Annotated in this window: 40 protein-coding genes and 7 tRNA genes (1 of these 47 running past the window's edge); 34 read left to right on the top strand and 13 right to left on the bottom strand. The window is 72.7% G+C overall.

Features of this window, described 5'->3' with window-relative positions:
* Positions 1-221: 221 nt before the first annotated feature.
* The 5 genes from ACZ6C1_RS31965 to ACZ6C1_RS31945 all read left to right on the top strand — a co-directional run bounded on the left by ACZ6C1_RS31965 (position 222) and on the right by ACZ6C1_RS31945 (position 8,311).
* Positions 222-857 carry a GNAT family N-acetyltransferase gene (locus tag ACZ6C1_RS31965; protein WP_469245732.1) on the top strand — a complete coding sequence of 212 codons (636 nt, stop codon included), beginning with the start codon at positions 222-224 and terminating at the stop codon, positions 855-857.
* A gap of 61 nt (positions 858-918) precedes the next feature.
* A complete protein-coding gene (gene cbiE / locus ACZ6C1_RS31960; protein ID WP_469245730.1) occupies positions 919-2,127 on the top strand; it encodes a precorrin-6y C5,15-methyltransferase (decarboxylating) subunit CbiE in 1,209 nt (402 codons plus the stop codon).
* A gap of 306 nt (positions 2,128-2,433) precedes the next feature.
* Positions 2,434-5,952: a nicotinate-nucleotide--dimethylbenzimidazole phosphoribosyltransferase gene (gene cobT / locus ACZ6C1_RS31955; protein ID WP_469245728.1), complete on the top strand. Its 3,519-nt coding sequence runs from the start codon at positions 2,434-2,436 to the stop codon at positions 5,950-5,952.
* Between the two features lie 262 nt (positions 5,953-6,214).
* Complete coding sequence (cobA, locus tag ACZ6C1_RS31950) at positions 6,215-7,447, top strand: uroporphyrinogen-III C-methyltransferase (RefSeq protein ID WP_469245726.1); 1,233 nt, start codon at positions 6,215-6,217, stop codon at positions 7,445-7,447.
* 45 nt (positions 7,448-7,492) lie between these two features.
* Complete coding sequence (locus ACZ6C1_RS31945) at positions 7,493-8,311, top strand: TrmH family RNA methyltransferase (protein ID WP_469245725.1); 819 nt, start codon at positions 7,493-7,495, stop codon at positions 8,309-8,311.
* A gap of 13 nt (positions 8,312-8,324) precedes the next feature.
* On the opposite strand, the gene ACZ6C1_RS31940 is transcribed toward ACZ6C1_RS31945, so the two are convergent.
* Positions 8,325-9,512 carry a serine/threonine-protein kinase gene (locus ACZ6C1_RS31940; protein ID WP_469245723.1) on the bottom strand — a complete coding sequence of 396 codons (1,188 nt, stop codon included), beginning with the start codon at positions 9,510-9,512 and terminating at the stop codon, positions 8,325-8,327.
* Positions 9,513-9,984: 472 nt separating this feature from the next.
* On the opposite strand from ACZ6C1_RS31940, the gene ACZ6C1_RS31935 reads away from it, so the two are divergent.
* The 3 genes from ACZ6C1_RS31935 to ACZ6C1_RS31925 all read left to right on the top strand — a co-directional run bounded on the left by ACZ6C1_RS31935 (position 9,985) and on the right by ACZ6C1_RS31925 (position 11,936).
* A complete protein-coding gene (locus tag ACZ6C1_RS31935) occupies positions 9,985-10,164 on the top strand; it encodes a hypothetical protein (RefSeq protein ID WP_469245721.1) in 180 nt (59 codons plus the stop codon).
* A 541-nt stretch (positions 10,165-10,705) separates the two neighbouring features.
* The gene (locus tag ACZ6C1_RS31930) at positions 10,706-11,644 is read left to right on the top strand and encodes a phosphotransferase family protein (protein WP_469245756.1); all 939 of its coding nucleotides are present in this window, start codon (positions 10,706-10,708) and stop codon (positions 11,642-11,644) included.
* A gap of 40 nt (positions 11,645-11,684) precedes the next feature.
* Positions 11,685-11,936 (top strand): TFIIB-type zinc ribbon-containing protein, encoded by a 252-nt coding sequence (locus ACZ6C1_RS31925; protein WP_469245719.1) that lies wholly within the window; start codon positions 11,685-11,687, stop codon positions 11,934-11,936.
* A gap of 49 nt (positions 11,937-11,985) precedes the next feature.
* Here ACZ6C1_RS31925 and ACZ6C1_RS31920 read toward each other — a convergent pair.
* From ACZ6C1_RS31920 to ACZ6C1_RS31900, 5 genes are all read right to left on the bottom strand, one after another.
* A tRNA-Val gene (locus ACZ6C1_RS31920) sits at positions 11,986-12,060 on the bottom strand.
* Positions 12,061-12,094: 34 nt separating this feature from the next.
* Positions 12,095-12,166, bottom strand: a tRNA-Val gene (locus ACZ6C1_RS31915).
* A gap of 19 nt (positions 12,167-12,185) precedes the next feature.
* Positions 12,186-12,257, bottom strand: a tRNA-Val gene (locus tag ACZ6C1_RS31910).
* A gap of 1 nt (position 12,258) precedes the next feature.
* A tRNA-Cys gene (locus tag ACZ6C1_RS31905) sits at positions 12,259-12,332 on the bottom strand.
* Between the two features lie 36 nt (positions 12,333-12,368).
* Positions 12,369-12,441 (bottom strand) — tRNA-Gly (locus tag ACZ6C1_RS31900).
* Between the two features lie 167 nt (positions 12,442-12,608).
* On the opposite strand from ACZ6C1_RS31900, the gene ACZ6C1_RS31895 reads away from it, so the two are divergent.
* The 3 genes from ACZ6C1_RS31895 to ACZ6C1_RS31885 are packed head-to-tail and all read left to right on the top strand — an operon-like array spanning position 12,609 to position 15,349.
* Positions 12,609-13,664 (top strand): chorismate-binding protein, encoded by a 1,056-nt coding sequence (locus ACZ6C1_RS31895; protein WP_469245717.1) that lies wholly within the window; start codon positions 12,609-12,611, stop codon positions 13,662-13,664.
* Positions 13,661-14,473, top strand: a complete 813-nt coding sequence (locus ACZ6C1_RS31890) for an aminotransferase class IV (RefSeq protein WP_469245715.1) — start codon at positions 13,661-13,663, stop codon at positions 14,471-14,473. Before ACZ6C1_RS31895 ends, ACZ6C1_RS31890 begins: the two co-directional genes overlap by 4 nt.
* Positions 14,474-14,506: 33 nt before the next feature.
* On the top strand, positions 14,507-15,349 hold the full coding sequence (locus ACZ6C1_RS31885; protein WP_469245713.1) for a GNAT family N-acetyltransferase: 843 nt from the start codon (positions 14,507-14,509) through the stop codon (positions 15,347-15,349).
* Positions 15,350-15,353: 4 nt separating this feature from the next.
* Here ACZ6C1_RS31885 and ACZ6C1_RS31880 read toward each other — a convergent pair whose 3' ends face one another.
* Positions 15,354-15,887, bottom strand: coding sequence for a DsbA family protein (locus ACZ6C1_RS31880; protein ID WP_469245711.1), 534 nt, complete (start codon positions 15,885-15,887; stop codon positions 15,354-15,356).
* A gap of 173 nt (positions 15,888-16,060) precedes the next feature.
* On the opposite strand from ACZ6C1_RS31880, the gene ACZ6C1_RS31875 reads away from it, so the two are divergent.
* Together ACZ6C1_RS31875 and ACZ6C1_RS31870 are read left to right on the top strand one after the other, a co-directional pair.
* Positions 16,061-16,492, top strand: coding sequence for a hypothetical protein (locus tag ACZ6C1_RS31875; RefSeq protein ID WP_469245754.1), 432 nt, complete (start codon positions 16,061-16,063; stop codon positions 16,490-16,492).
* Between the two features lie 75 nt (positions 16,493-16,567).
* On the top strand, positions 16,568-16,756 hold the full coding sequence (locus ACZ6C1_RS31870; RefSeq protein ID WP_469245762.1) for a hypothetical protein: 189 nt from the start codon (positions 16,568-16,570) through the stop codon (positions 16,754-16,756).
* Between the two features lie 23 nt (positions 16,757-16,779).
* Here the strand turns inward: ACZ6C1_RS31870 and ACZ6C1_RS31865 are convergent, their stop codons facing one another.
* Together ACZ6C1_RS31865 and ACZ6C1_RS31860 are read right to left on the bottom strand one after the other, a co-directional pair.
* Positions 16,780-17,340: a CGNR zinc finger domain-containing protein gene (locus ACZ6C1_RS31865; protein ID WP_469245709.1), complete on the bottom strand. Its 561-nt coding sequence runs from the start codon at positions 17,338-17,340 to the stop codon at positions 16,780-16,782.
* A 257-nt stretch (positions 17,341-17,597) separates the two neighbouring features.
* A complete protein-coding gene (locus ACZ6C1_RS31860; RefSeq protein WP_351823368.1) occupies positions 17,598-18,011 on the bottom strand; it encodes an SsgA family sporulation/cell division regulator in 414 nt (137 codons plus the stop codon).
* A gap of 190 nt (positions 18,012-18,201) precedes the next feature.
* Here ACZ6C1_RS31860 and ACZ6C1_RS31855 point away from each other — a divergent pair, with 190 nt between their 5' ends.
* A complete protein-coding gene (locus tag ACZ6C1_RS31855) occupies positions 18,202-18,660 on the top strand; it encodes a TIGR02611 family protein (RefSeq protein WP_469245706.1) in 459 nt (152 codons plus the stop codon).
* Between the two features lie 62 nt (positions 18,661-18,722).
* Positions 18,723-18,797 (top strand) — tRNA-Val (locus ACZ6C1_RS31850).
* Between the two features lie 55 nt (positions 18,798-18,852).
* Here ACZ6C1_RS31850 and ACZ6C1_RS31845 read toward each other — a convergent pair.
* The gene (locus ACZ6C1_RS31845; RefSeq protein WP_469245704.1) at positions 18,853-21,180 is read right to left on the bottom strand and encodes an SCO7613 C-terminal domain-containing membrane protein; all 2,328 of its coding nucleotides are present in this window, start codon (positions 21,178-21,180) and stop codon (positions 18,853-18,855) included.
* Positions 21,181-21,270: 90 nt separating this feature from the next.
* On the opposite strand from ACZ6C1_RS31845, the gene ACZ6C1_RS31840 reads away from it, so the two are divergent.
* Together ACZ6C1_RS31840 and ACZ6C1_RS31835 are read left to right on the top strand one after the other, a co-directional pair.
* Entirely contained in the window at positions 21,271-21,720 is a 450-nt protein-coding gene (locus ACZ6C1_RS31840) for an SRPBCC family protein (protein WP_469245702.1), read from the top strand.
* 39 nt (positions 21,721-21,759) lie between these two features.
* Positions 21,760-21,831 (top strand) — tRNA-Val (locus ACZ6C1_RS31835).
* 73 nt (positions 21,832-21,904) lie between these two features.
* Here ACZ6C1_RS31835 and ACZ6C1_RS31830 read toward each other — a convergent pair.
* Positions 21,905-22,630 (bottom strand): exonuclease domain-containing protein, encoded by a 726-nt coding sequence (locus ACZ6C1_RS31830; RefSeq protein WP_469245701.1) that lies wholly within the window; start codon positions 22,628-22,630, stop codon positions 21,905-21,907.
* A gap of 156 nt (positions 22,631-22,786) precedes the next feature.
* On the opposite strand from ACZ6C1_RS31830, the gene ACZ6C1_RS31825 reads away from it, so the two are divergent.
* The 4 genes from ACZ6C1_RS31825 to ACZ6C1_RS31810 all read left to right on the top strand — a co-directional run bounded on the left by ACZ6C1_RS31825 (position 22,787) and on the right by ACZ6C1_RS31810 (position 27,291).
* The gene (locus tag ACZ6C1_RS31825; protein WP_469245700.1) at positions 22,787-23,353 is read left to right on the top strand and encodes a DUF4365 domain-containing protein; all 567 of its coding nucleotides are present in this window, start codon (positions 22,787-22,789) and stop codon (positions 23,351-23,353) included.
* Positions 23,353-24,573: a hypothetical protein gene (locus ACZ6C1_RS31820; protein ID WP_469245698.1), complete on the top strand. Its 1,221-nt coding sequence runs from the start codon at positions 23,353-23,355 to the stop codon at positions 24,571-24,573. Before ACZ6C1_RS31825 ends, ACZ6C1_RS31820 begins: the two co-directional genes overlap by 1 nt.
* Positions 24,574-24,682: 109 nt before the next feature.
* Positions 24,683-26,659, top strand: coding sequence for a threonine--tRNA ligase (gene thrS / locus ACZ6C1_RS31815; protein WP_469245696.1), 1,977 nt, complete (start codon positions 24,683-24,685; stop codon positions 26,657-26,659).
* A 71-nt stretch (positions 26,660-26,730) separates the two neighbouring features.
* Positions 26,731-27,291, top strand: coding sequence for an HIT family protein (locus ACZ6C1_RS31810; protein ID WP_469245694.1), 561 nt, complete (start codon positions 26,731-26,733; stop codon positions 27,289-27,291).
* A gap of 55 nt (positions 27,292-27,346) precedes the next feature.
* On the opposite strand, the gene ACZ6C1_RS31805 is transcribed toward ACZ6C1_RS31810, so the two are convergent.
* Together ACZ6C1_RS31805 and ACZ6C1_RS31800 are read right to left on the bottom strand one after the other, a co-directional pair.
* The gene (locus tag ACZ6C1_RS31805) at positions 27,347-28,993 is read right to left on the bottom strand and encodes a hypothetical protein (protein ID WP_469245752.1); all 1,647 of its coding nucleotides are present in this window, start codon (positions 28,991-28,993) and stop codon (positions 27,347-27,349) included.
* A 181-nt stretch (positions 28,994-29,174) separates the two neighbouring features.
* Positions 29,175-31,376, bottom strand: a complete 2,202-nt coding sequence (locus tag ACZ6C1_RS31800) for an elongation factor G-like protein EF-G2 (RefSeq protein WP_469245692.1) — start codon at positions 31,374-31,376, stop codon at positions 29,175-29,177.
* A gap of 256 nt (positions 31,377-31,632) precedes the next feature.
* On the opposite strand from ACZ6C1_RS31800, the gene pgsA reads away from it, so the two are divergent.
* The 13 genes from pgsA to secD form a co-directional block, all read left to right on the top strand.
* Complete coding sequence (gene pgsA, locus ACZ6C1_RS31795; RefSeq protein WP_469245690.1) at positions 31,633-32,319, top strand: phosphatidylinositol phosphate synthase; 687 nt, start codon at positions 31,633-31,635, stop codon at positions 32,317-32,319.
* Positions 32,316-33,230: a phosphatidylinositol mannoside acyltransferase gene (locus tag ACZ6C1_RS31790; protein WP_469245689.1), complete on the top strand. Its 915-nt coding sequence runs from the start codon at positions 32,316-32,318 to the stop codon at positions 33,228-33,230. The genes pgsA and ACZ6C1_RS31790 overlap by 4 nt, the downstream gene beginning before the upstream one ends.
* Complete coding sequence (locus ACZ6C1_RS31785) at positions 33,227-34,387, top strand: glycosyltransferase family 4 protein (RefSeq protein ID WP_469245687.1); 1,161 nt, start codon at positions 33,227-33,229, stop codon at positions 34,385-34,387. The genes ACZ6C1_RS31790 and ACZ6C1_RS31785 overlap by 4 nt, the downstream gene beginning before the upstream one ends.
* Positions 34,388-34,679: 292 nt before the next feature.
* Positions 34,680-35,372, top strand: a complete 693-nt coding sequence (locus ACZ6C1_RS31780) for an N-acyl homoserine lactonase family protein (RefSeq protein WP_469245685.1) — start codon at positions 34,680-34,682, stop codon at positions 35,370-35,372.
* A 10-nt stretch (positions 35,373-35,382) separates the two neighbouring features.
* Positions 35,383-35,931 carry a LemA family protein gene (locus tag ACZ6C1_RS31775; protein ID WP_469245683.1) on the top strand — a complete coding sequence of 183 codons (549 nt, stop codon included), beginning with the start codon at positions 35,383-35,385 and terminating at the stop codon, positions 35,929-35,931.
* 108 nt (positions 35,932-36,039) lie between these two features.
* Positions 36,040-36,948, top strand: a complete 909-nt coding sequence (gene pdxS / locus ACZ6C1_RS31770; RefSeq protein WP_351823329.1) for a pyridoxal 5'-phosphate synthase lyase subunit PdxS — start codon at positions 36,040-36,042, stop codon at positions 36,946-36,948.
* A complete protein-coding gene (gene pdxT, locus ACZ6C1_RS31765; protein WP_469245681.1) occupies positions 36,948-37,538 on the top strand; it encodes a pyridoxal 5'-phosphate synthase glutaminase subunit PdxT in 591 nt (196 codons plus the stop codon). The genes pdxS and pdxT overlap by 1 nt, the downstream gene beginning before the upstream one ends.
* 62 nt (positions 37,539-37,600) lie before the next feature.
* On the top strand, positions 37,601-38,353 hold the full coding sequence (locus ACZ6C1_RS31760) for a YebC/PmpR family DNA-binding transcriptional regulator (protein WP_073758118.1): 753 nt from the start codon (positions 37,601-37,603) through the stop codon (positions 38,351-38,353).
* A gap of 112 nt (positions 38,354-38,465) precedes the next feature.
* Positions 38,466-38,999 carry a crossover junction endodeoxyribonuclease RuvC gene (gene ruvC, locus ACZ6C1_RS31755; RefSeq protein WP_469245677.1) on the top strand — a complete coding sequence of 178 codons (534 nt, stop codon included), beginning with the start codon at positions 38,466-38,468 and terminating at the stop codon, positions 38,997-38,999.
* Positions 38,996-39,613 (top strand): Holliday junction branch migration protein RuvA, encoded by a 618-nt coding sequence (gene ruvA / locus ACZ6C1_RS31750; protein ID WP_469245676.1) that lies wholly within the window; start codon positions 38,996-38,998, stop codon positions 39,611-39,613. The genes ruvC and ruvA overlap by 4 nt, the downstream gene beginning before the upstream one ends.
* Before the next feature lie 88 nt (positions 39,614-39,701).
* Positions 39,702-40,790 carry a Holliday junction branch migration DNA helicase RuvB gene (gene ruvB, locus ACZ6C1_RS31745; RefSeq protein ID WP_469245674.1) on the top strand — a complete coding sequence of 363 codons (1,089 nt, stop codon included), beginning with the start codon at positions 39,702-39,704 and terminating at the stop codon, positions 40,788-40,790.
* Between the two features lie 165 nt (positions 40,791-40,955).
* A complete protein-coding gene (yajC, locus tag ACZ6C1_RS31740; protein WP_469245672.1) occupies positions 40,956-41,441 on the top strand; it encodes a preprotein translocase subunit YajC in 486 nt (161 codons plus the stop codon).
* Between the two features lie 140 nt (positions 41,442-41,581).
* Positions 41,582-42,394 carry the 5' end (the start) of a protein translocase subunit SecD gene (secD, locus tag ACZ6C1_RS31735; protein ID WP_469245670.1) on the top strand. 936 nt of this gene lie beyond the right edge of the window, so 813 of the gene's 1,749 nt are visible here — the first part of the coding sequence; it begins with the start codon at positions 41,582-41,584; the stop codon falls past the right edge of the window.

Here is a 42,394-nt window from a genome sequence, read left to right as displayed (position 1 = left end):
CCCCTCCCCGCCCCAAGAGGGCCCCCCCCCCCCCCCCCCCCCCCCCCCCCCCCCCCCCCCCCCCCTCCCCCCCCCCGCCCCCTCTGCCGTGTCGACGCATCGACGTATCGACGTATCCGTATCGACGAATCCGTACCGACCCGGCCATGCGCACAACCGGCTGCATGCTGCATGCTGTGCGTTCACGGCCTTTACGGACGGTCTTCGGCATGGAGCTGCGCATGACTACCACCTTTCCGGACATCTCCATCAGCACGGAACGGTTGGTGCTGCGCCCCTACGAGGAGTCGGACATCCCGGCGCACATCGAGATGATGAACGACGAGATGGTCGTCGCCTGGACCTCCGCGCCACACCCCTACACCACGGCCCACGCCGAGGAATGGGTGCGCAGGATCGCTCCTGCGGAACGCACGGAGGGCCGCGGCGTCGTCCTCGCCGTCACCGAGTTCCTCACCCAGCGCCTCGTCGGCATCGTCCACCTCCAGAACACCAACTGGCGCACCCGCGCCACCGAGATCGCCTACGTCACCGCCCCCTGGGCCCGCGGCGAGGGATACGCCACCGAATCCGTCCTCGCCGTCGCCCAATGGCTCTTCCGCGACCAGCGCTTCGAACGCCTGGAACTGCGCACCGCCGCCGACAACACCGCCTCCCAGCAGGTCGCCCAGAAGATCGGCTGCATCAGCGAGGGCGTACTGCGCAACGCCTGGATAGCGCGCACCCAGACGGAGGACGGCGGCTGGACCGACATCCGGACCGACCTGATCGTCTGGAGCCTGCTCCCCGAGGACCTCGAAGGCGCCGCCGACCAGCTCGCCGACGCCGGGTACTCCTCGTTCACCGACTGGAACTGACACCCGGTACGCTCACCAGCACTCCACCCGACCTCCACACCACTCCAGGAGACAGACGAAGATGGCCGACCGGGTCACGGTGATCGGCTGGGACGGTTCGCCTCTCACCGCGGCCGCCAGGTCCGCCCTCTCGGCCGCCACCCTGGTGGCCGGAGCCGGCCACCACCTGGCGCTCCCGGAAATCCCGCCCGCCGCCGAACGGATCCGCCTCGGCAGCGTCGACCTCGCCGCCCGCCGCATCGCCGGCCACCGCGGCACCGCCGTCGTACTCGCCGACGGCGACCCGGGCTTCTTCGGCGTCGTACGCACCCTGCGCGCACCCGAGTACGGCCTGGAGGTCGAAGTGGTGCCCGCCGTCTCCTCCGTCGCCGCCGCCTTCGCCCGCGCCGGCATGCCGTGGGACGACGCCCAGGTCGTCGTCGCCCACACCCGCACGCTGCGCCGCGCCGTCAATGTGTGCCGTGCCCACCCGAAGGTCGCCGTGCTGACCTCCCCGGGCGCCGGCCCCGCCGAACTCGCCCTCCTCCTCGACGACGTCCACCGCACCTTCGTCATCTGCGAGGAACTCGGCACCGAACGCGAGCAGGTCACCGTCCTCACCTCCGACAAGGTCGCCGACCACACCTGGCGCGACCCCAACGTCGTCATCGTCATCGGCGGCACCGCCACCACCCAGGGGGGCGGCGGATGGCTGATGGGCCGGGACCCCGGAGCGGTACGCGGCTGGGGGCTGCCCGCGCACGCGTACGGCGGTGACCTCGGCATCGGCGAGTCGGACGGCCTCCGCTCCGCACAGCTCGCCCGCCTCGGCCCGCGCACCGGTGACCTCGTCTGGGACATCGGCTGCGGCGCCGGAGCCCTGGCCGTGGAGGCCGCACGCTTCGGCGCGGCCGTGATCGCGGTCGACGAGGACCCGGCCGCCTGCGCCCGTACCGAGGCCGCCGCACGCCACTTCGGCGTGCAGATCCAGACCGTGGCGGGACGCGCGCCGCACGTGCTGGAGCGGCTGCCCGAGCCCGACGTCGTCCGTGTCGGGGGCGGGGGAGCGGCCGTCGTCACCGCCTGCGCGGACCGGCGTCCCGAGCGGATCGTCGCGCACGCGACCACCCGTGACGAGGCCGAGGCCATCGGCGCGGTCCTGGCGGACGGCGGGTACGCGGTCGAATGCGCCCTCCTCCAGTCCGTCGAACTCGACACGGGCGCCTGGACCGAACGAGACCGCTCCGTCGTCTTCCTGCTGTCGGGCCACAGGCCGACGCCCTCCCCGTGACCATGTCACTACGGCACGGCAGGTAGGCTGGCCGATCGTTGTACGGCGGCCGGACGTTCGACGACGCGTTCGTCAATGTCCGGAAAAAAGGGACCTCTTCAGGTCCCCGGTGTGGTACGGCGTTACCGGGGGGTTGCGCAACGTGGCGCAGTCCACAGCCGACGGCGGCGGATCCCGCTGCCACGGCGGCAGAAGACCGCGACAATACGTGATGTCCGCGTGCCTTTCGTGCCGCGCGGCGCGCATGCTCGTTCTTGTTGGCGGGCGACGGTCTGAAGGAGCACAACCGATGGGCGAGGGGTACGCATGACTGACACCGGCCAGGTCCCGGGCGAGGGGCAGCCGGAGAACGCAGGCATGGTGGAGCAGCCGGGCATCCCCGCTCCGGGCGCGTACACCTTCCTCGACCCCTCCGAGAACGCCGCCGAGGACGACGACCTCCTGCTGATGCCGGGGTCGCAGGGAGCCTGGAGCGAGCCGCACGCCGGCGTCGCCCCGGCGCCCGCGCCCATGGCGATGCCCCCGACCGTCCCCGCGGCGGTGGACCCGGTGGGCGCGGCCGTGATCGCCGAGCAGCAGGCGCAGCAGGCCCGGCTCCAGCAGGCCCAGCAGCCCGTGTACGAGCCGGTCGCGCAGGCCACGCCGGTCGTCCACGAGCCGGTCGCTCCGGTGTACGAGCCGGCCGTCCACGAGGCCGCCGCCCCCGAGCCGGCCGCCTCCGAGCCGGTCGTCCACGAGCCGGCCGTGCACGAGGCCGCCGTCCACGAGACCGGCGCGCACGAGACCGGCGCGCACGAGACCGGCGCGCACGAGGCCGGTGGCCGTGACTCCGGGTCGGTCGACCTGACCGGCGTACGGCTGCCGGAGCCGGCCCAGGCAGCGGCTCCCGCCCCCGAGCCCGCCCAGGCAGCGGCTCCCGCCGCCGCTCCCGGCCCGGCGCACGCGCGGCGTCCGCTGCACATGGGCCCCCCGGTCCCCGACGCCTCGGGCGGTGTCGTCCGCTCGCTCGCCGATCGCGGCCCGGCCAACCCCGCCACGGCCACGCCGGGTCCCGCCACCTCCGGCGGCCTGGAGTACCTGGACGTGCCGCGCGAGGAGCCCGCGTCCGCGCTGCCCGGCCCGCAGGTCGGCGAGCTTCCGCCGCAGAGCCCGGCGCCGTGGTCCCCGCAGCCCCAGCAGCACCAGACACCGCTTCCTGCCACAGCAGAAACGGTCGTTCCGGACCAGGCGCCCGCGCCGGTCGGGCAGTTCGTGCCGGTCGAGGGCTCCGTCCCGACCGCGCCCCACCTCGCCCCGACGCCGTCGGCCCCCGCGCCCGCCGCCGAACCGGCGCCCGAACCGGCCCCCGAGGTCGCCGAGCCGGTCGCCGCCGCGCCCGAGCCGGCGCCGGAGCCCGTCCCGCAGGGCGCCGTGACCGTCCCGGCGCCCCGCGACGGCGGTTCTGCCGCCCCGGCCGAGCCCGCCCCGGAGCCCGCGGCCCAGCCGGTCGAGGCCCCCGCCGAGCCGGTGACCCCCGAGCCGGCAGCCGCGGCCGAGCAGCCCGCTGCCCCCGAGCCCGCGGCCGAGCACCCGGTGACCGTCCCCGAGCCCGTGGCCGCCGAGGCGACCGCCCCTGAGCAGGCCGTGGCCCCCGAGCCGGTGGCCGGGCAGCCCGCTCCCGCCGCGATCGCCGAGCCGGTCGCGACTTCCGAGCCCGTGGTCCCCGAGCCGGTGGCCGTGGCGGAGCAGCCCGTCGCGGTCGAGCAGCCGGTGGCCGAGGAGCCCGCGCCTGCCGTGGAGGAGCAGCCGGTGGCTGAGGAGCCCGCGCCCGCCGTGGAGGAGCAGCCGGTGGCCGAGGAGCCCGCGCCTGCCGTGGAGGAGCAGCCGGTGGCCGAGGAGCCCGCGCCCGCCGTGGAGGAGCAGCTTTCCGCCGAGGCCGCGCCCGCCGTGGAGGAGCAGCCGGTGGCCGAGGAGCCCGTGCCCGCCGTGGAGGAGCAGCCGGTGGCCGAGGAGCCCGCGCCCGCCGTGGAGCAGCAGCCCGAGGTCGTGGAGACGGACGCCGCCGAGGCGCCCGCGCCCGCCGACGCCCAGGCGGACACCCCCGCGGACCAGAGTGCCCCGGCCCCCGCCTACGACGACGTCGAGCGCGAGGCCGTGCTCCGCGTGATGCGTGAGCGCCGGGACATCCGCAACGGCTTCCGCAGCGACCCGATCCCGCACGAGGTCCTCCTCCGGGTCCTCGAAGCGGCCCACACGGCGCCGTCGGTGGGCCACTCGCAGCCCTGGGACTTCGTCGTCATCCGCTCCGCCGAGACGCGGCGCACGATGCACGAGCTCGCCCAGCGCCAGCGCGAGGCGTACGCCAAGTCGCTGCCGAAGGGCCGGGCCAAGCAGTTCAAGGAACTGAAGATCGAGGCCATCCTCGACACCCCGGTGAACATCGTCGTCACCGCCGACCCCACCCGCGGTGGCCGCCACACCCTCGGCCGGCACACCCAGCCGCAGATGGCGCCGTACTCGTCCGCGCTCGCCGTCGAGAACCTGTGGCTCGCCGCCCGCGCCGAGGGCCTCGGCGTCGGCTGGGTCAGCTTCTTCGACGAGCGCGAGATGGTCCGTGCCCTCGGCCTGCCCGAGCACCTCGAGGTCGTCGCGTACCTCTGCGTCGGGTACGTCGACGAATTCCCCGAGGAGCCCGAGCTGATGCAGGCGGGCTGGTCCAAGCGGCGCCCGCTGTCATGGGTGGTCCACGAGGAGACGTACGGCCGCCGCGCCCTGCCCGGCGAGGAGCCGCACGACCTGCTCCAGGAGACCGTCTCCAACATCCGGCCCCTCGACGCGAAGGCGCTCGGCGAGGCGTGGGAGCGGCAGAAGCGGATGACGAAGCCGGCCGGCGCGCTCGGCATGCTGGAGATCATCTCCGCCCAGCTCTCCGGCCTCTCCCGGATGTGCCCGCCGCCCATCCCCGAGCCCGCGGCCGTGGCGATCTTCGCCGGCGACCACGGAGTGCACGCCCAGGGTGTCACCGCCTGGCCCCAGGAGGTGACGGCCCAGATGGTCGCCAACTTCCTCGGCGGCGGCGCGGTCTGCAACGCGTTCGCCAACCAGGTGGGCGCCGAGGTCTGCGTCATCGACGTCGGCGTCGCCGGTGACCTGCCCGCCACGCCCGGCCTCCTGCCCCGCAAGGTGCGGCCCGGCACGGCCGACTTCACCACCGGCCCCGCCCTCAGCCGTGAGGACGTCCTCGCGGCCGTCGAGGTCGGCATCGAGACGGCCCGCGACCTGGTGGCCGCCGGCAACAAGGCGCTGCTGACCGGTGAGATGGGCATCGCCAACACCACCGCGTCCGCCGCGCTGATCTCCGTCTACACGGACGCCGACCCGACGGAGGTCACCGGCCGGGGCACAGGCATCAACGACGAGATGCACGCCCGCAAGGTGGACGTCGTCCGGCGTGGCCTGGAGCTCCACCAGCCGGACCCGGCCGACCCCATCGGCGTCCTCGCCGCCCTCGGCGGCCTGGAGCACGCGGCCCTCGTCGGCTTCATCCTGGGCGGCGCCTCGCTGCGTACGCCGGTCGTCCTCGACGGCGTCAGCGCCGGTGCCGCGGCCCTCGTGGCCCGGGCCATCGCCCCCGAGGCGCTGGCGGCCTGCATCGCGGGCCACCGCAGCGCCGAACCGGGCCACGTGGCGGCCCTCAACAAGCTGGGCCTCCGCCCCCTGGTGGACCTGGACCTCCGCCTGGGCGAGGGCACCGGTGCCCTGCTTGCCCTCCCCGTGATCCAGAGCGCGGCCCGCGCGATGCACGAGGTGGCGACGTTCGACTCGGCGGGCGTCACCGAGAAGTAGCCGGGTGGGGGGGCCGCGCGCCCCCACACCCCCCTCCGCCCCGCAGGCCCCGGCCCGCACCCCGGGCGCGGCGTGGCGCGGGGGCGCCTGCCCAGCGGCTCTCCCCGCCGCCCCGCGACCGGCCCGGCGGGGCGCACCGTATCGTGGTCCGCAGCGTCCCCACAGCCGTGCCACCCCCACGCCACCCCCGCCCCACCAGCCGCTTCACCGTCGCAGCGGCTCCGCACACCGCACCACCGCCTCGCCGAGGAGCCGCACCGCCATGGCCGAGTACGCCGAGCACCCCGCCTACCCCGTCGGACTGCGCCTGACCGGGCGCCGCGTCGTCGTCATCGGCGGCGGCCAGGTCGCCCAGCGCCGCCTCCCCGCCCTCATCGCGGCCGGTGCCGACATCACCCTGGTCTCCCCGTCCGCGACGCCGTCCGTCGAGGCCATGGCGGAGGCCGGCGAGATCACCTGGATCAAGCGCCGGTACGAGGAAGGCGACCTGGCCGACGCCTGGTACGCCCTGATCGCGTCCACCGACCCGGCGGCCAACGCCCGCGCGTCCGCCGAGGCGGAGCGCACCCGCACCTGGTGCGTACGCTCCGACGACGCCGAGGCCGCCACCGCCTGGACGCCCGCGACCGGCCGCAGCGAGGGCGTCACCGTCGCCGTGCTCACCGGCCACGACCCGCGCCGCTCCGCCGCCGTGCGGGACGCGATCGTCGAGGGGCTGCGCGACGGTTCGCTCGCGGCGCCGCACCACCGCTCCCGTACCCCCTTCGTGGCCCTGGTCGGCGGCGGCCCCGGCGACCCGGACCTGATCACCGTGCGCGGCCGCCGGCTGCTCGCGGAGGCGGACGTGGTGATCGCGGACCGCCTCGGCCCCCGGGACCTCCTGGACGAGCTGCCGCCGCACGTCGAGGTGATCGACGCGGCGAAGATCCCGTACGGCCGGTTCATGGCCCAGGAGGCCATCAACAACGCGCTCATCGAGCACGCCAAGGCCGGCAAGTCCGTCGTCCGTCTCAAGGGCGGCGACCCGTTCGTGTTCGGCCGGGGCATGGAAGAGGCGCAGGCCCTCGCCGAGGCGGGCATCGCCTGCACGGTCGTCCCGGGTATCTCCAGCTCGATCAGCGTCCCCGGCGCGGCCGGCATCCCGGTCACCCACCGGGGCGTCGCGCACGAGTTCACCGTGGTCAGCGGCCATGTCGCGCCCGACGACCCGCGCTCGCTCGTGGACTGGGCCTCGCTGGCCAAGCTGACCGGCACGCTGGTCATCCTGATGGGCGTCGACAAGATCGGCGCGATCGCCGAGGCGCTGGTCGCCCACGGCAAGGCCGCCGACACCCCGCTCGCGCTGATCCAGGAGGGCACCACCGCCTCCCAGCGGCGGGTCGACGCGACCCTCGCGACGGTGGCCGAGCGGGTCAGGAGCGAGGACGTACGCCCGCCCGCCGTGATCGTCATCGGCCCGGTGGTCGCCGAGGGCCCGCACAAGAGCACCACGTAACCCAGCCCCGTTGGCACTTCACACCGGACAAGGCAGTATCACCCTGTGGCCGATCTCATCACCATCGACGACCCCGACGACCCGCGCCTCGGCGACTACACGGGCCTGACCGACGTCGAACTGCGCCGCAAGCGCGAACCCGCCGAAGGCCTCTTCATCGCCGAGGGCGAGAAGGTCATCCGGCGCGCCAAGCAGGCCGGGTACGAGATGCGCTCGATGCTGCTGTCCGCCAAGTGGGTCGACGTCATGCGCGACGTCATCGACGAGGTCCCGGCGCCCGTGTACGCGGTGACGCCGGACCTCGCCGAACGCGTCACCGGCTACCACGTGCACCGCGGCGCGCTCGCCTCCATGCAGCGCAAGCCGTTGCCCTCGGCGGACGCCCTGCTCACCGGCGCCCGCCGGGTGGTCGTCATGGAGGGCGTCAACGACCACACCAACATCGGCGCCATCTTCCGCAGCGCCGCCGCCCTCGGCATGGACGCGGTCCTGTTGTCGCCGGACTGCGCGGACCCCCTCTACCGACGGTCGGTCAAGGTCTCGATGGGCGCCGTGTTCTCCGTCCCGTACGCCCGCCTCGAAACGTGGCCGCGAGGGCTGGAGGCGGTCCGGGAGGCGGGCTTCGCCCTGCTCGCGCTGACGCCCGACGAGAAGGCCACGAGCATCGACGCGGCGGCCCCGCACTGCCTGGAGCGGGTCGCCCTGATGCTGGGCGCCGAGGGCGAAGGCCTCACCACCAAGGCGCTGATGGCGGCCGACGAGTGGGTCCGCATCCCCATGGCGCACGGCGTGGACTCCCTCAACGTCGGCGCGGCTGCCGCGGTCGCGTTCTACGCGGTGGCCACCGGCCGCCCGGAGTCCTGACCCGCCGGGACACCTATCCCTGGAGGCCCTGCGCCCCCGCGATCCCCAGCAGCACGATCAGCGTCACGACCACGAAGACGAAGAGCCGCTGCCTCAGCAGCCGAGGGTTCGCGGGCCTGCGCGCACCGCCCGCTCCCGTGCGCACGCCCGGCCTCGACGCCGTCCGGCCGCCACCGCCGGTCCGCGACGGCGGACGTGCCGGATTGCGCGGCGACGAGGCACGCGCGGCCTGGCCGCCACGGGAACCGGACGCGGGCGTGCGCTGGCCCCGCCCCGGTGTGTTGCGCTCCGTGTAGCGCTCGGTCAACCGCCCCGTGGGCCGGTCGTCCACGGCCCTCCCGGACGGCCGGGGCGCCGACGCCCGGACGTCGGACAGGCCCTGCGCCTCACGGGCGGCGATCTCCTTCAGCCGCATGGACAGTTGCAGGGTGCTGGGACGTTCCTCCGGGTCCTTGGCCAGACAGGCCCGCACGAGCGGCGCCAGCGCGTCCGGCACGCCGTGCAACTGCGGCTCCTCGTGCACCACCCGGTAGAGCATCACCTCGGAACTGCCGTGCCCGAACGGCGAGTCCGCCATGGCCGCGTACGCCAGGGTCGCGCCCAGCGCGAACACGTCGGTGGCCGGGGTCACCGCCGCGCCCCGCACCTGCTCGGGCGCAAGGAAGCCCGGCGAACCCACCGCCGTGCCCACGTGGGTGAGCGTGGACGCGCCGGTCGCCCAGGCGATGCCGAAGTCGATGATCCGCGGGCCCTTGGGGGAGAGGAGGATGTTCGACGGCTTGAGGTCCCGGTGGACCACCCCGGCCTCGTGGACGGCCACCAGCCCCTCGGACAGCGCCGCGCCGATCGCGGCCACGTCGGCCGCCGACAGCGGGCCCTCCTCGGCGACCTTGTCGTGCAGGGAGGGACCCGGCACGTACTGGGTGGCGAACCAGGGCCGGTCCGCCTCCAGGTCGGCCGCCACGAGCCGGGCCGTACACCCGCCACGGATCCGCCGCGCGGCCGACACCTCGCGCGCGAAGCGCGACCTGAACTCCTGGTCCTCGGCAAGATCCGGCCGGATCACCTTCAGGGCCACCCGCTGCCCGCGCCGGTCGGACCCGAGGTACACGACCCCCATCCCGCCCGCGCCGAGCCGCCGGTGAAGCCTGAATGAGCCGACGACACGCGGATCCTCGCGCCGGAGCCGCATCATCGCCATGTCCGTCCCCTACCTACGGTGGGGGAGGCCCCACCCCACTACACCGGTGTCCGTTTGACGTGGCACAGCTTACGTACCCGCGCCCCGGCACGCTCATAGGCCGCGCCCTCGCGGCCCGATCGATTGTCGGTGGCGGCCGGGGTCGTGGAGCCGGGTGACGTCCCAATGCCCGCCCCTCCCAAGGGGGTTGGCCCTACGGGGTGACGGACCGTACGGAAGGGCGGACCGGACGTGAGGGACGTCACCCGCCCCGGTGGCCCCTCCGGAATACCCCTGACCTTCGGAGGTCCGTCTCCACCCAGGGGAGTACGCCGACCGGTGACGGCTCATCCTCCGGGAGGCCCGCCAAAGGGTACGCGGGCATGACGTGCCGGGGCCGCCGCTTCCCTAATGTTGAAGTCAAGCGGCGGGTGCAGCACTCGTCCCCCGAGGTCAGACACCCGCCGCTGCTGGACTGGACAGGAGAGGAACCATGGCGCACACGGCAACGCGGTCGATGATCCGCACGCAGGGTCGTACGTCGGGACGTCGCCACCCGCTGGTGGCGACCGCCATGGTGCTCCCCTTGGCCGCGCTCCTGGTCGTCGTCTTCGGCGGCTGGGACGCGGTGGTCACACAGGCGTCGTCCGTGGGCGTGATGCTGGGGCGCTGAGCGGCGCCCCGGGCCCGGGAGAGCGGCCCGGGCCGGGGACATCCGGCCAACAACCCCGTGGGGACGGGGGTGCGGCGGACGGCAGCGGTGGCCGGCAGCTGGGGAGCTGCCGGCCACCGCTTTGTCCGTCTTGGGGCCGTCCCGGGGCCGTGCCGGGCGTGCGGCGCCTGCCGGTGGGTGGGGGGCGCGGCCCCTCCGGGCTCACCTCCTCAAGGCCGGCGGCCCTGGGTACGACGCTTGGGAGCCCATTTTCCGCCGCCAACCTCTGCGGGGGGGACCCTGCACGGCCACACCCCGGTCGTACGCCGGTCTGCGGGCCGGATTCCCCGGGGCCGGGGGTGGCTCGCTGTGCGGCCGTGCAGGGTCGCCCCCGCTGGGGGTCCCCCCACACCCCCAGGGCGTAGCGGGACGATCGGCGGCGGGAAACGGTGACGAAGCCGGCCGGGCACCCCGCCGACGGCGAGGAGGTGAGCCCGGAGGGGCCCCGACCCCGGCCCACGGTCCCAAGCGCACCCCGTAAGGTCGGGGCGTGCAGAAGGAGATCGAACCGCTCGTGCGGGAACTCGACGCCGTCGCACGGCGCGCTGTGCCCCACCAGACCTGCCGGGCGTGCGGCGCCACCGTTCTGGCGCATCGTTCCGACGGTACGGTCGTCCGCCACGGTGACGCCGTCGCCAAGGCGCACGCCCCGGACACCGAGCCCGCCGCCCACCGCGCCCGCCTCGCCGTCGCCGCCCACCCGCGTCTCGCCGGGGTCCTTCTGCCGCCGCTTCCGGCCAACGCCCGGGAGCTGCGTGGGCGGCCGGTCAGCGCCTGGCCCTACGGGAGTCCCGTCGACCCCGACGACCCTGACGCCGCGCCCTGGGAGGAGGCCGCCGCGCTGCTCGCACGCCTCCACTCCGTACCGCTCGCCGAGTTGCCCGCCCTGCCGCCCATGCGCGGGCCGGCCAAGGCGGCACGGGCGGTGGCGCGGATGAGGGCGGCGGGCCCGCACCCGGCGGCGGCGCCGGTGCTGGCCGCGTGGGTACGGCTGCCTGCCTGGGCGCGTGACGAGGCGCCCTGGCCCGGGGCGGGCGCGGTCTGTCACGGCGACCTCCACCTGGGCCAGCTGGTCCGCCACCCCGCCGCCACCGGCCCCTGGTTGCTCATCGACGTCGACGACCTGGGGCTCGGCGACCCCGCCTGGGACCTCGCCCGGCCCGCCGCCTGGTACGCGGCCGGGCTGCTGGCGCCCGGCGTGTGGGAGCGTTTCCTCGGTGCGTACCGGGCGGCCGGCGGACCTGCCGTACCCGCCGACGGGGATCCCTGGGCCCGGCTCGACGTGCCCGCCCGCGCGCTGACCGTCCAGACGGCGGCCCTCGCCATCGCCAAGAGCACCGCCGAGGAGCGGGAGTTGGACGAGGTGGAGGTGAGTGTGGTGGAAGCTTGTACCAGAATCGCGACACTCCCACCCGAGTTGGACGCCGTGTCCGCGTCGTAGGGTGTTGACACCATCCGAACGGCGAGGAGTTGAGCCGAGCATGCAGTGTCCCAAGTGCCATGCCCCCATGCACACCTACAACCGCAATGGCGTCCAGATCGAGCAGTGCAGCGGCTGCCGGGGGATCTTCCTGGACTTCGGTGAGCTGGAGGCCCTGACGCGCCTGGAGTCGCAGTGGGTCCAGCAGGCCCCGCCCGCGCCGCCGGCCGCTCACGCACCGGCGTGGGGTGCTCCGCACCACGGGCACCACGGCCACCGCCGCAGCTTCGGGCGGATGCTCTTCTCGTCCTGACGGGGTACGACGGAAGCCCCGGCCGCGTGACGCGCCCGTTGCTTCCGGGTGGTGGACGATACTGGGATTGAACCAGTGACCTCTTCCGTGTCAGGGAAGCGCTCTCCCGCTGAGCTAATCGTCCTCGGGACCATGATCCGAAGATCATGGGCACTGCGTGCGCGATACTGGGATTGAACCAGTGACCTCTTCCGTGTCAGGGAAGCGCTCTCCCGCTGAGCTAATCGCGCGGGGGATCCGAAGATCCAGTGGACGATACTGGGATTGAACCAGTGACCTCTTCCGTGTCAGGGAAGCGCTCTCCCGCTGAGCTAATCGTCCTTGGAGGTGGAGACGGGATTTGAACCCGTGTAGACGGCTTTGCAGGCCGTTGCCTCGCCTCTCGGCCACTCCACCAGGAGTGCAGGGGTTCGGGAATGATCCCCCACTTCGAGCGGACGACGAGATTCGAACTCGCGACCCTCACCTTGGCAAGGTGATGCTCTACCAACTGAGCCACGTCCGCTTGTCGGTTCCGTTCCGCTTGCGCGTCCCGGCGACGTGTTGAACTCTAGCGGATTCCCGGGCCAGTACAAAAACGCGTTTGCCCAGCGTGCTGCGCCGACCCCGCTCCGCACCAGGTCCACAGGACGTCCGCGCCGTCCGGCCCGCCGCCGCCATAGACTCGCATCCGTGCACGACCTCGCTCCTCTGGCCCGCTTCGGCGGCCTCGTCGCAACCGACCTGCGGGATGTCACCAGTGACCCCGAGGCCCTGGACTCCGCAGGCTTCTGGGCCGTCTCCGCGGACTTCGAAGGCCGTCTGACCTGCGCCCGCTTCGGTGACGTCCGCCCCGCTCCGGTGCCCGGGCCCGTCCCCGGTGCCTGGCGCGGGCCCGCCGCCGGTGACTGGACGTCCTCGCTCGACCGCGAGGCGTACACCGCCGGTGTGCGGAGGATCCGCGAGCACATCGCGGCCGGCGAGGTCTACCAGGCGAACCTGTGCCGGGTGCTCTCCGCACCGCTGCCGGACCCGGCCGCCGACGTGGACGCGCTCACCGCGCTCCTCGCGCGCGGCAACCCCGCCCCCTATGCCGGAACGATTCGCCTGCCCGCCCACGGTGTGGAGATCGCCACCGCGTCGCCCGAGCTCTATCTGCGGCGTGACGGTTTCACCGTCGAATCCGGCCCGATCAAGGGCACCGGCAGGACCGCCCAGGACCTCCTGGACAAGGACCGCGCCGAGAACGTGATGATCGTCGATCTCGTCCGCAACGACCTGGGGCGGGTCTGCGCCACCGGGTCGGTCACCGTTCCCGCGCTGTGCGCCGTCGAGGCGCACCCCGGCCTCGTGCACCTGGTCTCCACCGTGCGCGGCGACCTGACGCCCAAGGCGGGCTGGAAGGACCTCCTCGACGCCACCTTCCCGCCCGGCTCGGTCACCGGCGCCCCCAAGTCCAGTGCCCTGAAGATCATCGAGGCCCTGGAAACCGCACCCCGGGGACCCTACTGCGGTGGCATCGGCTGGGTCGACGCCGACCGGCGGACCGGAGAGCTGGCCGTGGGCATACGCACCTTCTGGATCGACCGAGGGGAAGGGGAACCAGTGCTGCGCTTCGGTACCGGCGCCGGCATCACCTGGGGGTCCGACCCCGAGCGCGAGTGGGACGAGACCGAACTGAAGGCCTCCCGGCTGCTCGCGGTAGCGTCGGGAACGTACGAGGCGAGCGGAAGGACCATCGGGACATGAAGCTGTGGGTCAACGGCGGGCTGCACGAAGCGGACGACGCCAGGGTCTCCGTGCTGGATCACGGCCTGACGGTGGGCGACGGCGTCTTCGAGACGCTCAAGGCCGTGGACGGCCGGCCCTTCGCGCTGGAGCCCCACCTGGAGCGGCTCACCCGCTCCGCGCGCGGTCTCGGCCTGCCCGACCCGGACCTCGACGAGGTGCGCCGCGCCTGCGCCGCCGTGCTGGAGGCCAACCCCATGCCGCTGGGCAGGCTGCGGATCACCTACACCGGAGGGCTCTCCCCGCTCGGCTCCGACCGCGGTGACGCCGGCCCCACCCTCGTCGTCGCCCTCGGCGAGACCAAGCCCCGGCCCGACACCACCGCCGTGATCACCGTTCCCTGGACGCGCAACGAACGCAGCGCCCTGGCCGGACTCAAGACCACCTCGTACGCCGAGAACGTCGTCGCCCTCGCCAAGGCCCATGAACAGGGCGCGAGCGAGGCGCTGTTCGCCAACACCGTCGGACAGCTCTGCGAGGGCACCGGCTCCAATGTCTTCGTCGTCCTCGGCGGACAGCTCCACACCCCGCCGCTCGCCTCCGGCTGCCTGGCCGGCATCACCCGCGCCCTGACCGTCGAATGGACCGGCGCCCACGAGACCGACCTGCCGATGGACGTCCTGGAGCGGGCCGACGAGGTGTTCCTGACCTCCACCCTCCGCGACGTCCAGGCCGTGCACCGCGTCGACGGGCGCGAGCTGCCCGGCGCCCCCGGGCCGGTCACCGCCAAGGCCATGCGGATCTTCGCGGAGCGCGCGTCGCAGATGTGAGCCCGTGGTCGCGGGGTGGGTAGAAGACTGGCGATGACCACCACCCTGCGGCCGGCCGGGCCGCTCCAGCAGACCCCCGACGGCGCCCGATCGCGCACCTACGACGTCTGTGTGAACAGCCGCCGCGTGGGCGCCGTCGAGCTCGGCACGCTGCCCGGGACCGGGCGGCGGGCGGCCGGAGTGATCCGGGCGCTCCACATCGACGAGCCGGACCGGCGGCGGGGCCGCGGCACGGTGGCCGCGCTCGCCGCCGAGGAGGTCCTGCGGGGCTGGGGATGCGAGCAGGTCTCGGTCTCCGTACCGGCCGACGCCACCATGGCGCTGCGCATGGCGACCGCCCTCGGCTACACCGAGCGGAGCCGCAACATGGCCAAGGACCTCACCGGGCCGCCACCGGAGCTGCCCGCGCACGTCGCGGTCAGGACCATGACGGCGGCGGAGTACCAGGACTGGGAGGTCCGGTCCATGGAGCGCTTCGCGCGCAGCTGGGCCGAGCACGGCGTTCCGGAGGAGCAGGCGAGGGCGAGGGCCGAGGCGAGCCGCCGCGAGTACCTGCCCGACGGGCTCGCCACGGAGGGCGCCACGTTCCACGTCGCCGTCCACGACGACGCTCCCGTCGGGCACCTGTGGACCGGCCGCCTGGAGCTGACACCCGGCGAGGTCGGCGCGTTCGTGTACGACATCGAGGTCGCCGACGACCAGCGCGGCAAGGGGTACGGGCGCGCCCTGATGCTGCTCGCCGAGCGGATCGCCCTGACGGCGGGGGAGCGCCGGATCGGGCTGCACGTCTTCGCGGGCAACGCCCCGGCCATCGGGCTCTATGAGTCGCTCGGTTACCGGACGACGCGCGTCCACGCCTTCAAGCCGCTGCTCTGAGCTCCTAGAGCTGACCGCCCGGTTCGGCCAGGAGACGGTCGGCGATCTCCTCGATGCGCCGGCGGAGCCCCTCCTGGCTCTTGCCGCCGTCGAGGCGCTCGCCGCCGATCACGTACGTGGGGGTGCCGGTGACGCCGATCGCCTTGCCCTCCGCCTGGTCGGCGTCCACGATCAGCAGGTGGCGGCCGTCGATGAGGGCCGTGTCGAACTCCTCGGCGTCCAGGCCCAGTTCCCGTGCCGTGTCGATCAGTACCGGTTCGCCCTCGGCCGCCAGCTCGTCGTTCCTGGCCAGCACCGCCTCCACGTAGGGCCAGCCCCGCCCCTGCGCGATCGCCTCCTCGGCGGCCTGCGCGGCGGCGTAGGCGTGCTTGTGCTTCTCCAGGGGGAAGTGCCGCAGCCGCACGTCCAGCCGGTCCCCGTACCGGGCGCGCAGCGTGCGCAGGTCCTCCAGGGCGGCGTGGCAGTCGGGGCACTGGAGCTCGCACCAGACGTCGAGGACGACGGGCGGTGCGGTGCGGTCGGTGGTGGAGTCGCTCATGGGGCCAGTCTTCCAGGAGGGCGGGCGGCGCCCCAACCGGGACCTGGGGAGGAGGCGGGCCCCGGAGATGTCCCGGAGATCCTTGCCCGAGCCGGTGGGCGCCATGGCCCCGGGGTGCCCGCGCGGTGCAGGATGGAAGGGACGTACCGCCCCACGCCCGCCTGGAGGACCGGATGCTTGCCGAGACGATTTGCTCCGCCGCGTCCGCGGCCGGGCTGGCCATCGCGGCGATCACCGCGTACCGCAAGAGGTTCCTCGCCGCGACCCGTATCGCCGCGTACGCGCTCGTGCCGGCCGGTCTGGTGATGACCGGCACCGTGGAGTGGCTGGCCGGGACCGCCTTCAGCCCGGTGGCGTGGGCCGGTTTCGCCGTCCTGGGAGTGGCCTGGGCGCTGTTCATGACGACCCGGGCGGTCGAGCGGCGCCGGGGCGGCTCCACGCGCAAGGAGCGCAAGGAGCGCAAGGTTCAGGGCCGTCAGGACGGGCGGCGGCCGGTCGCGCCGGCCGCGTCCGCGCCGCCGTTGAAGGCCGGTGACCGGGCCACCGCCAAGCCGGCCGACGACTTCAGCGACATCGAGGCCATCCTGAAGAAGCACGGCATCTGAGCAGGGGCCACGGGATGGGGTGAACTCCCTTGCCGATCATCGGCGTTCGCCGTTCACGGGGCGCTCCGCTGCGCCATGATCGGCACCGAGATGCTCGAAACCTCGCGGGAGTCGACCCCCGCCCCCACCGATGCCACCGACCCGGCCTTCGAGGAGCGACGCGGATGCCTGTTCGCCCTCTCCCAGCCGCCATTGATGATCTTCCTGGCGGTGATCGGCTGCCTGCTGCTGATGGCGGCCGTCCACGATCTGTTCGTCCTGTGAGCGCGGGGCTGACGGGTCCCGGCTCAGCCGGCCGCCGCCTCCTTGCGGCGGGCCCGGTACGCCGCCACATGGAGTCGGTTACCGCAGGTACGGCTGTCGCAGTAGCGGCGCGAGCGGTTCCGTGACAGGTCGACGAAGGCCCGCCCGCAGTCCGGCGCCTCGCAGTGGCGCAGTCGCTCCTGCTCACCGGCCACCACGATGAACGCGAGCGCCATGCCGCAGTCGGCGGCCAGGTGGTCGGCCACCGACGCGCCCGGCGCGAAGTAGTGCACGTGCCAGTCGTAGCCGTCGTGGTCGGTGAGCTGGGGTGTGGTGCCCGCGGCGGCCACCAGCTGGTTGATCAGCTCGGCGGCGTCCCGCGCGTCGGGCGCGGCGAATACGTCGGCGAATCGTTTTCGTACGTCGCGTACGGCCCGCAGGTCCTGCTCGCCGAGCTGACCGACCCCACTGACGTCGTGGTCCCGTACGAAGGCGTACAGCGCCGCGACGTCCCTGAGCCCGTCCCCCTGTCCGCCTTCGGGCGCGGTGTTCAGCAGATCGACGACGGTGTCGAGCGCGATCCGGGTGTCGTGAGGGATCAGCACGATTCGCTCCCTGGCCTGCCGCGGGCGGGCGCCCGCCGGATGTGCGCAGACTCTAGCGGCTCGTGCCGCGGGCACCGGGGCGGTGTCCGGGGGAGCGCGGTGCCGGACGGCCGGAAACGGCGCCGGCGCCGTCACCGCGGTGGTTTCCGCGATGACGGCGCCGGTGTCGCCGTACCCGGCCGTTCACGGCCGTGCGAGCTCTCCGCGCGGCGCCGTCGCCCCGAGTCGGACGGCGCCGTGCGGCTGGCGGCCTGGCCTCAGCTTTCGGCCAGGATGTGCGAGAGCTCCGTGTCGAGATCGAAATGACGATGCTCGGTGCCGGGCGGCACCGCGGCGTCGGTCCGCTTCAGGAACGACTCCAGGGCGCGCGCGGGGGCCTCGAGCAGGGCTTCGCCCTCCGGGGAGCTCAGCGCGATGCAGACGACGCCCTGACCGTGGCTGCGGGACGGCCAGACTCTGACGTCGCCGGTGCCTGTGGGGCGGTGGAGCCCTTCGGCGAGGAGGTCGCGGGCGAACACCCACTCGACCGTCTCGTCGGCTCCGGTGTGGAAGGTGGCGTGCACGGCATAGGGATCGGCCGTGTCATACCGCAGGCCCGCCGGTACAGGCAGTGAGGACTCGCTCGATACAACGAGGCGCAGGTGCAGCTCGCAGCTGACCGTGGTGTTCATAAGCGCCAGGGCCTTTCGCTCAGTGTGCGCTCGGGGATTCGCACGTCGGCGAAATCGACATGCCACCTACGGTGCCGTTGTAAACCCCTCTGTCTGTTTTGTGGCCCTTGAGGTACCTCGTATGGCGGTGTGCAAGCGGCAGTTATGCATCCATTCCGGTCCTCGGTCTTCGTCGGGTAGGTTGGGCCTCATGAATGCGGAGAGTGACGAGCGGGGCAAGGTCGCCCGACCGGTGACCACAGCACCCGCCACGGGGGACGTGACGGAAGAGGTGACCGTGGAACCGGCACTCGGTTCGCGGGCGCCCGCCTTCATCAAGGCGCGCAGGACGCTCCACGTCAGCTGGCAGGTCGGCGTCTTCGTCGTCGGCCTCGCGGTCGTGGCCGCCGGTGCCGCGATGCTGGTGCTGCCAGGACCCGGCTGGGTGGTGATCTTCGGCGGCATGGCGATCTGGGCGACCGAGTTCGTCTGGGCGCAGCTGGTGCTCCGCTGGACCAAGCGGAAAGTGACCGAGGCCGCGCAGCGCGCACTCGACCCGAAGGTCCGGCGGCGCAACATCATCCTCACCACCGTCGGTCTGGTGATCATGGCGGTGTTGATCGGTGTGTACCTCTGGAAGTACGGGCTCGCCCTGCCCTGGAACATCTGACGGCGGCCCCACAGGGTGGTCCTGGGCACAGGCTGACATGCGGTAATGTTTGCCGTGCGCCCGGGCGATTAGCTCAGTGGGAGAGCGCTTCGTTCACACCGAAGAGGTCACTGGTTCGAACCCAGTATCGCCCACCACCCGGACCGAAGGCCCCGGAGACCATCCGTCTCCGGGGCCTTCGGCGTCCCCCGGTCAGCCCATCCGGCCCAGGACGTCACGGAGGCGCCGGGCGTCGCGCAGCCGCTGCTCGTACGTCGCGCCCACCGCGAGCAGCAGCAGACCGGCCAGCGCGGGCGGCAACCAGCGCGGCAGCGCGCCGACCGCCTGGACGACGTACGGCGCCAGCTCGTGCAGCGCGTCCAGGGCCAGTACCGCTCCGCCGAGCAGCAGCGGCGCCCGCAACCGCAGCCGGGCACCGGCCAGCGTCACGGCGAGCGCCACCAGTCCGAGCGCCAGCGGACGCGGCCAGCCCGCGTCGCCCCACGCCGCGGCAAGGCTCGGCAGCAGGGTCGCGGCCAGCCCCGGACCGTACGCGGTCCACGACGACGCCTCCGGGTCGCGGCGCCGGCGCAGCACGCCCACCACCAGCGCGGGCACCGTCACCGGCAGTGTGTACGCCTCCGGGGCGGACACCCCCGAGGCGGCCAGCCGCACCCAGGCCGCCGTCACGAACAGCGCCGTGGCCGCGTACCCGGCCACCGGGCGCCGCTCCGGGCGCAGCGCCGTGGCGGTCGCCACCACACCGCACAGGGCGAGCACGAGCGCCAGGACGGTCAGGTGCGTGGACGCGAACCCGACCGCCAGGGCACCGGCCGCCGCGCCCGTCAGCTCGACCGGCACCGCGACCGGCCGGTGACGCAGCCACGCCCCGAGTGCCGCCGTCGCCACCGGCACGGCCACCAGGGCCACGCCGGTCTGGTGCGCCGGGAGGTCCACCGCCGCGGCGACGGCGCACACGAAGCCGGTCGCCGCCACCACGGCGGAACACGCCGCGACCGCCCGGCGCGGTCCGCCGCCGAGGACCGCCGCGCCGGCGAGGAGGGCGCCCAACGCCCCCAGGACGGTGACCGCAGCCGTGTCCGTACCCCACGCGCCGACCGTCACGACCACCGCGCCGAGCAGCGCCCCGCCGAGGGCCGCGCCGCCGAGCACGTCCTCCGCCTCCGGCTCTCCGGCCACGTGGGCGGTCAGCGCGGACGGGCGTACCGCCAAGGCCAGGAAGGCGGCAGTCAGGGTCAACTGGGCCGCCGACGTGGCCGCGTACGGCAGCGACAGGGCCTCCGGCAGGGACATCCCCGCCGCCCACGCCAGGGCGAGCGCCCCGCAGCGCGCCCACAGGAACCGCAGGGATGCCAGAACCCCGGCGACCGTCACCAGCACGGCCACCACCGACCAGGAAACGCCCGGCCGGCCGCCCGAGAGCGGAGCCGCCACCTGCGGCAGCGCCCACGCCACGGCCAGCGCCTGCACGCCCGCCGACGCACCCAGCAGGCCGCGCCGCATTCCCCGCGGCACCCCGCCGCGTACCGCGCCCGCCCACACCGCCACCGCCACGAGCAGGTACCCGGGCACGGCCCACGCCCCCGGTGCCGCCCACACCTCCGGCAGCGCCTCCCGCACCAGCCCGCCGCCACCGGCCACCGCGACCAGCCCGGCCGCCACCGCCGACGCCACGGCCCAGGCCTCCGCCCCGGCCGGGGCGCGCCATGCCGCGTACAGCGCGAGCGCCGCAGCGACCAGCAGCAACCCCGCCGGTCCGGCCCCGCCGCCCAGCACCGAGAACCAGGCGGCGGCCGTCACGGCCCACCCGCCCGTCACACAGGCCGCCACGGCCGCCACCACCCGGACGGCACCCCGCCGGGCCCGCAGGGCCACCGCCCCGTCGAGCCCGGCCGTCGCCAGCAGGGCCCAGCACACGGTCAGCGCATCCGCGTCCGACGCCAGTGCCCACAGCGGCAACGGCAGCTGTCCGGCGACCACCGCCACCGGCAGCGGGACCCGCAGCCCGCCCACGCCCACGCCGTACACCGCCCACAGCGCCGCCAGTACGGCCGAGGCGACCGCCGCGTACCCCACCGCGTCCATGGCCGGCAGCGCCACCCGGTGCACCGCGTACGCGTCCAGCACCGTCAGCAGCAGACCCAGCGACGCCACCGCCTCCGCCGTCGACGCCAGTCGGCGGCGCAGCAGTACGACGGGCGCGGCCAGCGTGCCGGCCGTCACCACGGCGAGCACCGCGAAGCGGCCACCGATGCCCAAATGCCCCCAGCTGACCAGCGTGAAGGCCACCGCGGCGACCGCCAGCAGCACACCGCCCAGCGTCAGCAGCACGTTCTGCGCACTGCGCGGCGCGGTCTCGGCGACGGGACCGGGCGGAGCGGCCGGCGCCGCCGTCGGTGCGTGCAGCACGCTCAGCAGCCAGGCCCTGCGGGCCAGCAAATGGGCGCGGCGGGCGTCGAGTTGGGCCAGCTCGCGGTCCAGAATCACCAGCTCCGCGGCCGGTGACGGCACAGTGTTCATGAGCGGAGTGTGGCCCGGACCACATCGCCCGGCATGAGCGTGGGTACTCAGATGCGCCATGAGTACGGGCCACCGGCGCAGACTTGCCCCATGAACTGGTGCCACTACCGTTTCCGCAGTGTCTGGGACGTGCCCGCTGCGCCGGACACCGTCTACGCGGTCCTGGAGCGGCCCGAGGAGTACCCCTCCTGGTGGCCGCAGGTGCGCGAGGTGACCCGGCTCGACGAGCGCACGGGCACCGCCCGCTTCCGGTCCTTCCTGCCGTACGAGATCGTCGTCACCCTCACCGAACGGCGCCGTGACCCCGTGGCGCGCGTCCTGGAGACCGCGCTCGCGGGCGACCTCGAGGGGTGGGCCCGCTGGACCCTCACCTCGCCCGCCCGGGGCGGCACACGAGCCGTCTACGAGCAGGAGGTCGACGTCCGGCAACCGCTGATGCGCCGCCTCGCCGTGCCCGGCCGGCCCTTCTTCCTCGCCAACCACGCGCTGATGATGCGAGCGGGACGCCGCGGGCTGGCCGCGCACGTCCATGCGGTTTGAAGGAAACGGGCCCGGACCTGTATGGTTCAGTGCGTTCCCGGGCGATTAGCTCAGTGGGAGAGCGCTTCGTTCACACCGAAGAGGTCACTGGTTCGAACCCAGTATCGCCCACCGGGGAAGGCCGGTCCGTGACTCACGGACCGGCCTTCACGCTTTCCCGGCCGGGCGCGTCGGACCGTCCTCGTCAGGCCGCCGCCGGCAGTTCCGGACGCAGCGGCCACGCCGGATCCACCGCCTCCGGTGAACCGTTGCGCGCGAACCACGCCTGCAGGCCCCGCGCCTGGGCGGCGTGCCACACCGCCTGCAGGGTGTGCAGCTCCGCCGGCGACAGCCGTTCCAGACGGGACGCGAACCGGCGCCCCACCGCCCGGACCACCTCCAGCGCCGCCGCCGCGTCGGCCGCCGCGTCGTGCGCGCCCTCCAGCTCCACCTCGTACTGGGCGCACAGGTCCGTCAGTGTGCGGCGGCCCTTGCGGTACCGGTCCAGATGCTTGTCCAGCACGCGCGGATCCAGCACGCACAGCGGGACGTTCTGCAGATACCGGGAGAGCGACGAGGCGCGGTGCCGGCGCAGCTCCCGGTCCAGGAGCGTCAGGTCGAACGGCGCGTTCATCACCACCAGTGGCCGGCCCGCCGCGCAGTGCTCGGCCAACTGCCGCGCTATCTCCTCCATCACGGGCGAAGGCCAGCGCCCGTTGCGCTGAAGGTGATCGTCCGTCAGGCCGTGCACCTCGGTCGCGGCGGGCGGGACCGGTATGCCCGGATTCACCAGCCACCGGGTGGACCGGATCCGTCCGCCCGCCGCGTCCTGGACGACGACGGCGGCCGACACTATCCGGTCCCGCTCGACGTCAACTCCCGTGGTCTCCGTGTCGAATGCGACCAGGGGTCCCTCATACCAGAGCGTCATACCCCGAACTCCTCGCGCGTGCCCGGCAGATGGCGTGATCCCCCTGCCCGAAACGGTGATACCCGCGCCGTTTGCACCGTACGCAACGTGGTGACAACACAGGTGAGGGGCCGTCGAACTGACGCCCCGTCGCCGGCCTGGAAGGCATGAGGAGCCATGGCGCTCGCGCAGCCCGAACCCGGTGGGCTGCTGCCCCAGCAGATCGCACCGCTGCGGGGCGCACTCGCCACCACCGCCTGCATGGAGACCCTCCAAGTGGGCTATCTCCACGCGGTCGCGGCCGCCGCCGGGTGCTCGCTCTCCCAGCCCTTTCCCGACAACGGCATCGACTGGCACGTCAGCCACAGCGCCCCCGGGCACACCGTGGACGACGAGGTCACCATCAAGGTGCAGCTCAAATGCACCTACCAGATCCCGCCCCGCCCGCCGGGCCCCACGTTCTCCTTCACCCTCGACAACGACCACCTGGTCAAGCTCGCCCGCACCCCCGTGTCGGTGCACAAGATCCTCGTCGTGATGATCGTGCCCAGGACCCAGGAGGAGTGGCTGCGCGCAGGCCACGACCGTCTCGATCTGCGGCACTGCTGCTATTGGACCAACCTCGCGGGCCACCCGGTCACCGGCAGGCGCCGCACCACCGTGCGTATCCCCACCAACCGGATATTCGACGACCGGGCGCTCTGCGAGATCATGACCCGGGTCGGGGCGGGAGGAAGACCCTGATGCACCGGCCGATCGACGAGCCCATGCGGCCGCACCCCACGATCCCCCACGCCCCTCCGGCCCCCGGCGGCCCACTCGACCCCGCCCAGATAGACCCCCGCGTGCTCGGCGCCCTGCTGGACCGGCACGGCTGGCGCCGCCGCGGTGGAGCCCCCGGACGCTACAGCCGCTGGACCCCGCCCGGCCCCGGCGCCGGTGCCACCAGCCTCCTGGTCCCCGAGAGCAGCGCCTTCCCCGACTGCGAGGACCTCATCGGCGAGGCCCTCACGGCGCTGTCCCGCTGTGCCGCGCCCTCCGCGCGCGAGGTCCTCGTCGGCCTGACCGTGCCGAGCGACGAGGTCCGCTGGTGGCGGGACGTCCCCCAGGGGCCGTCCGGCACCGTCTCGTGGACCGTGCAGGAGCAGCTCCGCTCCGCCGCCCGGCAGGTCCTCCTGGCCGGGGCGCTCGCGGTGCGCGGCCGCACCGGCTACCACGGTGCCCGGCACCGGCGGCAGGCCCAGGCCTCGCTGGAGGGTGTCCTCGTCGGCAACGTCCAGGGCGGGCGCGGCCTCACCGCGTTCGTGCCGGTCGACCCCGGCCGGGCGGTCACGGCACGGCTCCACCACGCGTTGCACGCCGCCCGTGAGGCCGTCGACTACCAGCGGGCCACCGGCAGGCCCGACGCGTTCGACTCCGCCGTCGAGGCGGGCGTCAGCCGGGAGCTGACCGAGGCGCTGATCTCCCTCGTCCGTGGCACCGAAGGGGCCCGGATCGCTCTGGCGTGGGCGCCCGCCGCCGGCGTACCGGAGGGGTGCGCGGCGCGGCCCGAGCCGGTCGAGTTCTCGCCGGGCGACCTGCCCGCGCTGCGGGAGGCGGGCGCCCGGTACCTCCAGGACGAGCCGTCCGTCCCGGTGCGCATCACCGGGACGGTCGTACGGATGCGCCGTTCGGGGCCGCGCGGGGCGGGCACGGTGCGGCTGCGCGTGCTGGCCGGGGCGGAGGTGCCGCACGTACGGGTGGCGCTGGACGAGGACTCCTACCGCACGGCCGGACACGCGCACCTGGTCGGGCTGCCCATCCGGGTGGCGGGCCGGCTGGAGAGCCGGGGCGGCTTCCGGCGGCTCACGGACGCCTCCGGGGTGGTGCCGGTGCAGGTCGACGAGGCGGAGCGGGACCGTCTGATGAAGTCGCTCCACGAGAACCTGGGCTTCTTCGGGGAGGCGTGCGGGCCGGGGGACTGAGGCGTGGGGAGGGGGAAACCGTTTCGCGGGCGGGCCGGGCGGCTCGGTACCATGCGGTACGGCGTGCGCGAGCTGAACGCGGCGCTTCCCCTTCAGTCAGGAGAGACCGGTGTCAGACGTCCGTGTGATCATCCAACGCGATTCCGAGCGGGAAGAGCGCGTGGTGACGACGGGCACTACGGCTGCCGAGCTCTTCGCCGGTGAGCGCACCATCGTCGCCGCCCGGGTCGCGGGCGAGCTGAAGGACCTGGCGTACGAGATCAAGGACGGCGAGACCGTCGAGCCGGTCGAGATCTCCTCCGAGGACGGCCTGAACATCCTGCGCCACTCCACCGCGCACGTGATGGCGCAGGCCGTGCAGGAGCTGTTCCCCGAGGCCAAGCTGGGCATCGGTCCGCCGGTCAAGGACGGCTTCTACTACGACTTCGACGTCGAGCGCCCCTTCACTCCCGATGACCTCAAGGCCATCGAGAAGAAGATGCAGGAGATCCAGAAGCGCGGCCAGCGCTTCTCCCGCCGTGTGGTCACCGACGAGGCCGCCCGGGAGGAGCTGGCGGGCGAGCCGTACAAGCTGGAGCTCATCGGCATCAAGGGTTCCGCGTCCAGTGACGACGGCGCGGACGTCGAGGTGGGCGGCGGCGAGCTGACCATCTACGACAACCTCGACGCCAAGACCGGCGAGCTGTGCTGGAAGGACCTCTGCCGGGGCCCGCACCTGCCGACCACCCGGAACATCCCGGCGTTCAAGCTGATGCGCAACGCGGCGGCCTACTGGCGCGGCAGCGAGAAGAACCCGATGCTCCAGCGCATCTACGGCACCGCGTGGCCGTCCAAGGACGAGCTCAAGGCCCACCTGGACTTCCTCGCCGAGGCCGAGAAGCGCGACCACCGCCGCCTCGGCACCGAGCTGGACCTCTTCTCCGTCCCGGACCAGATCGGCTCCGGCCTCGCCGTCTTCCACCCCAGGGGCGGCATCATCCGCCGCGTCATGGAGGACTACTCGCGCCGCCGGCACGAGGAGGAGGGGTACGAGTTCGTCTACACCCCGCACGCCACCAAGGGCCGCCTCTTCGAGACCTCCGGTCACCTCGACTGGTACGCCGAGGGCATGTACCCGCCCATGCAGCTCGACGAGGGCGTGGACTACTACCTCAAGCCCATGAACTGCCCGATGCACAACCTGATCTTCGACGCGCGCGGCCGGTCCTACCGTGAGCTGCCGCTGCGCCTGTTCGAGTTCGGGACCGTGTACCGGTACGAGAAGTCCGGCGTCGTGCACGGCCTGACCCGCGCCCGTGGCTTCACCCAGGACGACGCGCACATCTACTGCACCAAGGAGCAGATGGCGGAGGAGCTCGACAAGACGCTCACCTTCGTCCTGAACCTGCTGCGCGACTACGGCCTGAACGACTTCTACCTGGAGCTGTCCACCAAGGACCCGGAGAAGTTCGTCGGCTCGGACGAGATCTGGGAGGAGGCCACCGAGACCCTGCGGCAGGTGGCCGAGAAGCAGGGCCTGCCCCTGACCCCGGACCCGGGCGGCGCGGCCTTCTACGGCCCGAAGATCTCCGTCCAGGCCAAGGACGCCATCGGCCGGACCTGGCAGATGTCGACCGTGCAGCTCGACTTCAACCTGCCGGAGCGGTTCAACCTGGAGTACACCGCCCCGGACGGCTCCCGGCAGCGGCCGGTCATGATCCACCGCGCCCTGTTCGGCTCGATCGAGCGGTTCTTCGCGGTGCTGCTGGAGCACTACGCGGGCGCCATGCCCCCGTGGCTGGCCCCGGTGCAGGCGGTCGGCATCCCGATCGGCGACGCCCACGTCGACTACCTCCAGGAGTTCGCCGCCGAGGCGAAGAAGAAGGGCCTGCGGGTCGAGGTGGACGCGTCCTCGGACCGGATGCAGAAGAAGATCCGCAACCACCAGAAGCTGAAGGTCCCGTTCATGATCATCGTCGGTGACGACGACATGAACGCGGGCACGGTCTCCTTCCGCTACCGCGACGGCTCGCAGGAGAACGGCATCCCGCGCGAGGAGGCGCTGGCGAAGATCGCCGACGTCGTGGAGCGTCGCGTCCAGGTGTGACGTCGTCGCCGAGGGGCGGTCCCGATTGCCGGGGCCGCCCCTCGGCGGTTCCGGCTCCACCGGCGGCGAATATGCTGGCTCTCATGACGACTGAGCCGGAGCAGCAGATCGGAGTCGGGACGCCTGACGCGTTCCAGCGCCTGTGGACGCCCCACCGGATGGCGTACATCCAGGGGGAGAACAAGCCCACCGGTCCCGGTGCCGATGACGGCTGTCCGTTCTGCACCATCCCGGCCAAGTCCGACGAGGACGGTCTGATCATCGCCCGGGGCGAGACGGTGTACGCCGTGCTCAACCTGTACCCGTACAACGGCGGGCACCTCATGGTCGTCCCGTTCCGGCACGTCGCCGACTACACGGACCTGGACGCCGCCGAGACGGCCGAGCTGGCGCAGCTCACCAAGCAGGCGATGGGCGCGCTGCGGACGGCGTCCGGCGCGCACGGCTTCAACATCGGCATGAACCAGGGCACATCCGCCGGCGCCGGGATCGCCGCCCATCTCCACCAGCACATCGTGCCGCGCTGGGGCGGCGACACCAATTTCATGCCGGTCGTCGGCCACACCAAAGTGCTGCCCCAGCTCCTCGGCGACACGCGCCGGATGCTGGCCGAGGCGTGGCCCACCGCCTAGGTCCCCTCCGGCCGATCGGGCCCGATCAGGGCTGGACCGGCCGGACAGGGTCCGCTCACGCGTCGTAGGTGTCCGCCTTCTTCGGCATCGGGTCCTGGACCATGCCGCTGAGCACCATCGACCGGTTGCTGAAGCGCTCGGTGTCCACGCCGTGCTCGTCGAGCATCTTGATGGTCGCGGTGTGCACGGCCCGCATGACCGGCGTGGCGGCGCGGATCGCGTCGTCGGCCATGAAGCGGTGGCGCCAGGGCTGGGAGGCCCAGGCGTGCCGCAGGCCGAACGGCTCGGGCAGGACCAGCTTGCCGCCGAGGAAGTCGAGGACCGGCGGGAACCAGGTCAAAGGCGCGCGGACCGCCAGACGTACGACCTCGTCGTTGTCGATCAGCGGCAGCGGGATCTCCTTGGTCTCCCAGAACCGGACGGTCTTGGAGACGGTCTTCTTCTTGGGCTCCGGCTTCGTCGTGAAGAGGCCGTGCACGGGGCCGAGGGCGTGACCGGTGACCTCGATGCGGAGCGTGTGCAGGAGCGCCGTGACGGTGACCATCATGGTGAGGACCAGCTGCCCGTCCCACAGGACGAACTGCACGCCCAGGTAGTGGCGGTTGCCCTTGCCGAACTGGTTCTCGTTGCAGATGCGCTGTATCTCGTGCGGCTTGACCTGGTACGCCACGATGTCCTCGCCCTCGGGCCGGGCGACCTCCTTCGCCCCTTCCCCGACGGGGGTGACGATCCAGTGGTGGACGGACGGGGTGGGGAAGCCGGTCTTGAGGGTGCCGCGCTCCAGCAGTTTGAGCTCGTCGTGGATGGGACGGATGACGTCCCAGGTGCGGAAGGCGTGGATCTCCTTGCCCTCCTTGGGGACGAGCTCCTCCGCGAGGTGCCAGCTTCCCCAGCGGGTGCCCATGCCGAGAATGCCCTTGGGGCCGGCGTAGAAGACCACGTTGGAGCGCTGCTCGGCGGTGAGCTTCTCCAGCTGCTGGCGCAGCTCCTCGGCGGCGGTCTCGTTGGGATCGTGCGGTACGGCCTCGGGGATCTTGGGGCCGATGCCGCCACCTCCGCTGAGCAGGGAGTCCCAGCGGGCTCGCAGGTCCTTCGCGGTCGCCTCACAGATCCGTTTGGCCAGGAACCAGCCGATCACCGGGGCGATGAACATCGCGCGGAGGTAGAGCGCCGGGATGCCGGTGAAGGGCAACCGGAAGAGGAAGAGGACGGCCAGGATGCCGACTCCGACGAGCAGCAGGGAGCCCATCGCCCCGGAGCGCTTGCCGGAGGCGCCTCCGGCCAGGGTGCGGCGCAGTTGGAAGACGGTCAGCCACACCAGCGTGCCGGGCAGGAACAGCACGCCGAAGACCAGGGTGATGAGGGTGAGCCGCTTGTCGCGCTGCTTGCGGATGTTGGTGGCGGCCAGGCAGTGCTCGACGACCGGCTGGGGTTCGGTGCCGAAGGACTGGATGAGCGGTTTGCGGGCACCGCCGAGCATCCGGACCTGGACGGCACGGGAGAACGCCTCGCCGAGGGTCGGTTTGAAGAGCGAGAACTTGCCCTTGGTGACGGTCGACTCGTGCCATTCGTTGTTGGCCTTGAGGATCTCCTCGACCTCGACGTTCTCCCGGTACGCGGCCGAGGCCAGCGCGTGCGTCGCCACGGTCTGTCCGGCCGAGCCCTGGAGCGGGACCTGTGCCCCGGGGCCGAAACTGTCCATTGTCACTTCGCCGCCCCCATCGCCGCGTGTGTCCGCACTGCGGTCTGTTCCCAACCCCTGTGCTCCGCACACCTGCTGAGCTGGGCACTACAGCCTATCGAGGGGGTCGGCCATGCGTCGGCGGACTGGCAGAATGCCGCCCGCCGCAACGGAGTTGGGCGGGCGGCACGGCAAACGGCGGTCAGCTCTCGGTGCGTTCACGGACCTTCTCGGCGACCTGTGGGGGCATCGCCTCGTGGCGGGCGTAGGCGCGGTCGAACCGGCCCGTGCCGTGGGAGATGGAGCGGAGGTCGACGGCGTACCGGCCGATCTCGATCTCGGGCACGTCGGCCCGTACGAGCGTCCGGCCCTGCCCCGCCTGTTCGGTGCCGATGACGCGCCCGCGCCGGCCGGACAGGTCGCTCATCACGGGGCCGACGAACTCGTCCGGTACGAGGACCTGCACTTCGGCGACCGGTTCCAGCAGGTCGATGCGGGCGTCCGCCGCCGCCTCGCGCAGCGCGAGGGCGCCGGCCGTCTGGAACGCCGCGTCGGAGGAGTCGACCGAGTGCGCCTTGCCGTCGAGGAGGGTGACCCGCACGTCGACGAGCGGGTGGCCGGCCGCGACGCCCTTGGCGGCCTGGGCGCGTACGCCCTTCTCCACGGACGGGATGAACTGACGCGGCACGGCACCGCCGACGACCTTGTCGACGAACTCGATGCCCGAACCGGGCGGCAGCGGCTCCACCTCGATCTCGCAGATGGCGTACTGCCCGTGCCCGCCGGACTGTTTGACGTGCCGTCCCCGCCCCGCGGCCCTGCCGCCGAAGGTCTCGCGCAGCGACACCTTGTGCGGGACGACGTCGACCTGCACGCCGTACCGGTTGCGCAGCCGCTCCAGCGCGACGTCCTTGTGCGCCTCACCCAGGCACCACAGGACGACCTGGTGGGTGTCCTGGTTCTGTTCGAGGCGCATGGTCGGGTCCTCCGCGACGAGCCGGGAGAGCCCTTGGGACAGTTTGTCCTCGTCCGCCTTGCTGTGCGCCTGGATGGCCAGCGGCAGCAGCGGATCGGGCATGGTCCAGGGCTCCATCAGGAGCGGGTCGTCCTTGGCGGACAGCGTGTCCCCGGTCTCGGCGCGGGACAGTTTGGCGACGCAGGCGAGGTCGCCGGCGATGCAGCGGTTCAGCTGCCGCTGCTGTTTGCCGAAGGGCGCGGAGAGCGCGCCGATCCGCTCGTCGACGTCGTGGTCCTCGTGGCCCCGGTCGGCGAGGCCGTGTCCGGAGACGTGGACGGTCTCGTCGGGGCGGAGGGATCCGGAGAAGACCCGTACCAGCGAGATCCGGCCGACGTACGGGTCGGAGGAGGTCTTGACGACCTCGGCGACCAGCGGCCCGTCCGGGTCGCAGGTGATCCGGGGGCGAGGTGTGCCGTCGGGGGTGGTGACGGCGGGCGCCTCACGCTCCAGGGGTGTGGGGAATCCCCGGGTGATCAGGTCCAGCAGCTCCACGGTGCCCAGGCCTTGTTTCCCGCCGGGTGCGGCGGGCGCGGCGGCGAGGACCGGGTGGAAGCTGCCCCGGGCGACGGCCTTCTCCAGGTCGTCGATGAGGGTCTTGAGGTCGATCTCCTCGCCGCCGAGGTAGCGGTCCATGAGGGATTCGTCCTCGCTCTCGGCGATGATGCCCTCGATGAGACGGTTGCGGGCCTCCGCGATGAGCGGGAGCTGGGCGTCGTCGGGAGGGTTCTCCTTCCGTTCGCCGGAGGAGTAGTCGAAGATCTTCTGGGTGAGCAGTCCGACGAGCCCGGTCGCGGGCGCGTGCCCGTCGGGCGTCTGCGGTCCCAGTACGGGGACGTAGAGCGGCAGGATGGCGTCGGGGTCGTCACCGCCGAAGATCCGGGCGAGGACCCGGGTCAGCTCGTCGAAGTCGACGCGCGCGGTGTCCAGGTGTGTGACGACGATGGCGCGGGGCATGCCGACCGCCGCGCACTCCTCCCACACCATGCGGCAGGAGCCGGCGATCGCGTCGGCCTCCTGCGCGGCCGAGACGACGAAGAGGGCCGCGTCCGCGGCACGCAGACCGGCCCTGAGCTCCCCGACGAAGTCGGCGTATCCCGGAGTGTCCAGCACGTTGATCTTGTACCCGTCCCATTCGAGGGGGACGAGGGAGAGCTGTACGGAGCGTTGCTGGCGGTGTTCGATCTCGTCGTAGTCGGAGATCGTGCCGCCGTCTTCGACCCGGCCGGCCCGGTTGACCGCTCCGGCGGTCAGCGCGAGGGCCTCGACCAGGGTCGTCTTGCCGGATCCGCTGTGGCCGACCAGCACCACATTCCGTACCGATGAGGGCTGGTCGGCCGTTACTGCCCTGCCGGCGGCCCCGGGGTGTGCGTTCGCCTTGTCGCCCATGATTCTTCCTCCTGATCGCGAGTGCACGGGTGCACGGTGGAGGTGGGGGGGCGCGGGCGCGGGGGAGCCTCCTTGGGCAGCTCCGGCGGTGCCCGCGGTCGTCTTTCGAGCTTTCCACTCAGGCCAGGTTGCGTCCATACGTCCGACACCGCGACGGGAGCAGGGTGCCCCGGGGTGGTGGGTGCCGCTGCCTGGCTACGATGGGCCAGCCGGTGGCCGTAGGGGCCGCGCGGCCCACCGACCCCTCGGGAAGGCCATGCTGAACAAGTACGCGCGTGCATTTTTCACGCGTGTTCTCACACCGTTCGCCGCGTTTCTGCTCCGCCGCGGGGTCAGCCCCGACGCCGTCACGCTGATCGGCACGGCCGGCGTGGTGGCGGGCGCGCTGGTCTTCTTCCCCCGGGGTGAGTTCTTCTGGGGCACGATCGTCATCACCCTGTTCGTCTTCTCCGACCTGGTGGACGGCAACATGGCCCGCCAGGCCGGGATTTCCAGCCGCTGGGGCGCCTTCCTGGACTCGACCCTCGACCGGGTCGCCGACGGGGCGATCTTCGGCGGCTTCGCGCTGTGGTACGCGGGCAAGGGCGACGACAATGTGCTGTGTGCCGTGTCCATCTTCTGCCTGGCGAGCGGCCAGGTGGTGTCGTACACCAAGGCGCGCGGCGAGTCGATCGGCCTGCCGGTCGCCGTCAACGGACTGGTCGAGCGGGCGGAACGGCTCGTGGTCTCCCTGGTGGCGGCGGGCCTGGCCGGACTGCACGGGTTCGGTGTGCCGGGCATCCAGGTGCTGCTGCCGATCGCGCTGTGGCTGGTTGCCGTGGGCAGTGCGGTGACGCTGGGGCAGCGGGTGGTGACGGTACGACGCGAGTCGGCGGAGGCGGACGCGGCGTCGGGTTCCCACGAGGTGGGCGAGCCCGGTGCCAGGGGGAGTGAGGCGACATGAGTGCGGTGGGTGACCGGCTGACCGACGCGCTGTACGGGCTCGGCTGGACCGTGGTGAAGAAGCTGCCGGAACCGGTGGCGGCAGGGCTCGGCCGGCGTATCGCGGACACGGCCTGGAAGCGGCGAGGCAAAGGGGTGCTGCGCCTGGAGGCCAACCTCGCGCGCGTGGTGCCGGACGCCTCCCCACAGCGGCTGGCGGAACTGTCCAAGGCCGGGATGCGCTCGTACATGCGCTACTGGATGGAGTCGTTCCGGCTGCCTGCGTGGAGCGCGAAGCGCGTCAAGGACGCGTTCGGCATCGAGGACGTGCACTACCTGACGGACGGCCTGGCCGCGGGCAAGGGCGTCGTCCTGGCGCTGCCGCACCTGGCCAACTGGGACCTCGCGGGCGTGTGGGTCACCCGCGCGCTGGGCGTGCCGTTCACGACGGTCGCCGAGCGGCTGAAGCCGGAGACGCTGTACGACCGGTTCGTGGCGTACCGCGAGTCGCTGGGCATGGAGGTCCTGCCGCACACCGGTGGCTCCGCCTTCGGGACGCTGGCGCGGCGCCTGCGGGCGGGCGGGCTGGTGTGCCTGGTCGCCGACCGGGACCTGTCGGCGTCGGGCGTCGAGGTGAAGTTCTTCGGCGAGACGGCGCGGATGCCCGCCGGACCGGCGATGCTGGCCCAGCAGACCGGCGCGCTGCTGCTGCCCGTGACGCTCTGGTACGACGAGGCGTCGACGATGAAGGGGCGGGTGCACCCGCCGGTGGACGTGCCGCTGACGGGCACGCGCCAGGAGCGGACCGCGGTCATGACGCAGTCCCTGGCCGACGCGTTCGCCACCGGAATCGCCGACCACCCCGAGGACTGGCACATGCTCCAGCGGCTGTGGCTCGCCGACCTGGACCCCGCGAAGGGACCCGGCGCGTGAGGATCGGCATCGTCTGCCCGTACTCCTGGGACGTGCCGGGCGGCGTCCAGTTCCACATCCGGGACCTGGCCGAGCACCTGATCCGGCTGGGCCACAAGGTCTCCGTGCTGGCCCCGGCCGACGACGAGACGCCGCTGCCGCCGTACGTCGTCTCCGCCGGGCGGGCGGTACCCGTGCCGTACAACGGCTCGGTCGCCCGGCTCAACTTCGGCTTCCTGTCGGCGGCGCGGGTGCGGCGCTGGCTGCACGACGGCACGTTCGACGTGATCCACATCCACGAGCCGGCCTCGCCGTCGCTGGGGCTGCTGTCCTGCTGGGCGGCGCAGGGCCCGATCGTGGCCACGTTCCACACGTCCAACCCGCGGTCGCGGGCGATGATCGCCGCGTACCCGATCCTCCAGCCCGCGCTGGAGAAGATCAGCGCGCGGATCGCGGTCAGCGAGTACGCGCGCCGGACGCTCGTCGAGCACCTCGGCGGCGACGCGGTCGTCATCCCCAACGGCGTCGACGTCGACTTCTTCGCCACAGCCGAGCCGAAGGCGGAGTGGCAGGGCGGCACACTCGGCTTCATCGGCCGGATCGACGAACCGCGGAAGGGCCTCCCGGTCCTGATGAAGGCCTTCCCGAAGATCCTCGCCGCCTGCCCCGACACCCGGCTGCTGGTCGCGGGGCGGGGCGACGAGGAGGAGGCCGTCGCGTCGCTCCCGGCCGACATGCGCCGGCGCGTGGAGTTCCTCGGCATGGTCAGCGACGAGGACAAGGCGCGGCTGTTGCGCAGCGTGGACGTGTACGTGGCGCCCAACACGGGTGGGGAGAGCTTCGGCATCATCCTGGTCGAGGCCATGTCGGCGGGCGCGCCGGTCCTGGCGAGCGACCTGGACGCGTTCGCGCAGGTCCTCGACCAGGGCGCGGCGGGCGAGCTGTTCGCCAACGAGGACGCCGACGCGCTCGCGAAAACGGCGATCCGCCTGCTCGGCGACGAGGACCGGCGCCAGGAGCTGCGGGAGCGCGGCAGCGCCCACGTCCGCCGCTTCGACTGGTCGACGGTCGGCGCGGACATCCTGGCCGTGTACGAGACGGTGACGGACGGCGCGGCGTCGGTGGCGACCGACGAGCGGCTCGGCCTGCGGGCCCGGTGGGGGCTGGCGCGGGACTGAGGCGGGACGGCGTGCGGCCTGGGGCGGTGCCTTTGTGGCGGTTCCACCCGGGGCGGTGCCCTTTCCCGGTTCGCCGGGGGCGGTGCCCGAGCGGCGGCCACCCTCGGTGGTTGGGGGCGTGGCCCCTCCGGGCTCGTCTCCTCGAGGCCGGCGGCCCTGGGTACGGAAAGGGAGCTCACCCCTTGCCTCCCCCAAGCTCTCGGCTTCGCTCGAGCAGGGGGACCCCCCTCCTCGGCGGGGACGAACCCGCACGGCCCCACCCCTTGCCGGACGCCGGGCAGGGACCGTCAGCATGGGCCGCATGGACATTCGCCGATTGGATCTGGGGTACTTCGTCCGCTCAGCCGCCGAGGCGGGCACCGCACATCCGCGCGTGGAGCCCGTGCTCGCGTATCTGGTGCGGCACGAGCGGGGCCTGTTGCTGTTCGACAGCGGGCTCGGGGAGGGTGACCCGGAGGCGGAGGCTCGGTACCGGCCGCGGCGGCGGAGCCTCGCGGAGGCCCTGGCCGCCGTGGGCGTCACCCCGGGCGACATCGACCTGGTGGTGAACTGCCACCTCCACTTCGACCACTGCGGCGGCAACCCGCTCCTCGCCGGCCGCCCCGTCCTCGTACAGCGCACCGAACTGGCCACCGCCCGCGCGGGCGACTACACCATCGACGCCCTGGTCGACTTCCCCGGCGCCCGGTACGAGGAGCTCGACGGCGAGGCCGAGGTGTGGCCGGGGATCCACGTCGTACCGACGCCGGGCCACACGGCCGGGCACCAGTCGCTGGTCGTGTCCGGGGCGGAGGGCGCGGTGGTGCTCGCGGGGCAGGCGTACGACTTCGCGTCGCAGTACGCGTCGGACGAGATGGCCCGCGGCACCGGGGCCGACGGGCCGTGGCCGCCCTGGCTGGAACGGATCGCCGCCTTCGGGCCGCGGCGCGTGCTGTTCGCGCACGACCGGTCGGTGTGGGAAGGGGACGCGCCGGCGCCCGGGTAGCCTTCCGCCCGTGATCGAAACCCTCATCTGGATCGTCGTCGGCCTGGTCGCGATCGGCCTTTACCTGAGCTGGACCGCCGGGCGGCTCGACCGGCTGCACGCCCGGATCGACGCCGCCCGCGCCGCGCTCGACGCCCAGCTCCTGCGCCGCGCCTCGGTCGCCCAGGAGCTGGCCACCTCGGGCGTGCTCGACCCGGCCGCGTCGATCGTGCTGTACGAGGCCGCGCACGCCGCCCGGCAGGCCGAGGAGGAGCAGCGGGAGGTCGCCGAGAGCGAGCTGAGCCAGGCGCTGCGGGCGGTGTTCGGCGAGCCCGAGCAGGTCGAGGCCGTGCGGGAGGCCCCGGGTGGCGAGCAGGCTGCCGGGGAGCTCGCGGCGGCGGTGCGCCGGGTGCCGATGGCCCGCCGGTTCCACAACGACGCCGTACGGGCGGCCAGGGCGCTGCGCCGGCACCGCAAGGTGCGCTGGTTCCGGCTGGCCGGGCACGCCCCGTTCCCGCTGGCCTTCGAGATGGACGACGAGCCGCCGACGGCCCTGGCGGACCGTCCCGGGAGCGGCTGACCTCGGGAAAACGAGCCACCGGCTCACTATTGGCCCTTGATGTGGACTGGGTGGCCCCGGTTTCCTCGGTGTAGTTGAAACCGCCCCGTTTCTTGAGTGAGGTCATCCGTGTCCACCATCAACACCCCGCAGTCCCCCGAGACCGGCACCGCCCGCGTCAAGCGCGGCATGGCCGAGCAGCTCAAGGGCGGCGTGATCATGGACGTGGTCAACGCCGAGCAGGCCAAGATCGCCGAGGATGCCGGCGCCGTCGCCGTCATGGCCCTCGAGCGGGTCCCGGCCGACATCCGCAAGGACGGCGGTGTGGCCCGGATGTCCGACCCGAACATGATCGAGGAGATCATCGACGCGGTCTCCATCCCGGTCATGGCCAAGTCCCGCATCGGTCACTTCGTCGAGGCCCAGGTCCTGCAGTCCCTCGGCGTCGACTACATCGACGAGTCCGAGGTGCTCACCCCGGCCGACGAGGTCAACCACTCCGACAAGTGGGCCTTCACCACCCCCTTCGTCTGTGGCGCCACCAACCTGGGCGAGGCCCTGCGCCGCATAGCCGAGGGCGCGGCCATGATCCGCTCCAAGGGCGAGGCCGGCACCGGCAACGTCGTCGAGGCCGTCCGCCACCTGCGCCAGATCAAGAACGAGATCGCCAAGCTGCGCGGCTTCGACAACAACGAGCTGTACGCCGCCGCCAAGGAGCTGCGCGCTCCCTACGAGCTCGTCAAGGAGGTCAGCGAGCTCGGCAAGCTGCCGGTCGTGCTGTTCTCCGCCGGTGGCGTGGCCACCCCGGCCGACGCCGCGCTGATGCGCCAGCTCGGCGCCGAGGGCGTCTTCGTCGGCTCCGGCATCTTCAAGTCCGGCGACCCGGCCAAGCGCGCCGCCGCCATCGTGAAGGCCACCACCTTCTACGACGACCCGAAGATCATCGCGGACGCGTCCCGCAACCTGGGCGAGGCCATGGTCGGCATCAACTGCGACACCCTCCCCGAGGCCGAGCGCTACGCGAACCGGGGCTGGTAATGACCACTCCGCTCATCGGTGTCCTGGCTCTCCAGGGCGATGTACGTGAGCACCTGATCGCCCTGGCCGCGGCGGACGCCGTGGCCAGGCCGGTCCGGCGCCCCGAGGAACTCGCCGAGGTCGACGGCCTGGTCATCCCCGGCGGCGAGTCCACCACCATCTCCAAGCTGGCCGATCTGTTCGGCCTCATGGAGCCGCTGCGCGAGCGCATCAAGGCGGGCATGCCCGTCTACGGCACGTGCGCCGGCCTGATCATGCTGGCCGACAAGATCCTCGACCCGCGTTCGGGCCAGGAGACGCTCGGCGGCATCGACATGATCGTCCGCCGCAACGCCTTCGGGCGTCAGAACGAATCCTTCGAGGCGGCCGTCGAGGTCACCGGCATCGAGGGCGGTCCGGTGGAGGGCGTCTTCATCCGGGCACCCTGGGTCGAGTCGGTCGGCGCGCAGGCGGAGGTCGTCGCCGAGCACGACGGCCACATCGTCGCCGTACGGCAGGGCAATGCCCTCGCCACGTCGTTCCACCCCGAACTGACCGGCGACCACCGGGTGCACGCCCTGTTCGTCGACATGGTGCGCGCGGCGGCCTGACCCGATCCCGGTAGGATCTCTGGGGTTCGTTCAGAAATTGGTTACGCGAAGGAGACAGGCAGATGTCCGGCCACTCTAAATGGGCTACGACGAAGCACAAGAAGGCCGTGATCGACGCCAAGCGCGGCAAGCTCTTCGCGAAGCTGATCAAGAACATCGAGGTCGCGGCCCGCACCGGCGGCGCCGACCCCGATGGCAACCCCACCCTCTTCGACGCCATCCAGAAGGCCAAGAAGAGCTCGGTCCCGAACAAGAACATCGACTCCGCGGTCAAGCGCGGCGCCGGCCTCGAGGCCGGTGGCGCCGACTACGAGACGATCATGTACGAGGGTTACGGCCCGAACGGTGTCGCGGTGCTCATCGAGTGCCTCACCGACAACCGCAACCGCGCCGCCTCCGACGTGCGCGTCGCCATGACCCGCAACGGTGGCTCGATGGCCGACCCGGGCTCGGTGTCGTACCTGTTCAACCGCAAGGGCGTCGTCATCGTCCCCAAGGGTGAGCTGACCGAGGACGACGTGCTCGGCGCGGTCCTCGACGCGGGCGCCGAGGAGGTCAACGACCTCGGTGAGAGCTTCGAGGTCCTCAGCGAGGCCACCGATCTGGTCGCGGTCCGCACCGCCCTCCAGGAGGCCGGCATCGACTACGACTCGGCCGACGCCAACTTCGTCCCGACCATGCAGGTCGAGCTGGACGAAGAGGGCGCACGCAAGATCTTCAAGCTGATCGACGCGCTGGAGGACAGCGACGACGTGCAGAACGTCTTCGCCAACTTCGACGTCTCCGACGACGTCATGGCGAAGGTCGACGCCTGAGCCACGCACGAACGCGACGGGCCGACGGGAACACACCCCGTCGGCCCGTCGCGTCGTTGTCAGTGCCACCCGATAGCCTGCACAAACAGCTGAGCGAAGAAGGGGTGGCGGCGTGCGCGTTCTCGGGGTGGACCCCGGCCTGACCCGGTGCGGTGTCGGCGTCGTCGAAGGCGTCGCCGGGCGTCCGCTGACCATGCTCGGGGTGGGTGTGGTCCGTACGCCCGCGGACGCCGAGACGGGGCACCGCCTCGTCGCCATCGAGCGCGGCATCGAGGAGTGGCTGGACGAGCACCGGCCCGAACTGGTCGCGGTGGAGCGCGTGTTCAGCCAGCACAATGTCCGTACGGTGATGGGCACCGCCCAGGCCAGTGCCGTCGCCATCCTGTGCGCCTCCCGCCGCGGAATCCCCGTCGCCCTGCACACCCCCAGCGAGGTGAAGGCCGCCGTCACCGGCAGTGGCCGCGCCGACAAGGCCCAGGTCGGTGCCATGGTCACCCGGCTGCTCCGGCTCGACGCCCCGCCCAAGCCCGCCGACGCCGCCGACGCCCTCGCCCTCGCCATCTGCCACATATGGCGGGCCCCCGCCCAGAACCGTCTGCAGCAGGCGGTCGCCGCACACCACGCACGGAAAGGCCACCTCGCATGATCGCCTTTGTCTCCGGCCCGGTCGCCGCCCTCGCCCCGACCACCGCCGTGATCGAGGTAGGCGGCATCGGCATGGCCGTCCAGTGCACGCCCACCACCCTGTCCGAGTTGAGGGTGGGTCAGGAGGCGCGGCTCGCCACGTCGTTGGTCGTCCGGGAGGACTCCCTGACGCTGTACGGCTTCGCCGACGACGACGAGCGGCAGGTCTTCGAGCTGCTCCAGACCGCCAGCGGCGTCGGCCCGCGCCTCGCCCAGGCCATGCTCGCCGTGCACAGCCCGGACGCGCTGCGCGTCGCGGTGGCGTCCGGCGACGAGAAGGCGCTCACGGCGGTGCCGGGCATCGGGAAGAAGGGTGCGCAGAAGCTGCTGCTGGAGCTGAAGGACCGGCTCGGCGAGCCGGTCGGCGCCCACATCGGCAGGCAGGGGATCGGGACGGCGGTCACCGCGTCCTGGCGCGACCAGCTCCACGCCGCGCTGATCGGCCTCGGCTACGCCACGCGCGAGGCCGACGAGGCGGTGGCCGCCGTCACCCCGCAGGCCGAGGCGGAAGGCGGGGACCCCCAGATCGGACGACTGCTCAAGGCCGCCCTCCAGACCCTGAACCGCACCCGGTGACCCGCGTGCTCGCGCCCGGCCGGGAGCAGCGTCCGGCACCTCACCACCCGAGCGGCCCCGCCGCCATGACCACACGAGGCAATCCGCAGTGAACTGGGACGACGACACCGACACCAGCAGCACGCCGGCCGCCGGCTCCGCCGACCGGCTCGTCGGGGCGTCCGCCGACGGGGAGGACCAGGCCGTCGAAGCCGCCCTGCGGCCCAAGTCACTGGCCGAGTTCGTCGGCCAGGAACGCGTGCGCGAGCAGCTGGACCTGGTGCTCAAGGCGGCCCTGGCCCGCGGCGCCACCGCCGACCACGTCCTGCTGTCCGGCGCCCCCGGCCTCGGCAAGACGACCCTGTCCATGATCATCGCTGCTGAGATGGGCGCCCCCATCCGCATCACCTCCGGCCCCGCCATCCAGCACGCCGGCGACCTCGCCGCGATCCTCTCCTCCCTCCAGGAGGGCGAGGTCCTCTTCCTCGACGAAATCCACCGGATGTCCCGGCCCGCCGAGGAAATGCTCTACATGGCCATGGAGGACTTCCGCGTCGACGTCATCGTCGGCAAGGGCCCCGGCGCCACCGCCATCCCGCTGGAGCTGCCGCCCTTCACCCTCGTCGGCGCCACCACCCGCGCCGGCCTCCTGCCGCCTCCGCTGCGCGACCGGTTCGGCTTCACCGCCCACATGGAGTTCTACGCGCCGGCCGAGCTGGAGCGCGTCATCCACCGCTCCGCCCAGCTCCTGGACGTCGAGATCGAGGCCGACGGCGCCGCCGAGATCGCCGGCCGCTCCCGCGGCACGCCCCGCATCGCCAACCGCCTGCTGCGCCGCGTCCGCGACTACGCCCAGGTCAAGGCCGACGGCCTGATCACCCGCGACATCGCCGCCACCGCCCTCAAGGTGTACGAGGTGGACGACCGCGGCCTGGACCGGCTGGACCGGGCGGTGCTGCGGGCCCTGCTCAAGCTGTTCGGCGGCGGACCGGTCGGACTGTCCACCCTCGCCGTCGCCGTGGGCGAGGAGCGCGAGACGGTCGAGGAGGTCGCGGAACCCTTCCTCGTCCGGGAGGGCCTGCTCGCCCGCACCCCCCGCGGCCGGGTCGCCACGCCCGCCGCGTGGACGCATCTCGGCCTCGTACCGCCGCAGGCAGGCGGCCCGGGAAGGGGACAACAGGGGCTCTTCGGGGCGTGACGGCGAGGACACTCGCCCGGCCAGGAACCGCGGTGCCATGCTGGGCGTTGTTCCATTGATGCGGACTCGCCTAGACTCCGCCGATGCCGACCCTTCAGGGCGGCGTACCCACCCCCGAAGATCAGGCCGCGGTTCCCCGCGACCGTGCGAAGGATTTGTCGTCCCGTGAGTATCGTGACTCTCCTGCCGTTCATCGTCCTCATCGGGGCCATGTTCCTGATGACCCGCTCTGCCAAGAAGAAGCAGCAGCAGGCGGTGGAAATGCGCAACCAGATGCAGCCCGGAACCGGCGTACGGACGATCGGGGGGATGTACGCCACCGTCAAGGAGGTCGGCGACGACACGGTCCTCCTGGAGGTCGCTCCAGGAGTCCACGCCGTGTACGCCAAGAACGCCGTCGGTGCCGTCCTCGACGACGAGGAGTACAACCGCATCGTCCACGGTGACGGTGACCTGAAGACCGACACCACCGTCGTGCCGGACGACGCCTCCTCGCTCACCGAGGCCGACGCCGTCGACACCGCCGTCGTCGCCGACGACGCGAAGATCGACCTGGGCAAGAAGGACGCGGCCGGCGAGGGCGACACCGCTCCCGAGGCCAAGGACGCCAAGGCCGACGAGAAGAACGACGGCGACACCGACGCGAAGTAAGGCGTGCAGACGGACCGCGTCGCCCACCGGCGTGCGCGGTCCGTTCCGTGCCGACACACGCGGGGGATTCCCCACACCACTTCGTGGCCGCCCCGACGCTCACCCGGCGTAGCGGCGGTTGGACAGGGAGAAACGAGAAGGTGGCAGCACCCAAGAAGGGCCGAGGGCCGGCATCGGGGGGGCAGGGCAAGCCGGGGCGAGCCCTGGCCGCGATCCTGATCGCCATCGGCGCCCTTATCGGCGGGATGTTCTGGTCGGGTGACCTCACCCCGCGCCTGGGCATCGACCTCGCCGGCGGCACGAGCATCACCCTCCGGGCCGAGAGCGAGCCGGGCAAGCCGAACGCGGTCAACAACACCAACATGCAGACCGCGATCGGCATCATCGAGCGCCGTGTCAACGGTCTCGGTGTCTCGGAGGCCGAGGTCCAGCAGCAGGGCAACCGGCACATCATCGTCAACATCCCCAGGGCGACCGACTCCGAGAAGGCCCAGAAGCAGGTCGGCACCACCGCCGAGCTGTACTTCCGCCCGGTCCTCGCCGTCTCCGGCAGCGCGCCGCTCCCGGACCCGTCCGCCGGCGGCACGCCGAGCGCCACGCCCAGCGGCAAGCCCAGCGGCAAGGCGTCGACCCCGCCGAGCCCGAAGCCCAGCGCCACCACGCAGGGCCGCGCCGTCCCCGAGGCCCTGAAGAAGGACGAGTCGCCGAGCCCCACGGCGAGCCCGTCGGGCAAGCCGGCCACCCCGCCTGCCCCGCAGCCCTCCGCCTCCGGCGCCGCGGCGATCGCCGCGCTCGACAAGCAGTTCGCCGCTCTGGACTGCACGCCGAAGAAGGACACCAAGGAGGTGCCCAACCCGGCCCAGAACGCGGACCCGGCCAAGCCGACCGTCGCCTGTGGCCAGGAGGGCGACGCCAAGTACATCCTCGGCCCCGCCGAGGTCGCCGGAACGGAC

Source organism: Streptomyces sp. NPDC041796 (genome assembly GCF_055590785.1).
The sequence above is the reverse complement of the archived record's forward strand: the minus strand, read 5'-3'. Positions and strand labels throughout refer to the sequence as shown.

Bases quoted from the DNA above. Each gene is read 5' to 3' on its own strand.
- ACZ6C1_RS31855 (WP_469245706.1), top strand. From the start codon at position 18,202: ATGAATGCGGAGAGTGACGAGCGGGGCAAGGTCGCCCGACCGGTGACC.
- cobA (WP_469245726.1), top strand. From the start codon at position 6,215: ATGGCCGAGTACGCCGAGCACCCCGCCTACCCCGTCGGACTGCGCCTG.
- ACZ6C1_RS31870 (WP_469245762.1), top strand. From the start codon at position 16,568: ATGATCGGCACCGAGATGCTCGAAACCTCGCGGGAGTCGACCCCCGCC.
- ACZ6C1_RS31820 (WP_469245698.1), top strand. From the start codon at position 23,353: ATGCACCGGCCGATCGACGAGCCCATGCGGCCGCACCCCACGATCCCC.
- cbiE (WP_469245730.1), top strand. From the start codon at position 919: ATGGCCGACCGGGTCACGGTGATCGGCTGGGACGGTTCGCCTCTCACC.
- ACZ6C1_RS31760 (WP_073758118.1), top strand. From the start codon at position 37,601: ATGTCCGGCCACTCTAAATGGGCTACGACGAAGCACAAGAAGGCCGTG.
- pgsA (WP_469245690.1), top strand. From the start codon at position 31,633: ATGCTGAACAAGTACGCGCGTGCATTTTTCACGCGTGTTCTCACACCG.
- ACZ6C1_RS31890 (WP_469245715.1), top strand. From the start codon at position 13,661: ATGAAGCTGTGGGTCAACGGCGGGCTGCACGAAGCGGACGACGCCAGG.
- pdxT (WP_469245681.1), top strand. From the start codon at position 36,948: ATGACCACTCCGCTCATCGGTGTCCTGGCTCTCCAGGGCGATGTACGT.
- ACZ6C1_RS31875 (WP_469245754.1), top strand. From the start codon at position 16,061: ATGCTTGCCGAGACGATTTGCTCCGCCGCGTCCGCGGCCGGGCTGGCC.
- ACZ6C1_RS31810 (WP_469245694.1), top strand. From the start codon at position 26,731: ATGCTGGCTCTCATGACGACTGAGCCGGAGCAGCAGATCGGAGTCGGG.
- ACZ6C1_RS31885 (WP_469245713.1), top strand. From the start codon at position 14,507: ATGACCACCACCCTGCGGCCGGCCGGGCCGCTCCAGCAGACCCCCGAC.
- ACZ6C1_RS31800 (WP_469245692.1), bottom strand. From the start codon at position 31,376: ATGGGCGACAAGGCGAACGCACACCCCGGGGCCGCCGGCAGGGCAGTA.
- ruvA (WP_469245676.1), top strand. From the start codon at position 38,996: ATGATCGCCTTTGTCTCCGGCCCGGTCGCCGCCCTCGCCCCGACCACC.
- ACZ6C1_RS31845 (WP_469245704.1), bottom strand. From the start codon at position 21,180: ATGAACACTGTGCCGTCACCGGCCGCGGAGCTGGTGATTCTGGACCGC.
- ACZ6C1_RS31940 (WP_469245723.1), bottom strand. From the start codon at position 9,512: ATGGCGATGATGCGGCTCCGGCGCGAGGATCCGCGTGTCGTCGGCTCA.
- ACZ6C1_RS31935 (WP_469245721.1), top strand. From the start codon at position 9,985: ATGGCGCACACGGCAACGCGGTCGATGATCCGCACGCAGGGTCGTACG.
- ACZ6C1_RS31805 (WP_469245752.1), bottom strand. From the start codon at position 28,993: ATGGACAGTTTCGGCCCCGGGGCACAGGTCCCGCTCCAGGGCTCGGCC.
- ACZ6C1_RS31840 (WP_469245702.1), top strand. From the start codon at position 21,271: ATGAACTGGTGCCACTACCGTTTCCGCAGTGTCTGGGACGTGCCCGCT.
- cobT (WP_469245728.1), top strand. From the start codon at position 2,434: ATGACTGACACCGGCCAGGTCCCGGGCGAGGGGCAGCCGGAGAACGCA.
- ACZ6C1_RS31965 (WP_469245732.1), top strand. From the start codon at position 222: ATGACTACCACCTTTCCGGACATCTCCATCAGCACGGAACGGTTGGTG.
- ACZ6C1_RS31825 (WP_469245700.1), top strand. From the start codon at position 22,787: ATGGCGCTCGCGCAGCCCGAACCCGGTGGGCTGCTGCCCCAGCAGATC.
- ACZ6C1_RS31830 (WP_469245701.1), bottom strand. From the start codon at position 22,630: ATGACGCTCTGGTATGAGGGACCCCTGGTCGCATTCGACACGGAGACC.
- ACZ6C1_RS31790 (WP_469245689.1), top strand. From the start codon at position 32,316: ATGAGTGCGGTGGGTGACCGGCTGACCGACGCGCTGTACGGGCTCGGC.
- ACZ6C1_RS31925 (WP_469245719.1), top strand. From the start codon at position 11,685: ATGCAGTGTCCCAAGTGCCATGCCCCCATGCACACCTACAACCGCAAT.
- ACZ6C1_RS31860 (WP_351823368.1), bottom strand. From the start codon at position 18,011: ATGAACACCACGGTCAGCTGCGAGCTGCACCTGCGCCTCGTTGTATCG.
- ACZ6C1_RS31880 (WP_469245711.1), bottom strand. From the start codon at position 15,887: ATGAGCGACTCCACCACCGACCGCACCGCACCGCCCGTCGTCCTCGAC.
- ACZ6C1_RS31780 (WP_469245685.1), top strand. From the start codon at position 34,680: ATGGGCCGCATGGACATTCGCCGATTGGATCTGGGGTACTTCGTCCGC.